Annotated in this window: 60 protein-coding genes and 2 riboswitches (2 of these 62 only partly in view); of the genes, 49 read left to right on the top strand and 11 right to left on the bottom strand. The window is 40.2% G+C overall.

Annotated features, from left to right (window positions below; all coding sequences use genetic code 11):
* The 8 genes in view from galU to N0O92_RS01130 are tightly spaced (at most 31 nt apart) and all read left to right on the top strand, a layout consistent with a single transcriptional unit that may run on beyond the window.
* On the top strand, positions 1-580 hold the 3' portion of the coding sequence (gene galU, locus N0O92_RS01165) for a UTP--glucose-1-phosphate uridylyltransferase GalU (protein ID WP_315612767.1). It extends 305 nt beyond the left edge of the window; the window shows 580 of its 885 coding nt (coding positions 306-885); the start codon falls outside the window, past its left edge; its stop codon occupies positions 578-580.
* Positions 581-590: 10 nt separating this feature from the next.
* The gene (locus N0O92_RS01160; RefSeq protein WP_315612766.1) at positions 591-1,727 is read left to right on the top strand and encodes a polysaccharide pyruvyl transferase family protein; all 1,137 of its coding nucleotides are present in this window, start codon (positions 591-593) and stop codon (positions 1,725-1,727) included.
* A gap of 14 nt (positions 1,728-1,741) precedes the next feature.
* On the top strand, positions 1,742-3,085 hold the full coding sequence (locus tag N0O92_RS01155; protein WP_315612765.1) for an O-antigen ligase family protein: 1,344 nt from the start codon (positions 1,742-1,744) through the stop codon (positions 3,083-3,085).
* A complete protein-coding gene (locus tag N0O92_RS01150; protein ID WP_315612764.1) occupies positions 3,078-4,196 on the top strand; it encodes a glycosyltransferase in 1,119 nt (372 codons plus the stop codon). The genes N0O92_RS01155 and N0O92_RS01150 overlap by 8 nt, the downstream gene beginning before the upstream one ends.
* Positions 4,183-4,662, top strand: a complete 480-nt coding sequence (gene pssD / locus N0O92_RS01145; RefSeq protein ID WP_315612763.1) for a PssD/Cps14F family polysaccharide biosynthesis glycosyltransferase — start codon at positions 4,183-4,185, stop codon at positions 4,660-4,662. The genes N0O92_RS01150 and pssD overlap by 14 nt, the downstream gene beginning before the upstream one ends.
* Positions 4,659-5,138 carry a PssE/Cps14G family polysaccharide biosynthesis glycosyltransferase gene (pssE, locus tag N0O92_RS01140; protein WP_315612762.1) on the top strand — a complete coding sequence of 160 codons (480 nt, stop codon included), beginning with the start codon at positions 4,659-4,661 and terminating at the stop codon, positions 5,136-5,138. Before pssD ends, pssE begins: the two co-directional genes overlap by 4 nt.
* A 31-nt stretch (positions 5,139-5,169) precedes the next feature.
* The gene (murJ, locus tag N0O92_RS01135; protein ID WP_315612761.1) at positions 5,170-6,702 is read left to right on the top strand and encodes a murein biosynthesis integral membrane protein MurJ; all 1,533 of its coding nucleotides are present in this window, start codon (positions 5,170-5,172) and stop codon (positions 6,700-6,702) included.
* Positions 6,699-8,000 carry a UDP-glucose dehydrogenase family protein gene (locus tag N0O92_RS01130; RefSeq protein WP_315612760.1) on the top strand — a complete coding sequence of 434 codons (1,302 nt, stop codon included), beginning with the start codon at positions 6,699-6,701 and terminating at the stop codon, positions 7,998-8,000. Before murJ ends, N0O92_RS01130 begins: the two co-directional genes overlap by 4 nt.
* An 80-nt stretch (positions 8,001-8,080) precedes the next feature.
* Here the strand turns inward: N0O92_RS01130 and N0O92_RS01125 are convergent, their stop codons facing one another.
* A complete protein-coding gene (locus N0O92_RS01125) occupies positions 8,081-9,967 on the bottom strand; it encodes a SpoIID/LytB domain-containing protein (RefSeq protein WP_315612759.1) in 1,887 nt (628 codons plus the stop codon).
* 358 nt (positions 9,968-10,325) lie between these two features.
* Here N0O92_RS01125 and N0O92_RS01120 point away from each other — a divergent pair, with 358 nt between their 5' ends.
* Entirely contained in the window at positions 10,326-11,390 is a 1,065-nt protein-coding gene (locus N0O92_RS01120; RefSeq protein ID WP_315612758.1) for a glycosyltransferase family 4 protein, read from the top strand.
* 143 nt (positions 11,391-11,533) lie between these two features.
* Here N0O92_RS01120 and N0O92_RS01115 read toward each other — a convergent pair whose 3' ends face one another.
* Positions 11,534-12,499, bottom strand: coding sequence for an LCP family glycopolymer transferase (locus N0O92_RS01115; protein ID WP_315612757.1), 966 nt, complete (start codon positions 12,497-12,499; stop codon positions 11,534-11,536).
* Between the two features lie 564 nt (positions 12,500-13,063).
* Here N0O92_RS01115 and N0O92_RS01110 point away from each other — a divergent pair.
* From N0O92_RS01110 to pcp, 7 genes are all read left to right on the top strand, one after another.
* Positions 13,064-13,519 carry an Lrp/AsnC family transcriptional regulator gene (locus N0O92_RS01110; RefSeq protein WP_315612756.1) on the top strand — a complete coding sequence of 152 codons (456 nt, stop codon included), beginning with the start codon at positions 13,064-13,066 and terminating at the stop codon, positions 13,517-13,519.
* A 131-nt stretch (positions 13,520-13,650) separates the two neighbouring features.
* Positions 13,651-14,643, top strand: coding sequence for an ABC transporter ATP-binding protein (locus N0O92_RS01105; RefSeq protein ID WP_315612755.1), 993 nt, complete (start codon positions 13,651-13,653; stop codon positions 14,641-14,643).
* The gene (locus N0O92_RS01100; RefSeq protein WP_315612754.1) at positions 14,640-15,674 is read left to right on the top strand and encodes an ABC transporter ATP-binding protein; all 1,035 of its coding nucleotides are present in this window, start codon (positions 14,640-14,642) and stop codon (positions 15,672-15,674) included. The genes N0O92_RS01105 and N0O92_RS01100 overlap by 4 nt, the downstream gene beginning before the upstream one ends.
* Positions 15,675-15,831: 157 nt before the next feature.
* The gene (locus N0O92_RS01095) at positions 15,832-17,481 is read left to right on the top strand and encodes a peptide-binding protein (RefSeq protein ID WP_315612753.1); all 1,650 of its coding nucleotides are present in this window, start codon (positions 15,832-15,834) and stop codon (positions 17,479-17,481) included.
* 84 nt (positions 17,482-17,565) lie between these two features.
* Positions 17,566-18,513, top strand: a complete 948-nt coding sequence (locus N0O92_RS01090; RefSeq protein WP_315612752.1) for an ABC transporter permease — start codon at positions 17,566-17,568, stop codon at positions 18,511-18,513.
* Between the two features lie 15 nt (positions 18,514-18,528).
* Positions 18,529-19,449: an oligopeptide ABC transporter permease gene (gene opp4C, locus N0O92_RS01085; RefSeq protein ID WP_315612751.1), complete on the top strand. Its 921-nt coding sequence runs from the start codon at positions 18,529-18,531 to the stop codon at positions 19,447-19,449.
* A 164-nt stretch (positions 19,450-19,613) separates the two neighbouring features.
* Positions 19,614-20,210: a pyroglutamyl-peptidase I gene (gene pcp, locus N0O92_RS01080; RefSeq protein WP_315612750.1), complete on the top strand. Its 597-nt coding sequence runs from the start codon at positions 19,614-19,616 to the stop codon at positions 20,208-20,210.
* Between the two features lie 114 nt (positions 20,211-20,324).
* On the opposite strand, the gene N0O92_RS01075 is transcribed toward pcp, so the two are convergent.
* Both N0O92_RS01075 and N0O92_RS01070 read right to left on the bottom strand, forming a co-directional pair.
* Positions 20,325-20,726 carry a secondary thiamine-phosphate synthase enzyme YjbQ gene (locus tag N0O92_RS01075; RefSeq protein ID WP_315612749.1) on the bottom strand — a complete coding sequence of 134 codons (402 nt, stop codon included), beginning with the start codon at positions 20,724-20,726 and terminating at the stop codon, positions 20,325-20,327.
* 55 nt (positions 20,727-20,781) lie between these two features.
* A complete protein-coding gene (locus N0O92_RS01070) occupies positions 20,782-21,420 on the bottom strand; it encodes a YigZ family protein (protein ID WP_315612748.1) in 639 nt (212 codons plus the stop codon).
* A 247-nt stretch (positions 21,421-21,667) separates the two neighbouring features.
* Between N0O92_RS01070 and N0O92_RS01065 the strand changes: the two genes are divergently transcribed.
* The 3 genes from N0O92_RS01065 to N0O92_RS01055 all read left to right on the top strand — a co-directional run bounded on the left by N0O92_RS01065 (position 21,668) and on the right by N0O92_RS01055 (position 24,811).
* Positions 21,668-22,801: a sensor histidine kinase gene (locus N0O92_RS01065; RefSeq protein ID WP_315612747.1), complete on the top strand. Its 1,134-nt coding sequence runs from the start codon at positions 21,668-21,670 to the stop codon at positions 22,799-22,801.
* A gap of 50 nt (positions 22,802-22,851) precedes the next feature.
* Positions 22,852-23,559 (top strand): response regulator, encoded by a 708-nt coding sequence (locus N0O92_RS01060; RefSeq protein ID WP_315612746.1) that lies wholly within the window; start codon positions 22,852-22,854, stop codon positions 23,557-23,559.
* A gap of 400 nt (positions 23,560-23,959) precedes the next feature.
* Positions 23,960-24,811 (top strand): DegV family protein, encoded by an 852-nt coding sequence (locus tag N0O92_RS01055; RefSeq protein ID WP_315612745.1) that lies wholly within the window; start codon positions 23,960-23,962, stop codon positions 24,809-24,811.
* A gap of 48 nt (positions 24,812-24,859) precedes the next feature.
* Here N0O92_RS01055 and N0O92_RS01050 read toward each other — a convergent pair whose 3' ends face one another.
* Entirely contained in the window at positions 24,860-25,042 is a 183-nt protein-coding gene (locus tag N0O92_RS01050) for a hypothetical protein (protein WP_315612744.1), read from the bottom strand.
* A gap of 95 nt (positions 25,043-25,137) precedes the next feature.
* On the opposite strand from N0O92_RS01050, the gene N0O92_RS01045 reads away from it, so the two are divergent.
* The 14 genes from N0O92_RS01045 (at position 25,138) to N0O92_RS00980 (ending at position 38,267) form a co-directional block, all read left to right on the top strand.
* Positions 25,138-26,502: an ATP-dependent helicase ComFA gene (locus tag N0O92_RS01045; protein WP_315612743.1), complete on the top strand. Its 1,365-nt coding sequence runs from the start codon at positions 25,138-25,140 to the stop codon at positions 26,500-26,502.
* Positions 26,499-27,200, top strand: coding sequence for a ComF family protein (locus tag N0O92_RS01040; protein ID WP_315612742.1), 702 nt, complete (start codon positions 26,499-26,501; stop codon positions 27,198-27,200). Before N0O92_RS01045 ends, N0O92_RS01040 begins: the two co-directional genes overlap by 4 nt.
* A 62-nt stretch (positions 27,201-27,262) precedes the next feature.
* On the top strand, positions 27,263-27,706 hold the full coding sequence (locus N0O92_RS01035) for a TIGR03826 family flagellar region protein (RefSeq protein WP_315612741.1): 444 nt from the start codon (positions 27,263-27,265) through the stop codon (positions 27,704-27,706).
* Between the two features lie 81 nt (positions 27,707-27,787).
* Positions 27,788-28,051, top strand: coding sequence for a flagellar biosynthesis anti-sigma factor FlgM (flgM, locus tag N0O92_RS01030; RefSeq protein ID WP_315612740.1), 264 nt, complete (start codon positions 27,788-27,790; stop codon positions 28,049-28,051).
* 18 nt (positions 28,052-28,069) lie between these two features.
* Positions 28,070-28,564 carry a flagellar protein FlgN gene (locus N0O92_RS01025; protein WP_315612739.1) on the top strand — a complete coding sequence of 165 codons (495 nt, stop codon included), beginning with the start codon at positions 28,070-28,072 and terminating at the stop codon, positions 28,562-28,564.
* 21 nt (positions 28,565-28,585) lie between these two features.
* The gene (gene flgK, locus N0O92_RS01020) at positions 28,586-30,154 is read left to right on the top strand and encodes a flagellar hook-associated protein FlgK (protein WP_315612738.1); all 1,569 of its coding nucleotides are present in this window, start codon (positions 28,586-28,588) and stop codon (positions 30,152-30,154) included.
* 15 nt (positions 30,155-30,169) lie between these two features.
* The gene (gene flgL / locus N0O92_RS01015; protein WP_315612737.1) at positions 30,170-31,042 is read left to right on the top strand and encodes a flagellar hook-associated protein FlgL; all 873 of its coding nucleotides are present in this window, start codon (positions 30,170-30,172) and stop codon (positions 31,040-31,042) included.
* A gap of 24 nt (positions 31,043-31,066) precedes the next feature.
* A complete protein-coding gene (locus N0O92_RS01010; RefSeq protein ID WP_315612736.1) occupies positions 31,067-31,648 on the top strand; it encodes a DUF6470 family protein in 582 nt (193 codons plus the stop codon).
* A gap of 196 nt (positions 31,649-31,844) precedes the next feature.
* Positions 31,845-32,210, top strand: coding sequence for a hypothetical protein (locus tag N0O92_RS01005; protein WP_315612735.1), 366 nt, complete (start codon positions 31,845-31,847; stop codon positions 32,208-32,210).
* A 137-nt stretch (positions 32,211-32,347) separates the two neighbouring features.
* The gene (gene fliW / locus N0O92_RS01000) at positions 32,348-32,797 is read left to right on the top strand and encodes a flagellar assembly protein FliW (protein ID WP_315612734.1); all 450 of its coding nucleotides are present in this window, start codon (positions 32,348-32,350) and stop codon (positions 32,795-32,797) included.
* Between the two features lies 1 nt (position 32,798).
* On the top strand, positions 32,799-33,026 hold the full coding sequence (csrA, locus tag N0O92_RS00995) for a carbon storage regulator CsrA (RefSeq protein WP_315612733.1): 228 nt from the start codon (positions 32,799-32,801) through the stop codon (positions 33,024-33,026).
* A 117-nt stretch (positions 33,027-33,143) separates the two neighbouring features.
* Complete coding sequence (locus N0O92_RS00990; protein WP_315612732.1) at positions 33,144-34,754, top strand: LysM peptidoglycan-binding domain-containing protein; 1,611 nt, start codon at positions 33,144-33,146, stop codon at positions 34,752-34,754.
* A 468-nt stretch (positions 34,755-35,222) separates the two neighbouring features.
* Positions 35,223-35,293, top strand: a riboswitch (cyclic di-GMP riboswitch).
* Between the two features lie 81 nt (positions 35,294-35,374).
* On the top strand, positions 35,375-36,367 hold the full coding sequence (locus N0O92_RS00985) for an HD-GYP domain-containing protein (RefSeq protein ID WP_315612731.1): 993 nt from the start codon (positions 35,375-35,377) through the stop codon (positions 36,365-36,367).
* Positions 36,368-36,569: 202 nt separating this feature from the next.
* Complete coding sequence (locus tag N0O92_RS00980; protein ID WP_315612730.1) at positions 36,570-38,267, top strand: methyl-accepting chemotaxis protein; 1,698 nt, start codon at positions 36,570-36,572, stop codon at positions 38,265-38,267.
* 97 nt (positions 38,268-38,364) lie between these two features.
* On the opposite strand, the gene N0O92_RS00975 is transcribed toward N0O92_RS00980, so the two are convergent.
* The 4 genes from N0O92_RS00975 to motA form a co-directional block, all read right to left on the bottom strand.
* A complete protein-coding gene (locus tag N0O92_RS00975) occupies positions 38,365-40,131 on the bottom strand; it encodes a methyl-accepting chemotaxis protein (RefSeq protein ID WP_315612729.1) in 1,767 nt (588 codons plus the stop codon).
* Positions 40,132-40,182: 51 nt separating this feature from the next.
* The gene (locus tag N0O92_RS00970) at positions 40,183-40,644 is read right to left on the bottom strand and encodes a chemotaxis protein CheX (protein ID WP_315612728.1); all 462 of its coding nucleotides are present in this window, start codon (positions 40,642-40,644) and stop codon (positions 40,183-40,185) included.
* 100 nt (positions 40,645-40,744) lie between these two features.
* A riboswitch (cyclic di-GMP riboswitch) is annotated at positions 40,745-40,832 on the bottom strand.
* A gap of 91 nt (positions 40,833-40,923) precedes the next feature.
* Positions 40,924-41,658, bottom strand: a complete 735-nt coding sequence (motB, locus tag N0O92_RS00965; RefSeq protein ID WP_315612727.1) for a flagellar motor protein MotB — start codon at positions 41,656-41,658, stop codon at positions 40,924-40,926.
* Complete coding sequence (motA, locus tag N0O92_RS00960) at positions 41,651-42,454, bottom strand: flagellar motor stator protein MotA (RefSeq protein ID WP_315612726.1); 804 nt, start codon at positions 42,452-42,454, stop codon at positions 41,651-41,653. The genes motB and motA overlap by 8 nt, the downstream gene beginning before the upstream one ends.
* Before the next feature lie 376 nt (positions 42,455-42,830).
* Here motA and N0O92_RS00955 point away from each other — a divergent pair, with 376 nt between their 5' ends.
* The 13 genes from N0O92_RS00955 (at position 42,831) to N0O92_RS00895 (ending at position 53,266) form a co-directional block, all read left to right on the top strand.
* Positions 42,831-43,664 (top strand): flagellin N-terminal helical domain-containing protein, encoded by an 834-nt coding sequence (locus N0O92_RS00955; protein WP_315612725.1) that lies wholly within the window; start codon positions 42,831-42,833, stop codon positions 43,662-43,664.
* 144 nt (positions 43,665-43,808) lie between these two features.
* The gene (gene flaG / locus N0O92_RS00950) at positions 43,809-44,153 is read left to right on the top strand and encodes a flagellar protein FlaG (protein WP_315612724.1); all 345 of its coding nucleotides are present in this window, start codon (positions 43,809-43,811) and stop codon (positions 44,151-44,153) included.
* A 15-nt stretch (positions 44,154-44,168) separates the two neighbouring features.
* Positions 44,169-45,767, top strand: coding sequence for a flagellar filament capping protein FliD (fliD, locus tag N0O92_RS00945; RefSeq protein WP_315612723.1), 1,599 nt, complete (start codon positions 44,169-44,171; stop codon positions 45,765-45,767).
* 20 nt (positions 45,768-45,787) lie between these two features.
* Positions 45,788-46,183, top strand: a complete 396-nt coding sequence (gene fliS, locus N0O92_RS00940; RefSeq protein ID WP_315612722.1) for a flagellar export chaperone FliS — start codon at positions 45,788-45,790, stop codon at positions 46,181-46,183.
* On the top strand, positions 46,183-46,548 hold the full coding sequence (gene fliT / locus N0O92_RS00935) for a flagellar protein FliT (RefSeq protein WP_315612721.1): 366 nt from the start codon (positions 46,183-46,185) through the stop codon (positions 46,546-46,548). The genes fliS and fliT overlap by 1 nt, the downstream gene beginning before the upstream one ends.
* 177 nt (positions 46,549-46,725) lie before the next feature.
* Positions 46,726-49,101: a flagellin gene (locus N0O92_RS00930; RefSeq protein ID WP_315612720.1), complete on the top strand. Its 2,376-nt coding sequence runs from the start codon at positions 46,726-46,728 to the stop codon at positions 49,099-49,101.
* On the top strand, positions 49,076-50,179 hold the full coding sequence (locus tag N0O92_RS00925; protein ID WP_315612719.1) for a flagellin: 1,104 nt from the start codon (positions 49,076-49,078) through the stop codon (positions 50,177-50,179). Before N0O92_RS00930 ends, N0O92_RS00925 begins: the two co-directional genes overlap by 26 nt.
* 127 nt (positions 50,180-50,306) lie before the next feature.
* Positions 50,307-50,849, top strand: coding sequence for an RNA polymerase sigma factor SigY (sigY, locus tag N0O92_RS00920; protein WP_315612718.1), 543 nt, complete (start codon positions 50,307-50,309; stop codon positions 50,847-50,849).
* Positions 50,836-51,162 carry a YxlC family protein gene (locus N0O92_RS00915; RefSeq protein ID WP_315612717.1) on the top strand — a complete coding sequence of 109 codons (327 nt, stop codon included), beginning with the start codon at positions 50,836-50,838 and terminating at the stop codon, positions 51,160-51,162. Before sigY ends, N0O92_RS00915 begins: the two co-directional genes overlap by 14 nt.
* Complete coding sequence (locus N0O92_RS00910) at positions 51,159-51,377, top strand: transcriptional regulator (protein WP_315612716.1); 219 nt, start codon at positions 51,159-51,161, stop codon at positions 51,375-51,377. The genes N0O92_RS00915 and N0O92_RS00910 overlap by 4 nt, the downstream gene beginning before the upstream one ends.
* 11 nt (positions 51,378-51,388) lie before the next feature.
* Positions 51,389-51,577, top strand: a complete 189-nt coding sequence (locus N0O92_RS00905; RefSeq protein ID WP_315612899.1) for a PLD nuclease N-terminal domain-containing protein — start codon at positions 51,389-51,391, stop codon at positions 51,575-51,577.
* A gap of 16 nt (positions 51,578-51,593) precedes the next feature.
* Entirely contained in the window at positions 51,594-52,487 is an 894-nt protein-coding gene (locus N0O92_RS00900) for an ABC transporter ATP-binding protein (RefSeq protein WP_315612715.1), read from the top strand.
* Complete coding sequence (locus N0O92_RS00895; protein ID WP_315612714.1) at positions 52,484-53,266, top strand: ABC transporter permease; 783 nt, start codon at positions 52,484-52,486, stop codon at positions 53,264-53,266. The genes N0O92_RS00900 and N0O92_RS00895 overlap by 4 nt, the downstream gene beginning before the upstream one ends.
* A gap of 260 nt (positions 53,267-53,526) precedes the next feature.
* On the opposite strand, the gene N0O92_RS00890 is transcribed toward N0O92_RS00895, so the two are convergent.
* Positions 53,527-54,462 carry a DUF6612 family protein gene (locus N0O92_RS00890; RefSeq protein WP_315612713.1) on the bottom strand — a complete coding sequence of 312 codons (936 nt, stop codon included), beginning with the start codon at positions 54,460-54,462 and terminating at the stop codon, positions 53,527-53,529.
* Positions 54,463-55,004: 542 nt separating this feature from the next.
* Here N0O92_RS00890 and cspD point away from each other — a divergent pair.
* Entirely contained in the window at positions 55,005-55,202 is a 198-nt protein-coding gene (cspD, locus tag N0O92_RS00885; RefSeq protein WP_034634086.1) for a cold-shock protein CspD, read from the top strand.
* Between the two features lie 825 nt (positions 55,203-56,027).
* The gene (hpf, locus tag N0O92_RS00880; RefSeq protein ID WP_315612712.1) at positions 56,028-56,579 is read left to right on the top strand and encodes a ribosome hibernation-promoting factor, HPF/YfiA family; all 552 of its coding nucleotides are present in this window, start codon (positions 56,028-56,030) and stop codon (positions 56,577-56,579) included.
* Between the two features lie 48 nt (positions 56,580-56,627).
* Here the strand turns inward: hpf and N0O92_RS00875 are convergent, their stop codons facing one another.
* Positions 56,628-57,281: a glycoside hydrolase domain-containing protein gene (locus N0O92_RS00875; RefSeq protein ID WP_315612711.1), complete on the bottom strand. Its 654-nt coding sequence runs from the start codon at positions 57,279-57,281 to the stop codon at positions 56,628-56,630.
* 215 nt (positions 57,282-57,496) lie between these two features.
* On the opposite strand from N0O92_RS00875, the gene secA reads away from it, so the two are divergent.
* Positions 57,497-57,671: the start of a preprotein translocase subunit SecA gene (gene secA / locus N0O92_RS00870; protein ID WP_315612710.1), read on the top strand. 2,336 nt of this gene lie beyond the right edge of the window; 175 of the gene's 2,511 nt are visible here — the first part of the coding sequence; its start codon is at positions 57,497-57,499; the stop codon falls past the right edge of the window.

Here is a 57,671-nt window from a genome sequence, read left to right as displayed (position 1 = left end):
TCAGAAAACACCTTCTGGGTTAGGTCATGCCGTTTATTGTGCTCGTAAATTCATTGGAAATGAACCGTTCGCTGTTTTATTAGGAGATGACATCGTAAAGAGTGAACAGACTCCTTGCTTGCAGCAAATGATGGAGCTTTATGAAGAGCATGAAAGCCCGATCATTGGCGTACAAGAGGTATCGGATGATGAAGTCGAACGTTACGGAATTGTGGACTGTGAGCCATTTGGAAAAGGCGTTCATAAAGTCAAAAAACTAGTAGAAAAACCAACAAAAGCAGAAGCGCCTTCCAATATCGCTATTATGGGCCGTTACATTTTAACTCCAGATATTTTTGACATTTTGGCAAATACGGCTCCTGGAAAAGGCAAAGAAATTCAGTTAACAGACGCCTTACAAGCATTGAGTCAGAAGCGTGATGTTCTAGCTTATGAATTTCATGGAACTCGTTATGATGTTGGTGAAAAACTAGGATTTATTCAGACGACGATTGAATTTGCTCTTGATCGAGCAGACTTAAAAGATGAGATGGAACATTATTTAAAAGAACTGGTTGAAAAACGATTTACAGGAAAGTAGGACGTACAATATGAAGGTTGGCATTATTGGAAATTACGGAAATAATAACAATGGTGATGAAGCGATACTTACAGGAATTCTGCATCAATTAACAGAACATCTCCATGTGAAAAAAGAAGATATTGTTGTCTTTAGTAACAATCCAGAAAACACAATAGAACGATACGGCATTACAGCAAAACCTCTTATTCATAAAAAAGGAAGTATTTTGAAGTCAGGAGCAACAACGATTCAAGCGAGTTATCGTGTGATGAAAAAGCTTGATTTGCTTATAATTGGCGGAGGCGGTTTGCTAATGGATATGTACAAACGCGATGCCCCGCTATATAGCACGCTTGGACTAACAGGTAAACGCGCAGGCTGCAAAGTGGTTGTCTATGGTGTAGGGGCTGGACCGTTAAACACAGCTCTTGGAAAGTTCTTTATTAAACGGCTAACGAATGCAGCTGCTTCCGTATCCGTACGAGATACAGATTCACAGAAGTTATTGCAATCGATCGGGGTGAAAACGCCAGTTGCTGTAATAGGAGATCCTGCTTTTTCTGTGCCGGCAGAGAAAACTCACAAGCCTTCTGCTAGTATTAAAAAAGTAGGGGTAACCGCTGTTCCTTATTTTAGTAATCAATATTGGCCAACACCAGATTTGGCTAAGTACGATGCATACGTGAATGGAATGGCCTCTCAGCTCGATCAATTGATAGAGAAACAAAACGTAGAAGTGACGTTTTTCTCAACAAAGTTTCCAGAAGACGTGCAAGTAACGAAAGATATTTTAGCGAAAATGAAGCATTCTGCTTCGTTAATGGAAGATAATTTGCATCCGGTAGACATTGTGAAGCTAAGTGCTGAGCAAGACCTTATTATCGGAACGAGGCTGCACTCTCTCATTCTCTCTGTAGTTGCAAAGACACCTGTTATTGGAATAGGGTATCACCATAAAGTTGAAGATTTTATGAAAGTGATAGGAATGCCTACTCTTGGGATTCCGATTCAACAAGTGACGCCAGATTCTTCGGCAATCGTAAACGTTTTTCATGGAGTTAGTGAAAATTGGGAGTCTGTTCAACAAGCCGTTGAGAAGGTGTCCGAGCATTTGAAGAAAGAAGCGTTAAAAGGACTCAAACAACTAGATTTAGATAAAAAGTGAATGGTGTGAATGGTATGATTGAGAAATATTTGCCAGTAGAAAGGACGAATCGCCTTCTACTGGTAGCAACTGTTGTGCTTGTGATTTGGACATCGGTACAGCTTCAGTTTACAAGAATATGGGGAGATCTTTTCCCAGGAATCGTTCGAATGGCTTTTTCTTACACGGGTGAAATGCTACTTGTAACCATGGCTTTCATTGTTGTTGTCCATCCGCAATTGGGGAGAAAGAATTTACTAGCAAAGTTAAAAAATCCAATTAACGGAAGCTTGTTGTTGTTCTTTAGCTTTGCGTTATTTAGTATGTTTGTGAACAATGTTCCGTTTGCACAAGGTGTGTTCGGCGTTCGGGCATTGTTTCAATATGTCATTTTGTTTTTTATTTTGCTAGCTTTAGATATCCCTGCTTCATGGGTGAAAAAAGTCTTTCATCTGATTATCGGGTTAGCCATTTTCCAATCGATTATTGGTTTTATTCAAATTGCATTGCTAATTCCATTGCCACTTCGGAATGTCTCGGAAAGACGAAGCATTGCAGTTGGGGAAGAAGTACGTGCTTTTGGCTTAATGGACTCCAGTAATACATTGGCTGGATTTTTAGTAGCAGTCTTATTGCTTGTTGCGTTATATGTGTTTGTTTATAGACAAGAACTCACACCGAAAAAGAAAACGATCTATTTGGTTATTGTAGCAGTCTTATTGACAGCCATTGCTCTTACGTTTTCACGTCAAGCCTTCTTAGCGTTAATTGGCTGTTTTGCGCTTATCGGTATTTTGAATCGAAAAAATAAAGCGTTCCGCGTGTTATTAAAAGTGGCTATTGCACTTATTATTTTATTTGTCGTCGGCTACGGCTTAGCGCTTGCTTTTCTTGAAGGTTTTGCTCAACGAAATTTATATACGCTAGACTTAACGAAAAACTATCGCTTCCTGATTATTTTAAGTGGATTAGAAGTGTTTATGTTTAATCCTATTGCTGGGGTTGGCCCTGGAATGTTTGGAAGCAATGCAGCGTTTGTTTTCAATTCACCTTTTCATCAATTTATGCATGAAGGGTTGCCAAGTACGATGCGAACAGTCGATAACAATGCTCTTTATGTTCTAGTGGAATACGGCGTTATTGGTGTATTATTGCTCGGTTATTTCTTATTCAAAGTATTAAAAGAGATGACGTTGTTTGCTGAGCGAGATGAATTGATTTTTAAATGGGTCGGACTATTTGTTGTTACATTCGGAATTGCCTTTGTCATTATGGGGTTATTGTCAACAGCTTGGGAAAATCACCAAATTGCCTTATGGTTTTGGCTTTTCTTAGGAATTGGGATGAACTGGCATAAGAAGGAGAAGGAACATGGATAAACAAAAGCGGGTACTTGTTTTAAGTAACATGTACCCTGGTGTGAAAAGTTCAACGTTTGGAATCTTCGTGAAAAATCAAGTTCAGGCGTTACGAGATCATGGTGCGAAAGTCGATGTGGTCGCCGTGTCTGATCCTGACATGAACAAGCCAAATGTTCTAAAGAAATATCTAAAATGGGCGACCGAAACGTTTTTTACGCTACTTTTCAAAGGGAGACGGTACGATGTTGTCCATGCCCATTATGTGTTTCCAACAGGAATGCTTGCGCTGTTATTCAAAAAATGGTTTAAAACGAGAATGGTTGTGACGGCACATGGTGGCGACATTAACCGAATGGCCAAAAAGAGTCCACGAATTAAGCAGTGGACAACGAAGATTTTACAAGAAGCCGATCATGTGATTACAGTTGGACAGGACCTGCATCGAGAAATTCATGATGAGTATCAAATCCCAAAGGAAAAATTGTCCGTCATTAATATGGGGGTTAACTTAACCGTCTTTCAAGAGCATGAAGTTTGTGAAGCGAGACAAGTACTAGGAATAAAGGATACAGAAATGCCGATTGTGTTTGTTGGCAATATTATTAGAGAAAAAGGGATCATGGAATTGCTAGAAGCTTATAAAATACTAAAAGCAGAAAATGATAACCTATCTCTATATTTAGTTGGAAATGCGAAGCTTGCTTCTTTTAAAATGGAAGTGGAGCAATACGTAAAGGATCATCAGCTACAAGATGTACATCTCCACCCAGCTGTTCCTCAGTCAGAAGTAGCGATTTGGATGTCTGCTGCGGATGTGTTCGTTCTTCCATCACATATGGAAGGGTTTGGGTTGGTTGCTGTGGAAGCGATGGCTTGCGGGACACCCGTTGTGGGGACGAAAGTAGGCGGACTGCAAACATTGCTAGCAGATGACCATGGAGTGCTAGTTGAGGATCAGAATGCTGCTTCATTAGCAGGGGGGATTTCTAGCGTACTAGAAAACCCTGATTATAAAGAACAGCTCATTGAAGCCGGTAAAAAGCGTGCAGCAGAAAACGATCAAGAGAGAATGATTGAAAGAGTTTTTGAGATATATGAGAATAAGGTGATGGAAGATGAAAAGAAATAAAAAGAAAAAAGTAATGTTCATCTCCTCGATTGGTGGTCATTTAACTCAGCTTTTGCAGTTGAAGCCGTTGTTTGAGAAATATGAGTATCATATTGTGACAGAAGAATCGAGTATTACGAAAGAACTGGCAAAAGAGTATCCAGTCTCGTTTCTTGTTTACGGTGCACGAAACTATTTGTTTAGCTATCTGTTTAAGTTTTCGTACAATTGTATCAAATCGTACTTTCTTTTTTTACGAGAAAGACCTGATGTTATTGTGACAACGGGGGCACATACGGCTGTTCCGATGTGTTACATAGCAAAGTTATTTGGTCGGAAAGTAATCTACATTGAAAGTTTTGCTAAGACAACGACTCCGACTTTGTCAGGGAGATTGGTGTATCCGATTGCTGATTTATTTATCGTACAGTGGGAGTCGATGAAAGACGTTTATCCTAAAGCAGTGTATGGGGGGTCTATCTATTGATTTTTGTTGTATTAGGTACACATGAACTTCCCTTTACAAGATTGTTACAAGAAGTCGAACGTCTGCAAAACGAAGGGGTCATTACAGAAGAGGTTGTTGTTCAGGTCGGACATACTCCGTATGAAAGTAACTCCATGAAATTGATTCCGTTTATGAGTTATGCAGAGATGGAATCTTATTTTGATGAAGCACGACTTGTCCTTACACATGCGGGAACAGGTTCGATTATTACTGGGGTAAAAAAAGGCAAGACTGTCATTGCTGCATCGCGATTAGAGAAATACGGTGAACATAATGACGATCATCAAATTGAAATCTCTGAAACGTTTAGTAAGAAAGGTCATATATTAAGTGTTGTTGAGATGAAAGACCTTGAAGCGAAGTTAGAAGAGGCTAAAGATTTTACTCCGGTACCGTTTGAAAGTGGACGAGATCAAATGATTAAATTAATCGAGGACTTTATTCAGAAGATATAATGTGTGTTAGAGAGAAAGAAGTGAACGGAACGTGAAAGGCAAAACATTGTTTAAAATTATTGGTGCGGTAGCCGTGATCAACTTAGGATCGCGGTTTATCGGTTTTTTACGAGAAGTCGTCATTGGGTACCAGTTTGGAACGTCTGATATTGCAGATAGTGTCATTGCGGCCTATACGTTGCCGAATTTCTTTTACGTCGTTCTCGGTGGAGCCATTACAACCGCTTTTATTTCGATTTTTAGTAAAATGGATGATCCTTTGAGGAAGGAAACGTTTGTCAGCTCGGTCTTTACGTGGCTTTCACTCTTGTTAATCGCCTTCACCGCTTTATTGATGCTCTTTTCAGAGGCGGTCATCGGCCTTTTGTTTCAAGGGTTTAGAGCCGAGAAAGTAAAGTTAACGGCCGATCTGTTTCAAATTATGGCCCCGGCAACATTATTTCTTGTGTTGTCTATGTGGTTTACGGGTATATTGAATGTAAATGGAAAATTTACGCTGGCGACAACGTCCACACTCGTGATGAATGCCGTCTTTGTGATGATTGCGGTGTTAGCTTACCCGTATATTGGTCCTTATGCTCATGCTTATGGGGCGATAATCAGTGCCATTATTATGGCTGTTATGTTAGTGGTCTTATTGAAAAAAGGCCAATTTGTTCGTTTTCGTTTGAACTTTAAAATAGATGATGACTTTAAAAAGATGTGGAGACTGGCTTTTCCGATTATATTAGGCGGGGCCACGTTGCAGTTTTACTTTTTGATTCATCGTATTTTTGCATCAGATTTAGCAGCTGGAGCGATTTCTGCACTCAATTACTCTTCGAAAATTGTTCAACTGCCACAAAGTGTATTAATGACGGCGGTGACAACGGTTATCTATCCGCTTCTTGCTAAAAAGGTTGCGGCAAAAGAGGATGACGATATTCAGACGCTATATCAAAAGGGATTACGAATGATGACGATCATCATTATCTCGGCAACAATCTTTGCTTTCTTTTATGCAGAAGAAATTTTTCGGTTGGTGTTTGAGTACGGCAACTTTACAAGAGAATCTACGATGCTTGCGGTACCGCTCTTTCAACTTTTAGTCATTGCGATGTTTGCTCATTCAGCAAACTTATATGTGACGCGGTTCTTCTATGCGAAGGAACGATCGGTTTTGCCAGTGACATTAGGTGTCATTTCGGTATTTGGAATTAATGTTGGGCTGAATTTCTTATTGATTGGTCAATATGGAGCATCGGGATTAGCAACGGCAACATCTATAAGTGCGATTTGTAATTTTGTGATGTTACTCGTTGCGGCCAAATTTGTCCTTAAGTTAACATTGTTTGGACCTCAAGTTGGCATAACGATGGTGAAGTTTTCTGGACTATTTGCAGGATTAATAGGTATTCAATTAGCTGTGAGAGGTTTGATTACAATAGATATGCCGTTATTATTAATAACGGTTGGTGGAATGGTGTCTATTCTCTTTATTGGAGTGTTTTTATATGTTTTCCGTTTCCCTGAGTTTGAGGCGGTTCGGAATAAGTTAAAGAAAAGGGTTGTGAAGCGAGGATGAAAGTAGCTGTTGTAGGAACAGGGTATGTGGGCCTAGTATCAGGAACTTGTTTTGCTGAGCTTGGAAACACAGTTATATGTGTCGATAAGATGCAAGAAAAAGTTGATATGTTACAGAAGGGCGAAATCCCTATTTATGAACCAGGATTACAACAATTAGTTGTGAGCAATCAAGAGAACGGGCGTTTAACGTTTACGACCGACTTGACGTCAGCTGTTGCAGCATCAGATATTATTCTCATTGCTGTTGGAACACCTGCTTCTGATGATGGATCAGCGAATATGTCGTACGTCTATGCAGTTGCAGAAGAAGTAGGCGAAGCGATCGGCTCAGAATATAAAATTGTTGTGAATAAATCAACGGTTCCTGTTGGAACGGCAGAAAAAGTGGAACAATTAATCAAAGATAAAAACGCTCAGGCACAAGTGGATGTTTGTTCCGTTCCTGAGTTTTTGCGTGAAGGCTCAGCGGTGAAAGATACATTTAACCCTGATCGAATCGTGATTGGTACATCTTCAAAACGAGCGGAAGAGACGTTAGTGGAGCTTCATAAGCCTCTAACAGAGGAGATAGTCGTAACCGATGTACGAAGCTCGGAAATGATTAAATATGCATCAAATGCCTTTTTAGCAACGAAGATTTCCTTTATTAATGAGATTGCAAACATTTGTGACGCGTATGGTGCCGATGTAAAAGCTGTTGCAAAAGGAATGGGCTTAGATAACCGAATTGGACCAAAGTTTTTAAACGCTGGTCTTGGTTATGGTGGCTCTTGTTTCCCGAAAGATACGAAAGCGATTATTCACTTAGCGCAAGCGGCAGGTTATACACCAGAACTTCTTAAAGCTGTAGAAGGTGTGAATGAGCGTCAAAGCTTTCGCATCATCGAACATGTAAAAGGAGTATTCGGGACGGAGTTAAAAGGGTTACGAGCAGCTGTACTTGGTCTTGCGTTCAAACCGAATACGGATGACATTCGAGATGCTCCGGCTCTTAAAATTATCGATGAGCTAGTCAAAATGGGCATGACTGTTACAGCGTATGACCCAATCGCTATTGCTAATACGAAAAAGGTTCTTCCTGAAAGTGACGCTATTACATATGGAACCAATGTCGAAGGAACTCTTGATGGGGCAGACGTGATGATTGTTGTGACAGAGTGGGATGAATTTGTTAAGTTGGATTCAGATTTTATGAAAAGCAAGTTGAAGAAAGCAATTGTGATTGACGGAAGAAATATTTATGATCCACTTGAGATGAGAGAAGCTGGTTTCATTTATCATGGGATTGGGAGATAAGAAAAGAAAAAGAAGAAGCTGCGTGGCAGCTTCTTCTTTTTTGTGCGTATAGGATGACTTCACCCGTACAAACACTACTCTTATCTAAACGATTCATCAATCGCACGAGTCATAAAGCGTGAGAATTGAACGCGGTTCGTTGATTCGTTCGGACGGAACGCACGGTTGCTATGCTCAGTTGTAATACCATGATAAGCAATTGTGTCAATTTCTTTTAATAAAGACTGGTTGTATGTGTTTCGATTAATATCTGCATATTTAAACGTTGCACTATTTGGCTTTGTTAAATTAAACGCACGCGTTAAAACAGCAGCCATCTGAGCTCGTGAAAGGTTACCGCCAGGATTTAACTTTCCATTATTCCCTGTCATAATTCCGTGGTATTCCATTTTGCGGAAAAGCTCATAGTAAGAACTATCTTTTGGTATGTCAGTAGCTTTTATGTTGTAACTACTCGGTGGTGCTGTCAAATTTAATTCTCGGTCAAGCATTCTTGCTGTTTGCACTCGCGTAATAGTTTGGTTTGGTTTAAAACTGTTATCTGGATATCCAGTAATAACACCGCGGTCATATAAGAACATGATTTCGTCGAAGCCAGAGAATGTATTCGTTACATCTGTAAAAATGTCATTACGTTCTACGTCAAACTTGATACTGCGTAAAGACACTCCAAGTGCTGAACGAAGTCCATCAGCATTTCCTGAAGGTAGGGTAACTGTAGAAGATTTTCCAGTTGTTTTATGTTTTCCTGTTACTTTTAGTTCTTGAACAGACTGTGCATTTGTGCGTTTTGTTACTTGAATGTCTTCAACCATAATGTCTCTTGTGCCAAATACAGCTTGAGCAATGGTTGCGTTTGGAACGATGACTTTCCAATTGTGAAAAGGACTTGTTGCTGCGTCAGCTGAATCATTGACGCCTTTTAAATACGAAACGCTGCTAGTCCAAACATTTTCACTGTTTTCAGTATGTCCACCTGAACTTGCATGGAATACCGCATTAATCAGTCTGTCACTACTATCTAGAGCGACTCTTCTAGCTGTTTGTTTGATCGCATCGTCAGAACGAGAATGTTCAGATGATTGCCAGCTTGCTGTTGAGTGAGCACGAGTGGCTTTTCCTTTGTACACTTGGTTTGCAACAGTATCCACTAACGTACCGCTATTTGAATTTACTTGTACATGCGCGTACGTACGTGCAGCAATTGCTTGTGCTTTAACGGCTTCTAAGTGCCAAGAAGCAGGCATTTCATTTGGAACAACTCCGCGTAGGTAGTCTTCCATTGATAATTCATTCACAAGAGTTGGACGGTTGTTACCTACACCAATGATGAATGATCCACGGTACTGTGCATCTACTGTTACATTGCTTTGTGTTACTTGAGAGACAGCTGCAAAAGTACTATCAGAGTTATTGGTAGCACGTAATTCAAAGCCTTTATTGGAAGTTACTTCAGCTCCATTTGACTTTGCAGTAACTTTGTTGCTATTTTGGCTAAATTCAATCGTTCCGTTAAATGAAACTTCTTCATTATTATCAGCGTTATATAATTTGTAATTGCTGTTGTTTGGCTCAATCGTGAATGTTTCAGAAGGAGTAAGCCTTACTTTTACATCACGGTCAGCTCTTGTTCCAATTGTAATTCCTTGGTAATAATGTTTTAAAATTTGTTCGTAGCTATTTCCGTCTTGAGCCATGCCGCGAGCGCCATATTGACTCATCCCAATACGGTGGCCCCAACCGTCACCTGTAAATGTAAAAGTTGCTCCGCTGTTGCCGCTATTGGAAGCTTGGACAGTTTCATCAGGCTCCACGTATTCGATTCGCTCAATTTCTTCCCCGTCAATAATGGGATATGTTTCAACGTTTTGTAAAATGTGATCATCGCTAGCTAGTGCATGTCCAGTTGATGTGAGAGCGACAATAGGTACTAACAAAAGAATCATGAAAAATTTCAATCTTTGCATTTGTAATCTCCTAACTTTTGGTGTTTTCCTATTTTACTAGATTGTGTTACGATTCGAGCTTACACTCGAACATTCGACCTCCTTTTACAAAATCTGTAGCTTCATTATATCAAAATCATACATGTTTCATAGAGTTAACGTTTGGAAAGTGTATAAAAAGGGAAATTTACACATTTTAATTGTGTGAAATTGTGTCAATCTGTTAAAAATCCAAAGTTTTTGATTTCGAATTCAACTCTTTGTGGTACAATCCAATATGGGGATTTTGCTTTTTGGTATAAAATAGATAAAATTGATCTGCTCTAATATGAAATAAAAGTGTGGATACTGGAGAAGGTAAGAAATAAGGAGGGTAATTATGCTTGCTCTTGCTTTAATAATTTGCTTTATCGTTACGGTGTTAATTACACCGCTTGTCAAACGATTGGCAATTAAAATTGGTGCAACAGACAAACCGAATCATCGTAAAGTTCATCAAAAGGTTATGGCTCGTTTAGGTGGTTTGGCCATATATATAGGATTTCTCATTGGTTTTGTTCTTTTACAACCAGCAAGTGAATTTACATTGCCGATCTTAATTGGAAGTTTCATCATTATTGTTACCGGTTTTCTTGATGATATGATTGAACTTTCCGCCAAATGGAAGTTACTCGGCCAACTGTTGGCAGCTGGAGTCGTCATCTACGGCGGTGTACAAGTACAGTTTATTAACTTGCCATTTGAAGGACAATGGCATCTAGGTTGGTTTAGCATCCCGCTGACATTGTTATGGATTATCGGAGTAACAAATGCCATTAACTTAATTGACGGGTTGGATGGACTGGCAGCTGGCGTATCATCCATCGTGCTAGTTACGATTTCGTCTTTGGCTATTATGCAAGGAGATCTTTTTGTTGCTTCCCTTGGTATCATTTTATTAGGTAGTACACTAGGATTTCTCATTCATAACTTTAATCCAGCAAAGATTTTTATGGGCGATACAGGAGCATTGTTTTTAGGATACATGATCTCTGTCATCTCTTTATTAGGATTTAAAAATGTAACGATGTTCTCATTATTAGTTCCTGTCATCATTTTAGCCATTCCAATTTCAGATACATTGTTTGCCATTGTACGTCGCTTAGTGAATAAACAACCATTATCAGCACCTGACAAGTCTCATTTGCATCATTGCTTGCTTAGATTAGGTTTAACTCATAAACAAACGGTATTAGCTATTTATGCGATGACGGCATTCTTCGGATTGGCTGCTGTTATGTTTACGATGTCAACGCTTTGGATTTCGATGATTATTATCTGTATTATCATTATCGCCATTCAACTGATCGTTGAGCGTGTTGGACTCGTCAGTCAAGATTACCGTCCGATGATCAAATTCTTCAGAAGAGTGAATGCCAAACGACGTTTAAAATACGAAAAATAATGAAAAAAGGTGCCTCTCAGAAAAATGAGTTGCACCTTTTTTGTATGTTTATGCAGGGGGTCTGACCCCCTAGTGGGCGTGAAGCATTAGCAATAGCTAAATCAAAAGCACGTACCATGAAAGGTACGTGCTTTTGATAACGTTTAATTTGTAATTTCTAGGTGAGTTTTAAATATGTCTGAAAGTTCATTAACCGACTCATCATGGAGTTGATAATAATAAACTCCGTTAATTCGTGCATCGCTTCCAGCTAGTGATAATGATTGAATATCGTTTAAACCACTTGCATAAGAATGAAGAGCAATCAGGTTTCCGAAGCTCAAGTTCGTTGTCATATGATCTTCAACACTTTGCATGACATCACCGTAACTAGTAATGGAAGAAAGGGAAGCCCCTTTTGAAATAATCCCTTTAATGACTTCTTGTTGACGCTCACCGCGCCCAAGGTCGCCACGTGGATCTTTCTTTCTCATACGAGTGAAGGCAAGTGCTTCTTCACCGTTAAGTGTTTGTGTTCCTTCATATAAAGTGATAGCTTCTTTGTTGTTTTGACTATCCATCTCTGTGAAAGTAAATGGAACTTCAACTTCGACGCCACCTAAAGCATCAATAATCTCTACAAAGGCGACAAAGTTTAATTTCACAAAATAATCGACTGGAATATCAAATAAATGTTCGACTGTCTCAATCGTTAAATCAAGTCCGCCAAAAGAATGCGCATGATTAATTTTGTCTGGATTAATCCGACCTGGTATTTCTACATAAGAATCACGTGGGATGTTTAACAAATTAATCGTTCCTAAGTCTTTATTGAACGTAGCAAGCAACATAGCGTCCGTTCGCCCTCTTAAATCCCCATCGCGATCATCTACTCCGAGTATTAAGACAGAGATGTTATCCTTAGCCGGATCCACCGCTACTTCTCGTCGTTCAGATTTCTCCCCACGTTCTAATTCTAATTGTGTATTTGCTGTAACATTAGATAACTGATACACAAAATAACTAACCGCACCGCCAAAGCCTAATAAAAACAAGAGGCTAACAAACATGACAATGCGTAATATATTTTTCTTCCTGCGTTTACGGCGCCTCGTTCTTACCTGCGTCATTCGCAATACCTCACTTTTAGTAATAATGTATTACTTCCTTCATCTATACATTCCAAACAGATACCTCTAAAAAAAGACAATATTCTACACTTATCTCATAGTACCGAAAAAAAGTAGATTAGTAAATAAGAAGAATGGTGGAAATAATCTGGGGTCAGACCCCTCTGTACTGCTTTGCAGTGCTAGAGAGGGGTCTGACCCCAAATATGCGTATAAGCGCATGAATTATTTTAGTAAAATGATGGGTCGTTTACCGCTAAAGCGGTAGGTTTTGTTGTGAGCCAATATTCGTAGGAAAGTTGGTGATATGCTATTAATTTCGAAACATTTTGTGATATTTTTCGTGGAAAGAGCATATAAAACCGTATCTTCATTTTTGGTTGTTAGATAATCTGTCAGATAAATCATTATTTTAGAAAGATTCAATATTGCAATGGGCGGAATATTCACTTATAATAACGGTAGTCCAATTTACGAAATTTGCAGAAAAATATGTGAAATTAACATAAAAACGTAATAAAAACCTATGTTTCTAGCAAAATTCGTTACTGAAAGAGTGGTCATATGGGAAGATTAGATGAAATGGATATGTCGATTTTAGGGTTGTTGCAAGAGAATGGAAAGCGTTCTTATACAGAGATAGCTAAGCTCCTATGTGTGAGCGAAGGTACGATTCGAACAAGGATCAATCGGATGCTAAAAGACGGGGTTTTCGAATTCATCATTCATATGGACCCAAATAAAATTGGATTGAACGTTCAGGCGATTATCGGAATATCAACAAAGCTTGGTCACCAAGAGGATATCGCAAAGCAACTGAATCAATACCAAGAGGTGCGATTTGTCGGGGCTTTCTCAGGTCGCCATGATTTAATTTTACAAGCTTACTTTAAAAATAATGATGATCTTGTTCATTTTGTTAACAAAGAACTAACAAAGATGGAAGGAATCATTTCAGCGGATGTAAGCATTGAGTTAAAACAATACAAAGATTCTTTTTCCTATATAGTTGAGCAGTAAAATTTTCGCAATCTTGTTGCAATTACGATAACTAGATGAGGCAAGGGCTTGTAAATGGTAATATCTTTACATTGTTGAAGCAGTTTCAACTAGATACGATATTGAAGTCTTCTAAGAAGAATGAGGTGAAGATGGTGACGAATCAGCCATTGTTAGATGTTAGAAATTTAAAGACCTATTTTTATAAAAAAGGAAAAGAGCTTCCTGTTGTAGATGATGTGTCCTTTCAAGTATATGAAGGAGAGACGGTAGCGATCGTGGGAGAGTCTGGTTCTGGGAAAAGTATGACGACGCTTTCGATCATGCAGCTTGTCCCGTCTCCTGGAGGAAAGACAGTTGGAGGAGAAATTCTCTTTAACGGAGACGACCTCTTAAAACACGGTCAAGATCGTATGTTTAAAGTTCGTGGGAATGATATCGGGATGATCTTCCAAGAACCAATGACGTCACTGAACCCGGTTTTGACGATAGGTGATCAGTTAATGGAAACGCTTATCTACCACAAGAAGCTCACAAAAAAACAAGCATATGCTCGTGCGAAAGAAATGCTAGAGTTAGTCGGTTTTTCACGAATTGATGAAATTTTATCCGACTATCCGCACCGTCTGTCTGGTGGAATGAGACAACGGGTTATGATCGCGATGGCGATGAGCAACGACCCGAAGTTGTTAATTGCTGATGAACCAACGACGGCTCTTGACGTGACCGTACAAGCACAAATTCTTGATTTAATGCGAGGACTAAGTGATAAGTTCAACTCTTCGATTATTTTGATTACTCACGATTTAGGCGTTGTAGCCGAGCTCGCCGATCGAGTCGTCGTGATGTATGCTGGTCAAGTCGTTGAAGAGGCTGATATTGTTCCGTTATTTGATAAGCCGCTTCATCCTTACACCGTTGGATTAATGGAATCGGTCCCCAAATTGGATGTTGAGCAGGAGCGCTTAACTTCCATAGCTGGAAACGTTCCAACACCGGATAATTTTCCGAAAGGTTGTCGGTTTGTCACGCGCTGTCCTCTTGCATTTGATCGTTGTTCGAAGGAGCAGCCTGAGTTGGTCGAAGTGGAGCCAGGGCGTAAAGTAAGATGTTTCTTGCATGAGGAAGGGAGAAACGAACAATGAGTGTACAGCTTACTGAAAAAGCAACCGACACGAACGTAGAAAATGATGTGTTGCTTGAAATAAAAGGATTAAAAAAATATTTTCCGATTAAAAAAGGCTTTTTCCAACGTACAGTCGGAAATGTTAAGGCTGTCGATGGAATCTCGTTTTCTATTAAAAAAGGCGAAACGTTTGGTTTAGTAGGAGAGTCAGGCTGTGGAAAGTCGTCAGCAGGTAGGACGATTATGAGACTTTATGAGCCAACTGACGGGGAAATCATTTTTGATGGAAAAGATATTTCGAAGCTCAAAGAACGCGAACTGTTGAAGTTTCGCCGTGACATTCAAATGGTATTTCAAGATCCATTTTCATCGCTAAACCCGCGAAAAACGGTGGGAGCGATTTTGAAAGAGCCATTAAGTGTTCATGGGTTGTACAAAGGAAAAGAGCGCCAAGAGTATATTGAAAAGTTAATGGAGCGAGTAGGCCTCAATCCGACGTATGCAAACCGTTACCCGCATGAATTTTCGGGTGGGCAGCGTCAGCGTATTGGGATTGCGCGAGCGTTAGCGTTAAATCCGAAGCTCATTATTGGAGATGAGCCAGTATCAGCCCTGGATGTTTCGGTTCAATCACAAGTACTAAACTTGATGAAAGACTTACAAGAAGAGTTTGGCTTAACGTATTTGTTCATTGCTCATGATTTAGGGGTTGTAAAACATATTTCCGATCGCATTGGGGTTATGTATCTTGGAAATATGATGGAGATTGCTAGCAAGCATGACTTGTATGATGAGCCGCTTCATCCGTATTCTCAAGCTCTTTTATCGGCGGTACCAAAATCGCATCCGTCTGAAAGAAAGCGCGAACGTATCATTTTACAAGGGGATATTCCAAACCCGTCGAATCCGCCAACCGGTTGTGTGTTCCACACGCGCTGTCCGAAGGCGATGGACCATTGTAAAATCGACATTCCTGAATTTAGAGAAGTGAAAAAAGATCGGTTTGTTGCATGTCATTTGTACAATGACATGGCAATGGAAACGAAATAGTAAGAAGGGGTCTGACCCCTTTTATACAATTGATTTTCAGAAGATTCTTTTTAATTCTTTAAAGGAGGTGTTGCTGAGCGGAGTGAAGGGGCTCATGCAAGGTAGGTAGGTCATTTTTTCAACCAATAAAAACGAAAAAGCTTAAGGGGGAAATACGATGTTAAACAAGAAGTTGGCAATGCTACTTGGCTTGGCACTTGCATTTATGCTTGTTCTAGCTGCTTGTGGTGGCAACGATGATGCTCCAGCTGAAGAACCAGCTGATGATGCAACGGAAGAAACAGAAGATGCAACAGAAGGTGAAGCAGCTGCTGGTGGCAGTGTGATTTTAGGTACGTCTGGAGAGCCTGTAACATTTAACCCATTATACTCTCAAGATTCTGCTTCTGCAGATGTCATTGATTTGATTCATGCAAGTCTTTTAGAATCTGATGAAAACTTAGAAGTTATTCCAATGCTTGCAACTGATCTTCCTGATATTAGCGAAGATGGGTTAGAGTATACGTTCACGCTTAATGAAGGCGTACTTTTCCATGATGGAGAAGAGTTAACTGCTGAAGATGTTAAGTTCACTTACGATATCTTCAAAAATGAAGAGTACACTGGACCACGTGCTGGTGACTTCACTGAGCTTGAAAGTGTTGAAGTAGTTGATGAATACACTGTTACATTTACATTAAGTGAAGTAGATGCAAGTTTTATCACTCGTCATACTTATGGAATCCTTCCAAAACACATTCTTGAAGATGTTCCTGTAGCTGATCTTGAAGAGCACATGGAATACAACCGTAACAACCCAATTGGTGCTGGTCCGTTCACATTTGTTGACTACCAAGATGGACAATACATTGAATTAGCTGCTTTTGATGACTACTTTGCTGGTCGTCCGAACTTAGACAAAGTAACATTCCGTATTTTTGCTGATACAAATGCTGAGCTTTTAGCATTTGAAACTGGTGAAATTGACTGGATGATTCTTCCGGCTACTGAAATTCCAACAGCAGAAACATATGACCATGGTCGTATCTCTTCTGTTTTAGCTTTACGTTATGACTATATTGGTTGGAACAACGACCGTGCTCCATTTGATGATGTACGTGTTCGTCAAGCATTAACAATGGCAATTGATCGTCAATTAATCGTTGATGAGATCATGGGTGGACACGGTGAAGTGGCTCATGCTCCTGCATCTCCACTTAGCTGGGCATACCCTGATAGTGTTCCTGAATTTGACTATGATCCAGAAGGTGCTATTGAGCTATTAGCTGAAGCTGGCTGGGAGCCAAATGCAAATGGAATCTTAGAAAAAGATGGCGAGACTTTCACGTTTGAAATTCTTTCTAATGATGGTAACGTGATTCGTCGTGACATTGGTGTTATCGTTCAACAAATGCTTGCTGAAATTGGTGTAGAAGCGAATCCTCGTCAAATGGAGTGGGGTGCGTTCTTAGATCAAATCAACCCACCTAACTATGACTTTGACGCTGTTGTACTTGCATGGGGTCTTGCGCTTGATCCAGATCCAACGGCAATCTGGCATTCTCGTGAAATCGAAAATGGCTTAAACAACATCTCATATCGTAATGACCGTGTAGATGAGTTAGCTGCTACTAACAAGCAAATCGTTGATCAAGATGAGCGTGCGGCTGTTATCGGTGAGATCTATGAGATTCTTGCTGAGGAGCAACCTTACACGTACCTTTACTACCCAGAGCAACACATTTTACTTAACAACCGTGTAGAAGGCTTCACTCATCACCCGCGTGTTAACATGTACAAAGTTAACGAGTGGTTTGTAACGGAATAAGCCTTCAAGTAGTGGGGGGAAGGGGTATATCCCTCCCCTTCCTACTCTACTAAATTATCTTGAGGGATTGTGAGGAATGTAATCATGATTAGTTACATCATTAAACGGGTCATTATGATGATCCCGATTTTATTTGGAATTTCCGTTCTATCATTTGCGATTATGTACGCAGCACCTGGGAAACCAGCCATTATGAACTTAGATCCAGAGATTTCGCCTGAAGTACGTGAGGCACAAATCGAGCGTTTAGGGTTAAATGATCCAATTCCGGTTCAATATGTTCGTTGGTTAGGCAATGTAGTCCAAGGTGACTTTGGTACATCTTATTCACGAAAAATACCGGTTACTGATATGATCTTAGATCGTTTACCGAACACTTTATTATTGATGGCTTCCTCCTTGTTTATAGCAGCAATTATAGCGATACCGTTCGGGGTTATCTCAGCAACAAGGCAATATTCCTTGACCGATTACGGGGTTACGATGGGTTCCTTCTTAGGGCTCGCCACACCTAACTTTTGGCTCGGTATTATGTTAATTATGTTATTTTCTGTGCAACTTGGTTGGACACCAGTCGGTGGGGTTGCCACGATTGGAGCAGATTTCAGTATTATTGATCGACTTCATCATTTAATTTTACCTGCTTTTGTTTTAGCAACAGCTGATATGGCTGGTCTAACGCGGTATACGCGTTCCAGTATGCTTGAGGTAATTAATCAAGATTACATTCGTACAGCTCGTGCAAAAGGGTTCCGTGAGCGTCGTGTTGTTTATAAACATGGATTGCGTAATGGATTGATCCCAGTTATTACGATGTTTGGTTTAATGCTACCTACGATGATTGGTGGCTCTGCTATTGTTGAGTCTGTTTTCAACTGGCCAGGAATTGGAAAAATGTTTATTGATGCGACCTTCCAGCGTGATTATCCTGTCATCATGGCCATCACCATGTTTGGTGCAGTACTAACGGTTATCGGGAACTTGATTGCAGATATTTTATATGCAATTTTAGATCCGCGAATTGAGTATTAAGGAGGGACGAAGAGCATGAGTGCACAACAACCACAACTAGAAAAGTTTGGACATGAGGTTGAAGACAACCAAGTTCTCGGCGAACGTCGATCCCTCTTATCCATCATTGTTGCAAAGTTTTTTCAAAATAAGTTAGCTGTGTTTGGGTTAATTGTGTTAGTGATGATTACGATTGCTTGTATCTTAGCGCCATATATTGCGCCACATGATCCCGCTTATCAAAACTTACGGAACCGTTTAGCGCCTCCAAGTGCAGATCACTGGCTTGGGACGGACCATTTAGGGCGTGATTTATTTAGTCGTATGTTACACGGTGGACAGGTTTCCTTGTATGTTGGTTTTGCTGCGATGGTCGGTGCCGTATCAATTGGTGCTGTTATTGGAGCAGTTGCAGGGTATTTCGGAGGTTTGGTTGATGCATTTTTAATGCGTCTAGTTGATATTATCCTTGCATTCCCGAACATCTTCTTGCTTATCACACTAGTAGCTATTCTAGAGCCGAGCATGAACATTTTGATTGTCGTGTTTGCTTTGCTCAGTTGGACGGGAACAGCCCGTGTTGTACGAGGCGAGTTCTTATCATTGAAAAAACGCGAATTTGTTCTCGCATCGCGAACAATAGGGATGTCAAATACACGCATTATTTTCTCGCAAATCTTACCAAATGCATTAGGTCCGGTTATCGTTGCTGCAACACTTGCAGTCGGGTCGTTTATCTTAGCTGAATCGGCTTTGAGTTTCTTCGGCTTAGGCGTACAGCCACCACGAGCATCGTGGGGCAATATGTTAACCGACTCGCAAAGCATCACGATTTTCCGTAACGCCTGGTGGTATCCGACCTTCCCAGGCATGCTTATCTTAATTACGGTTTTGTGCTTTAACTTTATCGGAGATGGACTACGTGACGCGTTAGATCCGCGAGTGGTGGAGAAATAGGATTAAAATTGAAAATGAAATTGAAATGCTAGATTGAGAGGGAGGGCAGCGGCTTGGAGTCGCTGCCTTTTCCTTTCATGACCCGCTGTGTTGCGGTGAAGAGATAGAGGGGGGTCTGACCCCCGGAAATAATTGGGCAATAAAACAGAGGAGGAAACAGATACATGCGTGTACTACTGACAGGGTTTGAACCGTTTCTCGGTCATTATATCAATCCAACAGAAGAGATCGTAAAGGAATTAGATGGTCAACAGATCAACAACAAACAAATTATAGGAAGAATTTTGCCGGTCGCGTTCTCTCAATCGGCTACTCAGCTTATCGCACATTTTGAGGAAGAGAAACCTGATGCTGTGATTATGCTTGGCTTGGCTGCTGGGCGGAATCGGATTACGCCAGAGCGTGTGGCGATTAATTGCAGCGATGGCGATAAGGATAATGAAGGGCGAGCCCTCCAAGATGCCGTTATTCAAGAGGACGGACCAGCGGCTTACTTTTCAACGCTCCCAATCCGAAAAATCGTAAACATATTAAATGAAGCAAGCATTCCTGCGCGAATCTCTAATACAGCTGGAACGTATCTCTGTAACAACATTATGTATGAGATGCTTCATTATCTGGAACAACACAACCTAAGCTGCCCGGCTGGGTTTATTCATATTCCTGCTAGCCATGAGCTCGCCACTACGAATGCGCAGTTGCCGAGTATGTCACATGCAGAGTTACAGAGAGCTGTGGAATTAATTGTGTCTGCGGTGTAATAAGGGGCTGGCACCACGTCAGTGACTTTTTTTAAAGAAATAACAGTAAAAAAAGAAAGGTGCTTCTTTAAAAGGAGCACCTTTCATACGTGGATATGTATATTGAAATAACTCTTACCCTTCAATCACCTTCAAAAACACCTTCCGATTCCGTGGTCCGTCAAATTCACAAAAATATACGCCCTGCCACGTTCCGAGAACGAGACTTCCGCTAGAGATCACAATCGTCTGCGCATGCCCAACTGTACTTGTTTTCATATGAGCAGCTGTATTGCCTTCCATATGAAGATCTTTCTCGTGATCCCAAGGATACACCTCGTCAAACCGTCTAAGCATATCCGTTTTCACATCAGGATCTGCATTCTCATTCACGGTAATGCCAGCCGTCGTATGAAGAGAAGAGACAATCACAATGCCGTCTCTTACCCCAATTGAACCAATCCACTTCTCAATGTCACGCGTAATATCAATCATCTGATCCCGGGAATTCGTCTTAAGCTGTAACGTAGTTTCCAAATGCAAAAGCTCCTTTCCGATGTAGTACCCCGCAGGGTAGGGGTCAGACCCCTCTTTACTGCACTAAAGTCTCTAAATACGTTTCTTCGCCTTGTTTGATGGTGGCTTGGCCGTTTGTAATATTGGTCATCCACTCTTTGAAGGCCTCAATCTTATCAACCTCAACATATGTCTGCACGTCTACTTGTTCTAAGTATTCAATTCCCTTCATTTGATAAGGAGATTCGCGCAGGGCATGCTCTACTTTTCCGAGCCAGTGGTAGTCCACTTCTGTATGAATCACTTGTACTAGCGAGCGCTGCACAATACCAACGGCATTAAGCCCTTCACTGACTGCACCGCCGTACGCTCGAATTAACCCGCCTGCACCAAGCTTTATCCCGCCAAAATAGCGCGTCACAACAACGACGGTATCTTTTAAGCCGCGTTTTTTTAGCACTTCTAGCATTGGTACCCCTGCTGTTCCGCTTGGCTCGCCGTCGTCATTAGCTTTTTGAATTTCGTCTCGTTCACCTATAACATAAGCAGAGCAATTATGGTTGGCATTATAGTGCTGCTTCTTGATTTTTTCGATAAAAGCTTGAGCTTTCTCCTCAGTTTCTACTCGTTCAAAATAAGCAATAAAGCGTGACTTTTGAACGATCATTTCATGCTCACCTGTTCCTTGAACGGTTTGATAGGTTGCTAGAGCCATAAAAATTTCCCCTTCTTTTTTCATAGTTTTACAAATAAGAGCAATGAATATGTAATAAAGCTATGTTACGATAAGAACGTTGAAGCAAGGGGACATGCCCCCAAATACCTATAATTGCTAATGAAAATCATTTAAAATAATGGAATTTATAAAGTTATTTTAATGAAGATGTTGTAAAATAAGAATATCGAATTCTTTTTTACTTAGCAAATGGATCGCTTTAACTTCAACTAAGGGTTGGTGTGGCATGGAAGACACGAAAGTATTAGATCAAATAATCGATCAAACATTGGATACGGTTGGGCAAAGTCGCGAACAAATTTATCAAATTGAAGAGCAATCCCGAAATGAATTAACGGCTCTTGAACGAGAATTAATTGAAGTTCGAACAAAAGTAGCCGAAGTCATTGACAAGACGGACCAAACACAAATGTATGCAAGACTTGCTCGCAGTCGTCTAGTTGAAGTTAGTAAAGCTTTTAATAAATTTACAAACGAAGAAGTTCGGCAAGCTTATGAACAAGCAAATAACTACCAAGTTCAATTAGCCGTTTTAAAGCAAGAAGAAATTCAATTGCGTGATAAGCGCGATCAAATTGAACGCAGGTTAATTGGGTTAAAAGACACCGTGATGCGTGCGGAACAATTAGCAGGGCAAATGTCAGTCGTTTATAAATTTCTCTCTAGTGACATTAAGCAAGTTACCGATGTGATTGAAGATGCGAAAGAAAAACAAGCATTTGGGCTGAAAATCATCGAAGCACAAGAAGAGGAACGAAAAAAACTCTCTCGTGAAATTCATGATGGACCTGCGCAAATGATGGCCAATATGATGCTTCGTTCTGAGCTAATTGAACGAATTTATCAAGAAAAAGGCATTGCAGAGGCGTTAACTGAGATAAGAGACTTGCGAAAAATGGTAAAAAATTCTCTTGCAGAAGTGAGAAGAATTATTTATGATTTGAGACCGATGGCGCTAGATGACCTAGGGTTAATCCCGACGTTAACAAAGTATTTAAAGACATTTGAAGAACATAATCAAGTAGCTGTAGCGTTTCACCATTTTGGTAAAGACACTCGCCTTCCTCAGGAGTTCGAGATTGCACTATTTCGACTTGTCCAAGAATCGGTACAAAATGCCTATAAGCATGCAGAACCGAAAGAAATTCAAGTCAAAATTGAAATAAAACCAAACAAGGTTATAATGATAATTAAAGATGATGGAAAAGGATTTGATCCATCGCAGAAAAAAGAAGGATCGTTTGGGTTAATTGGCATGAAAGAACGAGTGAACATGCTCAAAGGTGAAATGAAAATACAATCGAAGGTAAACGTAGGAACGGTAGTCATTATTGGCGTACCGTTAAATTCTAGCAAATAAACACTATGTAACTAGTGAAAACTATGTCAGCTAAAGAAGAGGTGAAAATGATGAATGAAGCAATGACAGATAAAATTAAAATTGTAATCATTGATGATCATCAGTTATTTCGAGAAGGAGTAAAACGAATTTTGGCCATGGAGCCAGAATTTGATATTGTAGCAGATGGACAAGACGGTTCTCAAGCGATTGAGTTAGTAAAACTTCATCGTCCTGATGTCATTCTTATGGATATTAATATGCCGCAAATGAACGGCGTAGAAGCAACAAAAGAATTAATTCAAACGTTTCCAAATGCAAAAGTGTTAATTTTATCGATTCATGATGATGAGACCTATGTGACACACGTTCTAAAAACAGGAGCTTCTGGCTATTTGTTAAAAGAAATGGATGCTTCAGCGTTAATTGAAGCGGTAAAAGTCGTTGCATCAGGAGGCGCGTACATTCATCCGAAAGTAACACATAACTTAATTAATGAATATCGCCGACTAGCAACCGAAGATGACATTCATGAAGAGTCAATTGGTTACCGTGAAGTAGAATATCGTAAACCATTACATATTCTAACTCGTCGTGAGTGTGAAGTACTTCAACTGATGACAGACGGCCAAAGCAACCGTGCGATCGGAGAATCATTATATATTAGTGAAAAGACGGTTAAGAACCACGTTAGTAACATTCTACAAAAAATGAATGTGAACGACCGGACTCAAGCCGTAGTAGAAGCCATCAAAAAAGGCTATGTGATTGTTAGATAGAAGGAGAGAGAGAGGGCATCCGCTCAATTCTCTCTTTTTTTATTTAGGTTGTATTCAAAAGGATTGTAGCAGTGAAGTAAAGTTTTTCTCGTAGTGAAATGGAGCGGAAGCCACTCGACTCCTGCGGGAATGAAGAGGTAGGGGCGAGACCCCACTGGCGTAGCCGTGGAGGCTCGACACCTCCCCGCGGAAAGCGAGTGGCTGGAGCGCAATGGAACGAACATGTGGAGAACACAGATCCCAAAAACAACAAAGTATGCGAAAATAGCCTTTGTTGATGAAAGAACTAATTGGGAAAGAAAAGCGCTCAAAGCTTGAAAGCATAGCCATTTCCATGTACAGTTATAGTAGAGATTTCCGTGTTGAAAAGCAGAGACTTGAAAAAAGAGAGGACCTAAGCATGAATAAAAGTGTAGCCGTAGTAACGGATAGTACAGCTTATTTATCAGAAAACATTCGCAAAGAATTATCCATTGAGATGGTCCCACTGAATGTCGTTTTTGGTGAAAAGTCCTATGAAGAAGAGGTTGACCTTACAACCGACCAGTTTTATAAAGAGATGAAAACAGCCGAACAACTGCCAACAACGTCTCAACCGGCGATTGGCGATTTTGTTACGTTATTTGAACAATTAGCAAGCAAAGGCTACAAACAAGTCGTAACGATTCATCTGTCTAGTAAAATTAGTGGAACGTTTCAATCCGCTGTAAGTGCTGGAGATATGGTAGAGGGAATTGACGTATTTGGTTTTGATACAGAAATAAGTTGTGCCCCGCAAAGCTATTACGTGTTAGAAGCAGCGAAAATGGCAAATGCAGGCGCAGGGGCTGAAGCCATTCTTGAAAAACTAACAGCCATGAAAGAAACGTCAAGAGCGTATTTTATGGTAGACGATTTAAACCACTTGCATCGTGGAGGACGGCTATCTGGAGCTCAGCTTTTTGTCGGAAACCTGTTAAAGATCAAACCGATCCTGCACTTTGAAGAAGGAAGCATTGTTCCTTTTGAAAAAGTAAGAACAGAGAAAAAGGCATTATCACGAATGTTATCGCTACTAGAAGAAGATGTGAACAAAGGCGGCGACTTTATCGCAACCGCCATTCATGCCGATAATCTTGAAGGGGCCAAGCAGTTGCAAGCAACCATTCAAGAGCGTTTCAAAACAGTGGACGTGAATATTAGCTATTTCGGACCGGTTATAGGAACGCATCTAGGAGCAGGCAGCCTCGGCCTATCTTGGCAAAAAAAATAGAGCTTCATCACTTAAGAGTATGTTGGTTATAACTAGCATGCTCTTTCATTAAACTTGCCCCTTCTTTTCCTCAGCTTTCATTTTTACCACATCAAATACCCATATCGAAACAAGGTAAAACGCAAATAAACCGAGTAACGCCCCACTAGGTAAATCGAAAAACGTATTCAACATTAAAACGACTAGTAAAAATACAGCTGCAAACCAAACTTTTGCATATTTTTTAATCATAAGGCACCTCTCTTTTCTTCTTGTTCTCTATCAATATCATACTACGAAATCTCTTCCTTCTCCTCTCTAAAAATGACCCTAACCGAGGTGTGCCTATGAAACTTTCCCCACAATTAAAATCACTTTCACTCGTTCTTGCCGGAAAACGACTTCTTCTCTCTGAAATTCCTTATCAAACTACACTCATTCAAGAAGCGGTTCAAAAAGGATATGTACAACAAATGAGCGGGTTACAAACAAGTGGCAGCCGCTACTCTTGTGTGCGCTGTGGAAATAAGGATAAAAGTTTGCTGGGTTCTCATCATTGCGCTCGTTGTCAAACGATTTGTCATTATTGTCGCCACTGCCTCATGTTAGGCAAAATCAGTAGCTGTCAACCTTTGCATGTGTGGGCAGGCCCGCCGATACCACAACCTATCATAAAAAATAGTCTGCGCTGGAAAGGAGAATTGTCTCTTGGACAGAAAGTAGCCTCCGAGGCAGTCGTTGAAGCGGTGGAGCAGAAGTCATTTCTTTTAGTTTGGGCTGTTTGTGGAGCTGGAAAAACGGAAGTGCTCTTCCATGGTTTAGAACGAGCATTTGCAACTGGAAAAAGAGCTCTCTTAGCGACACCGCGAACGGATGTTGTAAAAGAATTATACCCACGCCTACAAGCAAGTTTCCCGGATATCAGTATGACAGCTTTATATGGAGGTAGCAAAGACCGCCACGCGAACGCCCAACTTGTCCTTGCGACCACTCACCAAACAATGCGTTTTTACAAAGCATTTGATGTTGTCATTGTTGATGAAGTAGATGCGTTTCCGTTCTCATACGATAAAAGCCTTCAGTACGCTGTAGAACAAGCGAAAAAGCCAACATCTTCTACGATCTTATTAAGTGCTACTCCCTCATCTACACTTTTAAAAACTTCTCATCTTCAAGTTGTAAAAATTCCAAAGCGTTATCACGGCTTTCCACTACCGGTTCCGTGTTTCAAGTGGGTTGGAAATTGGCAAAAGCGCTTGAAAAAGAATAAGCTTCCGAGTGTTGTCCTCGATTGGATCCAAACATACGAAGCAAAAAAGAAACCACTTCTTTTATTTGTCCCATCCGTCTCTATCCTCACACAGGTTTCCGAAGCGTTACAGAACCAGTCAATTAAACATGCGTCTGTTCATGCGGCTGATCCAAAGCGTCATGAAGCTGTTCAAGCGTTTCGAAATCGTCACGTCTCCATTATGGTAACAACGACGATTCTTGAACGAGGGGTGACGTTTGCTGATGTGCAAGTGGCTGTACTAGGGGCAGAGAATGATGTGTTTACGGAAGCGGCGTTAGTGCAAATTGCCGGAAGAGTCGGTCGGAAAAAAGAAACTCCAACAGGAGAGGTCATCTTTTTTCATTATGGTGTCACAAAAGCAATGAAAGCTGCGCGGCGTCACATCGAACAGATGAACGAAGAGGGAGGACGGGCATGAACAGATGTTTAGCATGTCATCAAATGTATTTTGATCAACCAGGTTGGTTAAGGATTTTTATGTTAGGAAAATCGAGTAACATTTGCCAAATGTGTGAGTCGAAGCTGATTTCGATTTCTGGCAAAAGGTGTGTGACGTGTTCGCGTTCACTGGATGGATTACGCTCCTATTACGTAAAAGGAGAACAGTGTCTGGATTGCTGGCGTTGGGAGCAATCAGGTGTCAGAGGGTTCGAAAAAAATGTATCGATCTATGAGTACAATTCTTTTTTAAAAGAATGGCTCTCAACCTATAAATTTCGAGGAGATGCCATCGTCGCAACCTTTTTTGCAGAAAAACTAGAAATGCTTTACCATACCCATTTTTCAGGATATGTACCAGTTGCCTTGCCACTAAGTTCTAAACGACTTCAGGCAAGAGGGTTTAATCAATCAAAATTGCTTATGCAAAATTGGGCTGAAGGTGCCGATATACTACATAGGAGAGAAGGAGAAAAGCAAAGTAAGAAAAACCGCAAGCAAAGAGTAAGCCAAATTACGCACAGTCCTTTCTCTCTAAAAGTGGGGGCTACTGTACGTAATCAAAATTTTGTTCTCATTGATGACATTTATACAACGGGAACAACGGTAAGACAAGCAGCTAGTATCCTTACGCGGAACGGAGCAAGAAATGTCAGTTCGTTAACCGTTGCAAGATAAGAAACTGGCTATCAACTTTATGATCATTCGTTATCATGGTACCATGAGAAGGGGGAAACGCTATGAAAGATGTAGCAAACTGTCCGAAGTGTGGACAAATCTTTGTAAAAGCACTTCGACCAATGTGTCAACATTGTTATAAAGAGCAAGAAACGAACTTTGAGACGGTCTCGAAATTTATGAGACGAAAACAAAACCGAATGGCTTCCATTCGAGAAGTACATGAAAAAACGGACGTTCCTCTAGAGCAAATTCACCAATTTGTTCGTGAAGGCCGTTTGCTCGTTACACACTTTCCGAACTTAGGATATCCATGTGAGTCATGTGGTTCGATTATTCAAGAAGCGAGACTGTGTGCATCATGTACAGACAATATTAAATCAGGGCTGGAAAAGATTGATAAGGAAAAAGAATTTGAACAAAGAAAAGAAGAAGAAAAGCGAAAAGAACGTGCATCGTCTGTTTCGACTTATCAAGCGTTAAATAACCGTTTTGAGAAAAAGTAGTTAACAATAGTGAAAAACGTGCCGATATAAAAGCAAAGGATCATCGGTACGTTTTATTATACATACTCTAGTGAGGTGAGAATGATGAAAATCAATCCATATCAATCCATACAACAGAACCCATACCGTAAACAAATAGAGAAGAGCGAAAAAGCAGCAACCGTTTCTTCTAAACAAGATAAGCTTGAAATTTCTTCTGAAGCGTTGCAAATGCAAAAAGGTACGAAGATGGAGCAAGAACGAGCAGAAAAAGTGAACGCATTAAAGAAACAAATTGAAGCTGGTGAATACAAAGTTGACTCAAAAGCTGTGGCCAATAAGTTTTATGAGTTTTGGAATCAGTAAGAAGAAGGAGGGAATGGCATGTCTGCAAAAGCAATTGCTCAGTTAATGGAACGTTTGATTGAGATTCATGAAGGGTTAATCGATCTTGCTGTAAAAAAGGTTGAACCTATTAAAAAAGGCGATATGCCAGTCCTAGAAAAATTGATTCGAGAAGAGTCCAAGCTAGCTCGGCAGCTTCAAACAACAGAAATGCTTCGTGCGAAAGTCGTACGAACATTTTTGCTTGAAAAGGGAGAGGCAAAAGAAGGCGCAACGTTGTCGGATGTAAAAAAACATGTAGAAGAAGCGGAGCAAACAAAATTCGATGAATTGCAAAAAATCTTGATTACTCATGTGATCAAATTAAAGCAACAAAATGAATTGAATCAAGCATTAATTGAAGAATCGTTGCGGTTTGTAAACCTTTCCCTAGACTTAATGATTCCGCATAAAGAAGATATAAGCTATAACCCAAAAGATAGAGACGATCAGCCGATGGAAGGCGGGCACTCGCTCTTTGACTCAAAAGCGTAGGAGAAACCGGAGGAAGAATATATGCAATCAACATTTCACGGATTAGAAACAGCAAGACGAGCGATGATGACCCAGCAATCTGCATTGCATACGACAGGGCATAACATTGCGAATGCCAATACACCTGGCTATACAAGACAACGTGTGAACTTTACTCAAACAGAACCATATCCGTCGATTGGATTAAATGCGCCGCGTCTTCCAGGTCATCTCGGTACAGGGGTGGCAGCGGGATCGATTCAGCGTGTGCGAGAGTCATTCCTTGATGTTCAATATCGAAATGAAAACAACAAAGTAGGATATTGGGATGCGCGCTACAATGCATTAGAAAAAATGGAAGATATCTTAAATGAACCATCTGAGCAAGGGTTAAGTAGACAAATTGATATGCTTTGGACGGCTTTTCAAGATTTATCGGTTGATCCAGAGGACTCAGGTGCAAGATCAGTTGTTCGCCAACGTGCAGTCGCAGTAGCTGAAACGTTTACCTTTTTGCACTCTTCATTAACGACGATTCAAAGTGACTATCAAAATGAAATCGAAGTAACGAAAGACGAAGCGAATGCCATTTTGCGTCAATTAGAAAATATTAATGCTCAAATTAGAGAAACCGAGCCACATGGCTATGTGACGAATGATTTGTATGATGAACAAGATCGTCTTTTGGATCAATTATCTCGCATTATGAATATTAAGGTTGAACGAGAAAAAAGTGGAGGAAACCCTAACCCAGCAGCTGAGGGTGCGGTTACGGTTTTATTAGTAAATGATCAAGGACAACCTATTGAAAATATGAAACTAGTTGATGCGAAAGGGCTAGAAGAGAGAAAAGAGTTTTCAATTAGTTATGATGACAATCAAATGGTGAATGGCTTTACACTTCGATTAGCTGCTGAACCGAATACGCCTGTAGGTACCATTGAGTTGGACAGCATGCCTCGAGGAGAACTGAAAGCCTTAATTGAAGCATATGGATTTGTTTCAAATGACGGTATCGTAAAAGGTCTGTATCCGGATATGTTAAATAATTTAGATCAGTTGGCGTATGTGTTTATGTCAGAATTGAACGCTGTGCACAGTGAAGGATATACACTTGCTTCTGGCAACCAAGCAGCTAGACAAGGTGTGCTGTTATTTGATCTAGGAACTACAGGTCCTAACGGCGAAGGTGCAGCTAGCCAAGTGAAGGTTCATGCTGACATTCTTGCTAGTTTAAACAATATTGCAGCAGCAAGTGGAACAGATGGAGTTTTTGCAGGCGATGGATCAAATGCCAGAACGTTAGCAAATGTGAAAGATCGTATCTTAACGTTTAATGGAGATAACGGAACGGTAAGTAGTTTCTACCAAGGCATTATTGGTCAAATGGCGGTAGATACATCAGAAGCGATGAGAATGCACAGCAGCAACCTAGCGCTACGCGAAAGTGTAGATTATCGTAGAAGTTCCGTTAGTAACGTTTCACTGGATGAAGAAATGACAATGTTAATTCAATTTCAACATGCGTATAATGCAGCGGCAAGAAATATAACAATGGTCGATGAAATGCTAGACCGCATTATTAACGGGATGGGTGTAGTCGGCAGGTAAGGATAGGTGACAAACATGCGAGTGACACAAATGATGCTTTCTCAAAGCTCATTGCGACATATTAATCAGGGGTATGATCGCTTAGGAAAAATTCAAGACCAACTAGCAAGTGGAAAAAAAATTACCCGTGCTTCGCAAGATCCAGTTGTAGCGATGAAAGGGATGCGCTACCGCTCTCAAGTAACAGAGGTCGAGCAGTTCAAACGGAATTTAGCTGAAGCTTATAACTGGATGGATACGACTGACTCAGCCCTTGATCAAGGGACACAAGCGCTTGCTCGAATTCGAGAGCTTGCTACACAAGCAGCGAATGATTCATACACACCTGAAGAGCGTGCCAATATGGCTAAAGAGGTTGCCCAATTACGTGAGCACTTGGAATCGATAGCAAACTCAAAAAATAGCAATAAATATATCTTTAACGGAATGAATACAACAACAGCTCCTGTTGAAAATGGAGTCGTGACAACAAATGCGCAACCTGTGGAAATTGAGTTGATGAAAGGTGTTTCTGTTCAAGTAAATGTGAACCCGCAAAACGTCTTCTCAAATGAATTGTTCACGGACATTCAAGCTCTTGAAGCTGCATTGCAAAATGAAGCGATGACAGGGAATGAACTCACTGGTTTCATTGATACGATGTTTGGCCATATAAACAATTTCGTTGCTGAGAGAGCCGAGCTTGGTGCAAGAGTCAATCGTGTACAAATGATGGAAAGCCGTCTTATGGAACAAGAAGTGATTGCGAAGAGAATTATGTCTAATAATGAAGATGCAGAGATGGAACAAGTGATCATTGATTTGATGACTCAAGAAAGTGTACACCGAGCAGCTTTATCTGCTGGGGCGAGAATTATTCAGCCTACACTTATGGACTTTTTAAGATAGTAAGGTAGAAAGGGGCAGAGTCATATGCAGCTACCTTCCATACAAATTCACCAGACAGAAGCGCTAATTGGACTCCGCTCTCAACGCCCAGGCCTGCAAATAAGGCAAGAAAGTCCTGACATGAAGATTCATCAAAACCATCATGGCCTTATTGAAATTAGCCAAACTGCTTCAAAAATGCACATTGATCAAACAGAGGCTTTTGCAGATGCAAATCTAGTCCCAACTCTAAGACAGAATAAGGAATATCTGGAAAGTGGAAAGAGCAAAGTGGCTCAGTTTATTGCCCGAACCGCTCAACAAGGCGATCAAATGATGCGGATTGAAAATGGAACAGGTGCGTTAGCGCGAATCTCAAAGGTGAATAGTGAAAGACCTGAAAAACAAGCAACACTTGGCTATATGCCAAAGTCAATGGACCGGGTGAACATTACGTTTCAACCGAGCCAGGTGACAACAAGGGCCAACGTTCAGCCTGTTACAGTGACCGTTCAGCAAAAGGACCCCTACATCGACATTCCGAAATGGCAAACGGAAACTTATATCAGGCAGAAAAACCATATTTCCTTTCAAGCTGTTGGAGGGAATGTAAATCTGGGATTATAAAAAGTCGCTGATGCGACTTTTTTTCTTATTTTCCGAGAAATAATTTCCACCTTTCCCGGGAAATCGACAATGGTTTTCTGGGGAAATGACATAAAATAGGAAGAGGGAACAAAACCGCTTTACATTTGTTCTGCTTCGACATAAACTGATGGAGAGACGACTATTACTCGTTCTCAAAATAAGGAGGTGGCTTTTGATGGAGCAAGAAATATTAACGCTTTTGCAACAGATGAATGTGAAGATGGACAAGCAATTTGAAAGGGTGCATGAACGTTTAGACAAGGTGGAAATGCGCTTAGACAAGATAGAGGATCGTTTAGACAAGATAGAAGTACGCCTAGATAAAGTAGAAACTCGTCTTGATCAACATGAACGCTTACTAGACTCCATTATTAAGATGACAGCTCAAAATTCAGAAGACATCACAACACTCCGAGAAGAAACAATTGAACGCATTGACAAACTAGAACTCTCCTACTACAAAATGACGGCTGACATTAACCTCCTATTTCAAGAAACCCAACAGAACAAACGAGATATTGCCCATTTGAAAAGCTTATAATGTTTATTTCCCCACGAAGAGTTTCTGTTTGTGGGGATTGTTTTTGTTTGAAGAGAAAAAGGGGTCATTTTGGGTTTCGTGATATCGTTATGATACAATAAAAACAGTATAGTCTAGATGGATAAGGTGAGTGGAACATGAAACTAGAGACGAAATATCAAGGGCATATAGAAGTAGATGAAAAAACAGTGTTAATGTTTGAAAAAGGCATTCCAGCATTTGAAACGGAAACTTCTTTTGTTCTTCTGCCATTAGAAGAAGGGACGCCGTTTTTGGTGCTTCAATCAACAAAAACACCAGAGGTAGCTTTTATCGTTATTAATCCATTTGAATTTGTGCCTGGCTATGAAGTGAAATTACCTGATTCGACGATTGAGGCGCTAGAGATTGAAAAACCTGAAGATGTTGCTACTTTTGTCATGCTTACGGTAAAAGAGCCATTCAATGACACGACAGCCAACTTACAAGCACCTGTTATTATTAATGCCAATAAGCAAAAAGGAAAGCAATTATTAATGAGCAACAGCCCGTATGAAACAAAGCATGCGATTTTTAAAGAAACGGTGACCACAAAGGGGGAGAAGTAAGATGCTAGTTCTCTCTAGAAAGATACAAGAAGCCATACAAATCGGTGACGACATTGAACTAAAGATTATCTCAATTGAAGGAGACCAAGTCAAGATTGGGATTGACGCACCGAAACATGTTGAGATTCACCGTAAAGAAGTGTATTTGGCGATACAAGAAGAAAACAGTGCGGCAGCGAAAACCGTATCTGTTGATGTTTTAAAAGGATTTGTTCAGACTAAAAAATAAAATGTGTAATATAACTAGGTACTCCGTTTTTTCGGTGTAGCTAGTTTTTTTTATTTCATAAATTGAAACGAAAAGGAGACTCTACAAGTTGAACTAGCTAAAAAAGAGGTGTTTATATTGTCCTTGTTTGAACATCACCAATTAAAAGAGGAAAACGGAGAACTTGTTGCCTACCTCTATGTAGCCTCGTCTTCTACGGAGTTTGCCAAAGAGCTTGGCCAAAGAAACGAACAACACTATTCCGAATTACAGACGGAAGCAGAGCGCTATGTTTCAGCACATGCTTTGTTTAGAGTGAAGACGGTTAAAGTAGTCGTAGGGTCTTTTATTATTGTCACGTTTTTGCTTTCTGATCTAAATGATAATGTGAAAGCTTCAACGTCTCAAGCTACCATTGCTTCAAGCCAAATTGAAAGTTTTCCAACTTTATTTATAAATGGTCAGCAAATCACACGATTACAACAGCCTCCTATTTTAATGAATAAAACCATTTACGTTCCATTGCGGGAAATCACAGAAACACTTGGTGGGGGGATATGGAGAGATACAAGAACGAATACAACCGGTATTGAAATCAATGGAACAACGATATCTTTCGTCGTTGGTTCCAATACAGCTCAAGTAAATGGCAGATCCGTACCGATGACAAATTCCATTATATTAAATAGTCGAACGATGATTCCGGTTAGATTTTTAGGGGATAGCTTAGGAATGACAGTCGAACGAGATGCACGAGCAAATACTGTTGGACTGTCACAAAGAGCACAATCGGTTCAAACTACTTCGTACACAGTTGTAGCTGGAGACACATTATCAAGAATTGCTAGCCGGTTTAATACGACAGTAGCAGCCCTGCGCCAAGCCAACCATTTATCATCAGATCTAATTTTTGTTGGACAAGTGTTAACGATTAGTGGCTCTGCTACCACTCCAACGGCTAATACACCACCGTCAAGTAACCCAACTACTTATACGGTTGTAGCTGGAGATAGTCTTTTCGCAATCGCGAATCGATTTCAAACGACGGTACAGGCTTTGCGAGAAGCCAACCATTTACCTTCAGATATGATTCATATTGGACAAGTGTTAACAATCCCAAGCACATCAGGTACTTCTTCCCCTACCCAAAACCAAACGGTAACAAGAACCGAAACGACGCATACAGTACGTTCTGGGGATACAATGTGGGGACTTAGTCTGCAATATGGAGTTCCTTTTAATGAGTTGTTAACTTTTAATAATATGACAGATCGTAGTACGTTAAGGGTTGGTCAAACCATTAGGGTTCCGGTCTTTCATGTCCCAGTGAGACCTGTGGTTAGTGCTCGTCACGGAGAACTGCTTGATTGGTGGACAGAGGCTAGATATGTGTATTCAACAGGGAAAATTGCAACCATTACAGATTTTGACACAGGAAGAACGTTTCAAGTGAGACATACTATGGGTGGTAACCATGCTGATAGCGAGCCATTGACGGCAAGAGACACGCAAACCATTAGGGAAATTTGGGGAGGAAGTTTTAACTGGACACCTCGAGCAATTATCGTTGAAGTTGATGGAAGACGACTAGCGGCCGCGATGCACTCAATGCCACATGGAGACCAGGTGATTCGCGATAATAATTACAACGGCCATTTTTGTATTCATTTTTTAAATAGCCAACGTCATAGTGATGGACTAATACAGGATACGATGCAGGCGCAAGTGAGGAGAGCGGCTGGAAGGTAGAGATGGACGAAGGAGTTCTTTTAGCTTGCGTCATAAAGGATAAACTGCGGCAGAAACCTTAAACCCGGGGGACGGTTCTTCGTGAAGCGCTGATGAAGGACAAAGTAAGGGAGAAACGTAAGTAGAACGTCCTTCACCAAGCCGATGAAGGACGAATAGAGGCGAATCGTAAAGGAAAAGTCCTTCATAAGGTTGATGAAGGACAAATCAAGGAAGTAACCAAAAGGAAACGTCCTTCATAAGGCTGATGAGGGACAATTGAAGGCAGAAACCTAAAGAGAAAGTCCTTCATAATACTGTTGAAAAAACGTACCGCATTGGTTTAATCCAATGCGGCTTTTTTAATAAAGGCCCTCATTTATTCTCTCATGTCATAGAGACAGTTAAATATAATAATGTAAAATCTCTCTGTATAATCTATGATAAATATGTAGAATTGTGTAAAATAGACTAAGAGAGAAAACATTTAAACGATACTAGCAAACTTGGACGCAAAGCCACGGGCCTAAGGAAAAGACTATGGTAGCCGGGTTGCCGAAAAAACTGATAGGTGTATATCTGTTTTGAGGTATTCGCCTATCAGTTTTTTTAAAGGGTATAAAAGAGAAGGAGCTTGTCTTATGAGAATGATCCACATCGAAGAATACAATCAACATACTATGCAACTAGCTAAGCCGATTTTTGACTCAAAGCGAAGAGTGTTGCTAGGAGCAGGAACGATCATCCATCCGAAGTATCATGCGAAGTTAGTGGAGATTGGTGTCAAATACTTATTTATAGAAGACGCAAAATCACATGGGATCTCACTAGAAGAAATGATGGATATGCCAACTTGGTTGGATATCATAGCAGTTACAGAAACAGCGTATCAAGCTTCAAAAGCGAATCAGTCTTTGCCACTTATCCCCATTCAACAAGCAGTGAAAAAATTAATTGAAGAAGTCAAAAAGCGTAATGCGATTATGCTTATTCCGACTACGGCGGTGGATCAAGGACTAGCCTTATATGCGCATGTGGTGAACGTTACGTTAATTGCTTTGCAGATAGGGAAAAAGCTACGTTATACATATAGCCAGCTTAATGATTTAGGAGTAGGATGCTTGCTGCATGACATTGGCAAAACAAGGACTACAAACAAAGAGGATCATCCGCAAGTCGGGTTTGACATCATAAGAGCGAACCGTGAAATTAGTTTGGTGTCAGCTCATATTGCTTATCAGCATCATGAAACATTCGATGGAAAAGGATATCCGCGCAAGCTTTCGGACAATCAAATTTTGGAATTTGCACAAATATGCACGGTTGCAAATGATTATGATCATATGATCTCAAAAGAAGGATACCTGCCACACGAAGCGATTGAACAAATTATGGCGTTATCTGAAACGACGTATAGTTACCGAGTTGTTCTCGCTTTTAGTCAAGCCATTATTAGTTACCCGCCAGGCACTCAGGTTCAGTTGAATATAGGAAGCAAAGGAAAAGGCATTGTAACAAGAATTCAATCCAATCCACATCGGCCGATTGTTCGTCTGCTAGAAGTGAATAAAGAAATAAACTTGAGTGATCAGCCTACTATAATTGTGGAGAGTATAATAAGAGAAAAGAATTGATTAATGAGAAGAGAAAGGGAGCTTACACACAAGAAGTAGCAACCTTTCTCTTTTTCCTTATGACTAACTTTTTCCCTATATGTACAGTGTAAATACAACTAATGTATAATATTGTTGTATATTGTGTAAAAAAGTCGAAAATTGTAGAATTGATTATAAGACTATTAAGATAGTATTCATTAAATTAACTCGGGGGACAACCATGAAAACGTTTAATAACATGAAAATGGCAACAAAGATTAACGTGTTAGTTTTAACGATTCTATTCATTTTTGCTATAGTGATTGGAATCGTCGTACAGCATCTAGTCGCAGATGGGGTAAAAGATAGTGCGGTTGAAAAAGCTCGTTCAGATATGTATTTGTCTTTTAAGGCTATTGACCAACGCTATCCTGGAGAGTGGGAAATCAAAGATGGTTCCCTTTATAAAGGAGAGACACAAGTCAATGATAATTTTGAGATGGTCGATTATATCGCAGAAATGACGGGTGGGACGGTCACAATTTTTCAAGATGATACTCGTGTCACTACGAACGTATTAGTAGATGGACAGCGGGCGATTGGGACACAAGCGTCAGATATGATCATCGAGCATGTTTTGCAAAATGGACATAACTACTTTGGGGAAGCGAATGTAGCTGGTGTTATGAGTCAGACGGCTTATCAACCTATTAAAGATGCTAGTGGTACTACAATCGGAATGTGGTTTGTCGGAGTGTCTCAGCACTTTATTGATGAGACCATATCTAAAATTTTGACGGGACTTATCGTCGTACTTGTCATTGGTGTGGCAATTGCAGTTGTAGTTGTCCTTTTATTTGCAAATCAAATTAGAAAGCGGTTGGCAAACGTTGGACAAGCTCTAGCGATGGCTGGAAACGGAGACTTTACAACAAACGTAAACGATCGTTCTAAAGATGAAATTGGACAGCTAGCTCAAAACTATCAATCGATGAAAGAAAATTTATCATTGCTCATTAAGGAAGTAATCGAAACGTCTGAGCAAGTGGCAGCCTCTTCTGAACAATTATCAGCAGGAGCAGAAGAAACGAGTCGAGCTACCGATCAAATTTCAGAATCGATTCAATCTGTTGCGTCTGGTTCTGAAAATCAAGTGATGACAACCGGTCAAGCCAATTCAGCAGCTTCTGGAATATCAGGAAATATGAAGCAAATTACGAGTCATGTAAAAACCGTAACAGATTCAGCTCAACTGACAAAAGAAAAGGCCGAAGAAGGGGCTAAAGTGATTCACCAATCAATTGTCCAAATGGAGCTTATTCAACAAAAAACAGAAGAAATTTCAAAAGTGGTTGAACAACTAGGCAACAAATCTAATGAAATAGGAAACATCGTCACACTTATTACAGCTGTAGCCGAGCAAACGAACTTACTAGCCTTAAATGCTGCGATTGAAGCAGCGAGAGCGGGAGAACACGGAAAGGGCTTTGCTGTTGTTGCAGACGAAGTTCGAAAGCTAGCTGAACAATCTAGTCATTCTGCAGGACAAATTCGCGTTCTCATTCAAGATATTCAAACAGAAATTAAACAATCTGTTCTCTCCATGGACGAAGCCAAACATGCTGTCGGTGAGGGAGAGCAATCTGTTCAAAGAGCAGGTACTGAATTTGAAGGCATTTCTGAATCGGTTCAGCAAGTTACCTCACAAATTCAAGAAGTATCAACAGCCGTTAATCAAATTACAAAACAAATGGCCTCGATGGTATCATTCATCGATGAAGCTACCAACTTAGCCGAAGAATCTTCGTCTTATACTCAAGAAGTAGCGGCCGCTGCCGAAGAACAAAATGCAACGATGGAAGAAGTAGCATCCGCTGCGACAACCTTATCGGAAATGGCAGAAGGGTTACAAGAATCTGTGAAGAAGTTTAAGGTGTAAATAAATATAGCAAGAAACCCGAATCGCAATTAGATTCGGGTTTTCCTTGTACATAAAAATGCCCTTAGTATTAATACTTAAGGGCATTTCATATTTATTATACAGTAAACTTCTTAACCGTCGTTTGTAGTTCTTCGGCCATTTTAGAAAGCATTTCAGCTGATGCAGAGATTTCTTGCATCGTTGCTGTTTGCTCTTCGGCTGAGGCAGCGACATTTTGAGAGAAAGAAGACGCATTCTCAGCGATTTGCGCTGCTTCTCCGATCGATTCATTCATTGAGACAGCCGACATCGCAATTTGTTGAAGAGCAATCGATACTTCCTCAATTTGGCTGGAAATATCATTGATGGATTGAGAAATGTCTTTAAACTCGGTTCCTGCTTCCTCGGCGTACACAAGACCTTCTTTTACCGTTGCGCTGCCTTCGTTCATCGAAGTAACCGACAGTTTGATATCACTTTGAATATCTTTAATTAACGTGCTAATTTGATGAGCAGACGTATTGGACTGCTCTGCTAATTTACGAACCTCATCGGCTACAACGGCAAACCCTTTACCGTGTTCCCCAGCGCGTGCAGCTTCAATTGCTGCATTTAACGCTAATAAGTTCGTTTGATCTGATACAGCCGTAATAAGGGAGATAATGTTGCCAATTTCATTAGATTTTTCCTCTAAGCTAGAAATTACTTTTGACGTTTGACTTGATTTCTCGTTGATAACGTTCATTTGGCTAACAGTTTTCTCCACAACTGCTAAGCCGTTGTTAGACTTTTGTTGAGCTGTTGTTGTCGCATCTGAAACAGCAAAAATATTGTTCGCCATTTTTTCTACACCGTCTGAAATTTGACTCGACATTTCATTGGCCGTTGTTGTGCTTTCTACTTGTTTCTCAGAACCAGATGCGACAGATTGAATTGACTCGGTAATTTGATCTGTTGCTCTAGCAGATTCATTGGCACTTGCGTTTAGTTGCTCAGAAGAAGCGGCAACTTGTTCAGCATTGGATTGAATGCTTGAGATCATTTCACGCAGGTTATCTGTCATTTGATTAAACGCTTGATTTAACTCATAAACTTCATCTCGACTTTTCACCGTTGTACGTTCAGTCGTTAGGTTACCAGCAGCGACTTGCTTGGCAGAATCGCTAAGTTTACGGATTGGATTTGATATGATAGTGGATACGATCACGCCGCTTGCGATGGCAATGATGAATGCAACCCCACTCACGATAACAAGTAAAACAACGGTCGCCTGGGCTGCTTGACTAGTTGCCGCTTGCTGTTCTTCTAAGTATTCATGTAGCCAAGAACTTAATGACTCTGACGCTTCACGCATTTCCTGACTAATAGGTACTACGTTTTCATTAGCCATTCTAATGCCGTGATCGGGTGTAGAGCGGAAAACATTAATGGCTCTTTCAGTCTCACTAATGAAAATATTATTCAATGTCGCGAGTCGGTCAAATCGCTCATACGTTTCTTCGCGAACAGCCATTTCCTTTGCTTCGTTAATTAATGCAGTGACTTCATTATTCTGAGTTCGTAAACTATCTGCAAACGTTTCGTCTTCATATAAAAGATAACCTCTAAGGTCACTCGTCTGATTGCTAATTAATGTATCAATGCTCTGGCTAATCGAACGTAATTCAGCGACGTTGTCTACTAAAAATGTGTATGACTCATTGGTTGCTTTTAAGTTCACATAAGAAACAACGCTAGCAACACCAAACAAAATGGCTACTACTAGAAAACTACTAATCAATTTCTTTTTAATCGTAAGCTGCATAAAACGAGATGGATTTTTGCCTTTAGTTTGCTTCTTTTCTTTTTTCTCTTTCGATTTTTCAGATCTTCGAATGCCCATATCTTTCCTCCGTGATTTTTTTATGTAATGTTTATTTCCCCCAACAAAAACTCAATCTAGTAATAAAAATGCCGACATGTCTCCTGTTTCACCAATCGAAATCGGAACAGAAAACCCTTTCTCAAAACCTGAAAGTTCAGCATTTCCCTTCATTATCATAGGAGACGTAATGTCTGTTATTACTTCATATTCCGCAATAATCGTAGAAAAGCTACCTGCTATCATGTTTCCTAATTCACCGATAAAAGAGTCTAGCATCTCTCCTTCTAAAGGCATCCCAAACATCGATTGGCCAATGGAAGAAAAGATAGGCGTTTCCCCAGCTAAAATCAATTTTCCGTTTAAATCTCCCGTAATGCCAATCAATACACCTAGTTTAATATCGATCGACTGATCATTAATTTGGTGGTTGTGGCCTTGAATCGTAAGTGGTACAACATTTTTTATCGAGGTCACAATCCCGCATAATAAATTTGAAATCGTTTCGCTGCTTAATTCTGTTTTCGTTAGCATATGTGTCAGATCTCCTTTTTGAATACGTCAAACGAAACTAATAAAAATGACTATCCCTTTGCATAGAGATAGCCAAATAGAATCATTGTTTTACAACATCATTGGTAACCAGGCGAACATAGTACGAATCATACCTTAGTCCCTTAGCTTTGCGTCCTAGTCTTTCGAATAGTTTGCCTTTACTTAAATATGAAACTTTATGCTCATAATCATATACTGAAAATTACCTAATTTCAACAAGTTTCATCAAAAGTTGCTATAAATATATGGGCCGTAATCCTAGTCAAACTGGTAATTTGGCAAGATTAACACTTCCACTCGACGATTTTTGCTTCGCCCTTCATCTGTATCATTTGACGCAACAGGCTGATACTCTCCGTACCCAGTTGCACTCAAGTTTTGAGGATCCAAATTCTCACTATCTATTAAGATTTTCATGAAATTAAGCGCTCGTTGTGCACTTAAATCCCAATTTGAGCGGAAGTTGGCATTGTGAATCGGAACATCATCCGTATGTCCAGCTACGACAATTTTTCTTGGCGGATCAGATGCGAGAAGTTCAGAGACTTTTCCGGCTAATCGTACAGCATCTGCACGAACGTCTGCACTTCCAGAATGAAAGAGAGCATTATCCAAGATCGTTAATAACAGCCCGTCATCAGAGATCGATGTTTGAAGATCCCCCTCGAGATCTTGATCAGTAATATATTGATCAATTTCTTGCTTGAGTGACATCAAATCATATTTTTCCTGTGTGATCACATCAGTTGGTTCATCCTGTGTTTCTTTTGCATCAGGAAGAGGAGAAGGATTGGGATGCTCCAAAATTCCAGATCCTCCTTGAAAATTCTCATTAAACACCGTCATCAATTGCTGGTACTTCTCAGCATCAACCGAACTAACGGCAAACAACACAATAAAAAGAGCAAGCAGCAACGTTAGCATATCAGCATACGGAATTAACCAAGATTCATCGACATGTTCTTCATGATGGTGCTTCCTCTTCCTAGCCATTGACATTCTCTCCTTGAGCAGAAGCAGTAGTATCTAACTTATCGCGCTCGGAATGAGGGACATAAACCATAAGCTTTTCGCTAATTGCACGTGGAGGAACACCTGCTTGCACAGATAACACACCTTCAATCATAATGCTCTTAATCATAATCTCCTGCTTTGATTTTCTCTTCAATTTATTAGCAAAAGGGTGCCAAAGTACATATCCACAAAAAATTCCAAACAACGTCGCAACAAACGCCGCGGCGATTGCATAACCAAGTGCATCAATATCATTCAAATCCCCAAGTGCCGCAATTAAACCTAGTACTGCTCCTAGCACCCCAAGTGTCGGTGCGTATGTACCCGCTTGAGTAAAAATAAGAGCTCCTGAAGCGTGTCTATCCTCAATTGCTGACAGCTCTTCTTCCATTGTATCGCGAATAAAATCCGGCTCTTGTCCATCGACAAGCATTTTTAAGCCTTGTTTTAAAAAAGGATCTTCAATTGAATCTAATTCCTGCTCCAAAGCCAAGATGCCTTCTTGACGAGCAAGGGTACTGTACTTTGTAAATAATGGGATGATCTCAGTAAGACTACTTGTTTTCTGATCTTTAAATAGAACTCCGAACAGTTTTGGAATCCTTTTTACTTCGCTACCAGGAAAGCCAATTAAGATGGTGGCAGCGGTTCCGGCAAAAATAATAATAATAGCAGCAGGGTTTAATAGAACGCTAAAACTAGTTCCTTTGAAAAATAGACCGAATAATACGGCCGCAACGCCTAAGATGAGTCCGATGATTGATGTTTTGTCCATGGGTGTCTCCTGTTCTGTAAACTAGTAGGTAATGAAGTTCTCAAATCTAACTGGCCAATTACACTCCTTTCTAAGCTTGTATATGAATTATATCGACAAAGCGGGAAGAATAATCAATAGAATTACATAAAAACTATGCCAATAGACCTATGCAAATTAGTTTTATTGGAAGGATGAAATAGATTGGATAAAAATTCTAGGAGAAATTTATTAAAAAAATATAAAAAAACACTAAACCTTTCAAAAGAGACTCCGATAATAGTAGTGTAAGGCAGTTACACTGTGGGACGGCCGCCCGCAATGTAGCTAACTTAACAAAATTATCTTTATCCAACCACAAGGACGTGGGCGGAGTAAATTCAAGGAGGAAATTTTAATGATTATTAATAATAACTTAAATGCAATGAATGCACACCGTCAAATGGGTATTAATGTAAATCAAAACGGAAATGCAATGGAGAAATTATCTTCAGGTCTTCGTATCAACCGTGCTGGTGACGATGCTGCTGGTTTAGCAATTTCTGAAAAAATGCGTGGACAGATTCGTGGTCTTGACCAAGCTTCACGTAACTCTCAAGATGGGATTTCACTAATTCAAACAGCTGAAGGCGCATTGAATGAAACACATGATATTCTTCAACGTATGCGTGAATTAGCAGTTCAATCTGCAAATGATACCAACACAGATGAAGATCGTAGTGAACTACAAGAAGAGTTTAACCAACTTGCAAGAGAAATTACACGTATAGCTGACAATACTGAGTTTAACACTCAAAACTTATTAAATGGAGATGGAGAGTTTACTTTCCATATTGGTGCTAATGAAGGTCAAAGTATTACTCTAAATATTGATGCTATGGACGCTACTACTTTAGCAGTTGCTACAGGAGAAGGTGAAGAGACTGAAGGAATTGATATTTCAACTCAAGCAGGAGCAGATGCTGCTATTACTTTAGTTAATACAGCTATTGAGACGGTATCTACTGAACGCTCTAAACTTGGGGCTGTTCAAAATCGCCTAGAGCATACAATTAAAAACCTTGATAATGCTTCAGAAAACCTACAAGCTGCTGAATCTCGTATTCGTGACGTTGATATGGCTAAAGAAATGATGGAGTTCACTAGAACAAACATCCTTAACCAAGCTTCTCAAGCGATGCTTGCTCAAGCTAACCAACAGCCACAAGCAGTATTACAATTACTTCGTTAATTTGTAGTAATAGATAAAGGAGATCCTATAGAGGGTCTCTTTTTTCTATTATTAAAAGAACATTTATCGTTTTAACCGTTTATTTGCTAAACATTCTCTTGAATTTACCGATAATAATAAAAAGCGTATAAGGGAGAGACTTCGATGGAAATTAACCTTGGGTTGCCTAATTCAACGGTATATGGTTTTCAAAAAAAGGAGATATCAGATTCATTGGAAATTAGCAGTACTGTAAAAGAACTTCCAGTACTTAAACATTCACTTAATATAAAAGATGTAAAAAATGAAATTGATAACTTTAATAAATACTTTGAAATATCAAATACGCAATTACAGTTTAGCCTTCATGAAGGATTAAATGAGTACTATGTAGCAATAGTTGATGGTAACACGAACGAGGTTATTAAAGAAATTCCTCCTAAGAAATTATTAGATATGCGTGCAGCAGTGAAAGAAACGATAGGCTTATTTATAGATAGAAAGATTTGAAAGTGGGTATAAAACATGAGAATTGGTGGAATCGCTTCGGGAATGGACACAGAGTCCATCGTAAGACAACTGATGCAAGTAGAAAGACAGCCATTAGATCGATTGTTCCAACAAAAGCAAACGCTTGAGTGGCAACGTGACGCTTATCGTGAAATGAATTTAAAGCTACGTTCTCTTGAACAATCAGCTTCATCGATCCGTTTACGAGCTGATTTAAATACGAGGCAAGCAACGTCTACAGTTCCGCAGATGTTTACGGCAACAGCAAACGCTAGTGTGCAAGCTGGGGAATATAAATTCAAAGTAGAACAAGTGGCGACTAGGACAAGAAATGTTAGTCAACAGTCGATTATTTCTGAAGGTAAAACGTTAAGTACCACAACTCGCTTAGATCAACAGGAAGTGGCTATTCCAGGAATTAGTGATCAACATGGAGCTACGTTTTCTATTAAGACATTTGACAGCACTGGTAATGAAAAGACTGTAACTGTTGAAATTGATACAACCAAGTCTATAAATGATAATCTAAAACAAATAACAGATTCAGATATCGGTGTAAGAGCTTATTTTGATAGTGCCTTTAATAGGGTTGTGTTCGAGCGGAAAGAAACAGGTGAGTTCTTAGATAAGGAACAAACACCATCAATGCAAATGATATTTGATGATCCTGATAATTTTTTAAGAGATGTGTTTAAGATTGAGCAGGTTAACGAATCGAGTGGAAAAAATGCCAAAGTAGAGTTTCAGAACCCTTTATTTGGAGAAACAATCACGAGAGATTCACGCTCAAATCGAATTACAATAGGTGGGATAACATTTAATGTAACGCAACCAACAAATAATGAGTTTAAAACGGTCAATGTTACTTCTAACACAGACGACGCTTTTAATAAAATAAAAGCTTTTGTCGATGCTTATAATGAGACAATTGCTGAGATTCAAGCACAGCTAAACGAACCAAAGCACCGGGGCTTTCCACCACTTACTGATGAGCAACGTCGTGAGTTAACAGAACGTGAAGCGGAAATGTGGGATGAAAAAGCAAAAAGTGGGTTGCTTCGTCGTGATCCTACCCTTTCCAATGTGCTAACGCAAATGAGAAATGATTTGTATACTCCTGTTCAAACAGCTGGTAAGTTTACTCAAATCTCTCAAATTGGAATTACAACAACAAGTAATTTCCGTGATGGTGGGCGGTTAGAAATAGATGAGGCTAAATTAAGAGCAGCTTTAGAAGACGACCCAGATGCTGTACATTCTTTATTAAATAATGCTGCTAATCCAGACTTAACAAGAATAAGAGTAGCTGATCGAACTCCGGAAGAGCGTCGTACTATTCAAAGTGAAACTGGTTTAATTGGACGTTTGCGTTCGACAATTAACGCTTCAATTAACCAGATTACGAGTCGAGCTGGAAATGAAAATCGAACGAATCAACAGTTTACTATAGGAAGAGAATTAACAAATATTGATACAAGAATGAGCGCATTTGAAAGACGATTAATCGATATTGAAAACCGTCACTGGGCCCAATTTACTCGTATGGAGAGAGTTTTAAATGAATCGCAGGCGCAAGGAAATGCTCTTATGAGCCAACTATTTGGTGGAATGTAATTAGAAAGGAATGATTAATTATGGCTATCGGAACACCGCAACAAGCGTATCAGCAGAACAAAGCAATGACTTCTTCACCTGGAGAGTTAACACTTATGCTCTATAATGGGTGTTTAAAATTTGTTGGACTTGCTAAAAAAGCAATTGCAGAAAATGACACTCAAGTGCGTCATCAAAACCTTATAAAAGCACAAAACATCATTCGAGAATTAATGGTCACTTTAAAGACAGACACGCCAATGGGGAAAAATATGTTAGCTCTTTATGACTATATTCTCAACCGTTTAACCGAGGCAAACACAGAAAACAATCTTATCAAACTAAATGAAGCAGAAGAACTCATTAAAGATTTCCGCGATACATGGAAGGAAGCGTTACTACTTGATCGCCAAAAGCGTCATAAGGTGAACTCTTAATGAATCCGACGTTTATCCAACTGTATCAAATTTCTCGTGAACTATTAGATGTGCTGAATTCGATGACATCGTGTGATCTTGATCAGCGTGACGAGGAGATTGAGAAAGTTGAAAGGCTTCTTGCTGAAAGGGGAAAGATGATTAGATTACTTGATTCGCCGGCTAAAGGTGAAGAGGAATTGAAGTTTGCGAATAATTTAGTTCATCTTAATAACGAAATTGAGCAAAAACTAGAACTGATCAAAGGTCATATTAAATCAGAGATGGATAAGATGAAAGCGAAAAAGAAAGTGAATCGTAAGTATGACAACCCTTATGAAATGACGACGAATGAGGGAGCTTTTATAGATAAACGTAGCAAATAAGAATTACTAGATGTGCCCTCTAATATAAATAGTAAAAATAGCTTAAGCCTCTATAAGATGGGGCTTAAGCTATTTTTCTTATTGAAATAAGTAAAGGTTTCAAAAATAATACCGATATAATAAATACTAGATAAGTTATATAGACACAACGAGAAAAAACTGAAGCTAGGTGACCAAATGATTATAAGTGGTACTTATTTATCATCGATGTTAAATAACAAGACAAAGCAAACTCAAAATAATCTTCAACAAGCAATTGAACGAGTCAGTTCAGGCAAGCGAATTAACCGTGCTGCAGATGATGCGGCAGGCTTGGCGATTGTTAAAAAGATGCAAGCTCAAATTAGAGGGAGTCAGCAAGCTTCTCGAAATGTTCAGGATGCTCAGTCTCTTGTCCAAACGGCTGAAGGTGGAATGGAAGAGATTACATCCATCATTCAGAGGATTAGAGAGTTATCCGTACAAGCGTCGAATGACACACTGACCTACGGAGACCGTATGGCAGTTCAAGATGAGATAGATCAACTAATTAGAGAGAAGAATAATATTGTTGTAAATACGGAGTTTAATCAAAAGAAATTACTGACGAATACCAATCCGGGAGATTATCTTTATGAAAATCGTATCGCGTCTAAGACTTCACAAATGTCGGTAACTGGTCATAGTTTACCGGTTGCGACTGGAATGAACAATGTAGGGTATTCTACGCTTAATCAAACAATAGTACCGAGTAATCAAAACGTTGTTGTCTCTCCAGCGAGTCAAACAACATACGGATTTCCGGAGTCCTATATTGGGTCAACGGTAGTGGATCATTTACCAAGGTGGACATTGGACGGGCAGTCGATTGTTTTTCGGTCAAGTCGTGATGGTGGCGATTATATTGTACCGGCCAATGCAAGTAGTGATCCGGTTGTCAGTACATCACCTCCGACTGCGTCACAAAAGACAGTGACTGATAATTCATTAATGAGGCTTGAGCATAGTGGCTCGAGTTTGTATTTGCAGGCACGTTCCTCGACATCCCATGGGTGGTCAACGATTCAGACATATCATAACTACAATCGTAATGATGGCAATAATGGCTATAGCTTTTCTCCTATCGTCGATGCGAATGGGAACAGTTCCTTTGTTTATTCGGATAATGAAGGAAATTTACTCAGAGTAGATGTGAATATCCACTCGCAAACAGTGATGAATCCAAGTGGTGTTGATTTGATTTCGAGTACGGATGTGCTTAATATCCCTCCTATTAATAATACGGTCACTCTTCCTTCGACACCGGACCTATATCGGATGAATGAAAGTGATGCTTCATTACGCATTCAAAAAGTGAATGATAATGGTAGCCGGGAATTGACGTATTGGAATGGAGAGGGGGATCCACCTACAACTGGTTATTATACGATATCAGGAAACACGGTTACTTTTTACGGTGATGCGATAATCGGAAGTGAGAGCGTGGATGATGCTCAGGACTTCTATCGTTTTTCCTACGTATCCGATGGTGTGCAAGATGCGATTCATACGGTTGCGATTCCTTCGTTAGCTGAAGTGTACAATATGCACGGCGAAGAAGGACCAAGGTCACTGAATATATTTGTAGGTGGAACGAATGTAACAGCAGACCAATTGCTCGCAACGAGGCCTGCTGCGGATGAGGTTGAAACGACTCATGGTGTTTATGTTAACAGAGAGACTGGTCGAATCGAGTTTTATGGTGACCTAAGACCTTCTTATAGTCAGTTGGTGACTGTTCAATATCGCAATGACGTAGATGGTAGAAATGACGTTTTTACATTTCATTTGCAATCTGGAATTGATACGTATAACTTGGAGAATCCTGATATTGACTTAAATCGTGCTCTCCGTGTATTTATCCAAGCAAATGGCGAGGAACGTGAACTAGAATATAGTGAAATAAATGGTTATACGTATAACAGGGAAAACGGTCAAATTAGTCTACATGGAGATGCTAGACCAGATTTACCTTCTAATACAACCATTCGGGTTGAGTATGTCGTTGATGCCTCTTCTTCCAATACGACAAGAGAGGTGTATGGCATTCCTTTAGGAAGTTTGCGTCCAGAATTGTATAACGTAGAAAACGAGGAAGAGCCTAAATCGATCCGAGTGTACCGGAACAGCAATGAAGAAATTTCATTTTCGGAAACAGATGGTTTTGTGTACAATCAATCGACGAATACGATTGAGCTTTATGGTACGGCACGACCAGATACAGGTGATACGTATAGTGTTCAAATGATTCGAGCGGTTGGGGGAATTACGTTTCAAGATGAACTTGTTGAAGTTCAGTTATTCCATACACCGGAAACGTACGGTATGGCGGATCCTACTATACCATCGACTTTCCGAGTGATCGTCGATGGTGAAGAAATTTATTATGATCCATTTCAACTAGAAGGGTTTTACTATAATAGTGAGACAAATCGAATTGAAATTTATGGAGATTCGCGCCCGGATGCTGGGCATTCTTCTAACCCTGATATTCAAGTCTATTATGTTTATGAAAGCCCCTCTGACTGGGAATGATACGTATGATTTTCGTTTATCTTCATCTACTTTAGATTATGGAGTAGGAACAGACAATGAACCAAGAGCGATCCGGGTGTACCAGGAAGGACAAGAGGTACCTTATAGTGCTGAACATGGATTTACGTATAACCCTGAGACCAATATTTTGTCTCTTCATGGAGACTTTCGTCCAGATAAAGACAGTGACGCTGGAGATTTTCGAGTCTATTCTATTGAAGCTAACAGTCTACGTCATACGTTGCCACCGTATTCTTATGTTTACAAAGTTGAATTAAATGGGCAGGAAGTTGAGCGAGCGGATAGTATTGATGGGAATGGCTACTATTTCGATGGGCAAACAGTGGAACTTGTGGGGGATGCTCGTCCGAATGTGACGAATGCAACAGGGGCGGTCCAACTAAATGTTTTTTACTACGATTCTTTAGATATTTTGTTAAATACAAGTCCAGTTGGTGACGATTATTTAACGAGTTGTGGATGTAGCGATGATGCACAATTATTATTCTCTGAGATTGATCCAGAAGAACTCGTTGTTTCCTTTAATGGACAAGCATTAAATGAAGATCAATATTCTTTACAAGGCAACCGAATTGTATTAGATAGGGAGAAAGTTGATGCTCATGTAGGTGCCAATACGATCGAGGTTAACTATCGAATGAGGCATATTATAGGATATGAATCAAATGAATTTACATTTCAAGTTGGGGCCAATGCAGGACAGTCCTATCAGGTTGAAATTCAATCATTTAATAACATGCTAAAAGATACGAATCGTATTTGTGTTCTAACTCATGAGGAAGCCAATCGTAGCATTACTCTCGCTGATCGGGCACTGAGTTTTGTTTCTATCGAAAGAAGCAAGATTGGAGCAGTGCAAAATCGCTTGAGTAGCATGTCTTCAAATTTAGGTGTTTTTACAGAAAATATGACTGCATCCATGAGTCGTATTGAAGACGCGGATCTTGCGAAGGAAATAATGAATGTGACAAGAGAAAATATTCTCTCGCGAGTTCAAGTCGCCATGCAAACTCAAATGCAGCAATCGAGCCAAAAAGTGTTGGAGCTTTTACGGTAAAAAAAGTCAACTCATTGAGTTGGTTTTTTTTTTGTTAATATATTTTTAAAAAGAAAAACTAAAACTCATCTGAACGATTCAGCACCCTCAATCGTCATATAACTGAACACATAGAAAGGGGCGTCTTATGGAACAGGAGGAGGACGTTAGTTTAATTGAAAAGGCGTTGACTGGCAATGATGACGCGTTCGCTCATCTTTTTCAGCGGTATTATTCTTTTTTATATAAATATCTTTTGAAGTTGTCGTTAGACGAAGAAGTGAGCTGCGATCTGGCGCAAGAAACGATGTTGAAGTGTTATACGCATTTGTCTTCTTTTAAGGGAGAGGGGAAGTTTTCAACGTGGATGATCTCGATTGCTTCCAGGCTTTATATTGATTTGAAGCGGAAAGAGCAGCGCGAGCGGAAGTGGCATGAGCAGTTGAAGGCGACTCTTTCTCGTCAACTTTCGTGGCAGGCCAATACGAGGGGGATGGAGTGGAGCGATGTGTTCGCTGATTTTAATCAGTTGGATGCGGATGTGAGGGTGCCGATTTTGCTTCATCATTATTATGGGTATTCGTATGATGAGATTTCCAAGATTATTGGCATTCGTTCAGGTACGGTCAAGTCACGTGTTCATAATGGATTGAAGAAGATTCGAAAGGAGTGGGATGATGAAACGAAGTGAGGAGCAAGAACAAATTAGCAAGCTACAGCATGATTGGAAGCAGCTCGATGAACTAGGAGATCGTTCTCCCGCTTCCGTTTTACAAATCAAAGAGCTAATTGCGCTGCAGAAAGAGAAACAGAAAAGGGCGTTTTACAAAGAGGTGTCGATTTTCTTTGTGACAGCTATTTTGTTATTGAGTGTGTTTATGATGAGCATTGTTCAGGCGCCCGTTGTTTTTCTAACAGTCCAAGTTGGGGCAATTGTGTTCGCTCCGATCATTTTGTATGTGTTAGTGAAACGGAAAAAAGATGAAGGGAAGGTGTTACAGTGACGTCGTTTGAGCTGTATGTCATCCTTCCGCTTGTTGCTTTGTTGTTGCTTGTGCAAAGTACGTTGCTTTTTATCGATGCGAAGAAAAAAGGGAGTTTCCCGTGGTTTTGGGGGATTTGGGGACTGATTCAGTTTCCGTTGCCGACGGTGTTTTATTTACTTTTTGTTATTTGGCCGCGTAAGAGAAAACAAAAACAACTTGAGAAGGAGAGATAACAATGGATGTAATGAATGAGATTAACTGGGCGTTGATTGCACCGCTTTTGATTTTACAAGCGATTTTGACGTTTGCTGCGTTGTTTAGTTGTGTGAAGCAAGAAGAGACGAACGGACCAAAGTGGATGTGGATTTTGATTATTATTTTTGTGAACATGCTTGGTGCGATTCTTTACTTTTTACTTGGTCGTAAAAGGTAGATAAGGAGGCGAGTGGATGCTTGTTACGGTGAAGGATTTGACAAAGAAGTACAAAGAACACGTTGCTGTTAATGAGATCTCTTTTTCGATTGAAAAAGGGAAGTGCATCGCCTTGCTCGGGCCAAATGGGGCAGGGAAAACGACAACATTGCAAATGCTAGCAGGCTTACTTACGCCAACGTCAGGTAAGATTGAGTTTGCCGGTTATGAGAAAAGTGACTATCGTGCGTTAATTGGCTTTTTGCCGCAGCATCCTTCGTTTTTTAACTGGATGACGCCTAAAGAGTTTCTCCAGTTTGCAGGGGAGTTGTCGCATATTCCGAAAAAACGCTTAGCTTCTCGGATTGATGAGGTTTTGGCATTTGTAAGTTTAGACCAAGTGAAGCAGAAGAAAATTGGTGGTTTTTCCGGTGGAATGAAGCAGAGGTTAGGCTTGGCACAAGCACTTCTTCATGAACCGGAGCTACTGATTTTAGATGAGCCGGTATCAGCACTGGATCCAACCGGGAGAAGAGATGTTCTTCAGTTAATTGAACAATTAAAAAGGGAGATGACGATTCTTTTTTCGACTCATATTTTGCATGATGCAGAGCAAGTGTGTGAACAGATCATCATGTTAAAAGACGGAAACGTAAAGTGGGACGGGACGTTGGGTTTGTTAAAAAATGAATTTGATTCTCTTGCGATGAAAGTGAAGACGGTGGAACCTATAAAAGGCTGTTTAGACACGTTGGATTTTATTGAAGAAATTGAGTATGTAGATGTAACAACGGCTAAGGTGATGCTACGCGATCAAAGTGAAACTAATCTTCTACTTCAAGCGTTGATTCGGGAAAATAAAACGGTGATTCATTTTGAAGCGATGCAAGATTCATTGGAGGACGCATATATGAAGGTGATGAACTCATGAAAAATTTCTTCGTTTTATTTATGAAAGAAATGAGAGAAAGTATGCGAAATGGCAAGTGGATCTGGCTTCCAGTCGTTTTGATTATCATCGGCATCTCACAGCCGTTAACAAGCTATTATATGCCGCAAATTTTAGAGGCGGCGGGCAATCTCCCAGACGGAGCTGTCATTGACATCCCGACTCCAACTGGGGAGGAAGTGTTAATTGGCGTGATGTCTCAATACGGAACGATCGGCACGTTATTGTTTGTGTTGGCGACGATGGGAGTGATTTCTCAAGAGCGACAAAATGGATCGTTAATGCTTGTTATGGTACGGCCTGTTAGTGCTTTTCAATATATCGCTAGTAAGTTTGCTAGTCAGCTTGTCATTTTGTTAGCAGCGTTGATATCGAGTTATGTGTTGGCGTGGTATTATACGAATTTGCTTTTTACGTCCGTATCGTGGACGCTCATGTTAGGCAGCTTAGCTGTGTATAGTTTGTGGATTGTATTTATTGTGGCTGTCACGATTTTGGTAGGGACGTTGCTGCGAAACAATGGAGGCATAGCTGGGGTAAGTGTTCTGTTTTTAGCTACAGTCAGTTTGTTGACGACATTGTTTCCGAAATATATGGAGTATAGTCCAGGAAACATTCGAGCACAAGCATCGATCCTTTTACTAGAAGGAGAATGGGTGCGTTCAATCACGAATGTGGTTGGTACTACAGTGGGATTGTCGGTGTTGTGTTTTTTATTGGCGGTTGTGTGGTTTAAACGGTTTGAGAGATATGATGGGTAGAGGAGCGACTCGATTTTTTGGGTCGTTTTTTTGTTTTGAAAGTTGTTTTTGTCAAAATTATTGTTGTGAAGTAAAGGATCATTCTCATAGTGGAATGGAGCGAGTGACTGTAGCGCAATGGAACGAACACGTGGAGCCCACCTACCATAAAAATAAAAATTGAAAAAAGGTTTACTTTTTTAAGTTGTGAATATACAATAAGAACATAAGTTCGTATTCAAGGCCAATAAAAAGGCAGTACCCTTTTAGGTACTACCTATCTAAAAATTCATTTCATCTTCAGTATACTTCAAGTTAAATTCAAGCAAGTCCTCAAATTCAGACAAGTATAGGTTAAATTCTTCTGCGTTTTCAACTACATCCAACGGAACCACGATTTCGTTAATTTCATTGAACTGATCAAGTTTTTCGGTTGCATTGATTTTTCTCTTTATCGAATCTTCTTCTAATGGAAGCTCGAGTACAAGAGTCATGGACCATTCTGTTTGTCTGAATGTTTCCTTATCAATGTACAACGTATAGTCTAGTTGGTTAATTTCAGCCATGCTCATGAATTCTTCCACTTCTGAAGCAAGTTCATCGAGCATCATGTTATTAAGTTCGAGTGCAAAGGCATGTAGTACATCAGACGAACCAACAAAGGAAAGGACAAAATGATCTTCCTGTTCTTCATATGTAAGTTGGTCTGTGTATCGTGCTAGCAATTCTAGATGTTCTTCGTGCGGAGTCATATGAGTTTGTTCGTTCCCGATAATTTCTTGTGTCACTTCTTCTGGATAAGTGAACCACACATCTTCTAGTCCATCTTTAAAATAAACACCGTCTTCTACGAGGTAAATATCTGTAATCAAATCACCCATAACTGGGACTTCTGACACCCTTTTTTTATAAAGTGATAAAGGCGCTTGGATCACTTCTGAATACAAACTGGTCGTAGTGGAGTATGGTTCTTCGTCTGGTAGATGGATTTTCTGAACAAACTCTTTGTTGGACGAGAGGCTTTCGACTTTTTGCATCTCTCCAATGGACTTTGCTAAAATGTCTTCAACGGTAAGTGTAGGCTCAGTTTCTTTTTCCTCTTCTTCTTCTTGCGGTTCTTCTGTCTTCTCTTGTTGAACAACCGGTTGTGTCTCACTGCAAGCGGCAAGAATAAAAAGTGTACTTAAAAGCAGGAACCATTTCTTTCTATGTACCATGTAGTTCCTCCCTCCCCGTTAAGTAAGAACACTTTATTCTAACAGAGATTTCCTTTAATTTATAGTGACTAAAGTATAGAAAAAGAAAATGTACACCATCTCTATGAGTCAGTGTACATCGTAAGCTATATAGGGCACGTGTTGGAAGAGTATGTGGATTCTAGGGGCCGCTTTATAGCGGAGGGGTGTTATGGAAAAGAGCTATTGTTGTTCTTTGTTGGATTATGTAAAATACTGTCTTTATTTTACTTCTGAAACGAAATGAATACAATAAATGATGTTAGGAAATCATACATAGTAATCGGAATAAATTCGAATCATCTATTCGATTTATTTTGATGATTAACATAGTGGGTCAAATGAAGGGAAATGTAGACGGTAGGAAAACGCTTACAATTTTCGACATTGATAGCCTGGAAATGTTGATATTTGGCGAGTTGTCTGACGTTTAATGCGTTTGACAAAGGCGTGAGAGCGCTGTTATAGTAAAGATGTGGAAAAAATAATCCACAGTATTTTAGTTACGAAGGGAATGTGAAAGCATGCAAGGTAAAGTAAAATGGTTTAACGCAGAAAAAGGTTTTGGATTTATTGAGCGCGAAGATGGTGACGATGTATTCGTACATTTCTCAGCTATCAATTCAGACGGATTCAAGTCTTTAGATGAAGGTCAAGACGTAGAATTTGAAATCGTTGAAGGTGCTCGTGGTCCACAAGCTGCGAACGTAGTTAAGCTTTAATTCACATTCCTGTAGGAAAATGAATAATAGCTAAAACCATACAGCCTGTCTCAGTTTTATGCTGAGGCGGGCTTTTAGTGTTTAAAGAAAGAGGGAAGGTTGCCCTTTTTCTTTAAATACTAAGCGAAGAGCGGAGCTGCTGCCGATGTTGGAGCCATCGCCAACATCGGCAGCACGGATAAGGTGGGAGGAGGGCGGTTTTTAAAACTGAAGCAATATATTGTATTTAAGCAAAGCATAGCGGCGCCACTTCGGCTATGGCGTAGTAGAATTAGGAAAAAAGGAAATTACGACGTCGCTTCGGTTAAGTAAGATAGTCGAAGCGGCAAAAGCAAGAAATGAAAACGTTACTTAGGCTAAGTAAGGTAGTCGAAGTGGCAATAGGCGAGAAATGAAAACGTTACTTAGGCTAAGTAAGGTAGTCGAAGTGGCAATAGGCGAGAAATGAGAACGTTACTTAGGCTAAGTGAGGTAGTCGAAGTGGCAAAAGGGAGAAATGAGAACGTTACTTAGGCTAAGTGAGGTAGTCGAAGTGGCAAAAGGGAGAAATGAGAACGTTACTAAGACCATCTGAAGTACCCGGAGTGACAAAAGGTAAGCAATGGCAGCGTTACTCTGACCATCAAGAATTCAGATCAACAAAAGAGAGAAAAAACAACGCCATTCTCACACCTCAACTAAAAAAAACGGAATATTCCTTCAACTCCGCGCATAATATCAAACACCCTCGTAACAAATACGTCACAAATTTATGAAAATACGATGTTTAGGAAGGACTTTGGGTGGGGTAAATAGAAATAAGTACATAGAAAAGGAGGAGTTTTTATGAATTATAATATCCGTGGTGAAAACCTGGAAATAACCCCAGCTTTACGTGACTATGTACAAAAGAAAGTCAATAAACTGGAGCGTTATTTTGATACGACTCCCATTGCCGATGTCAATGTGCGCATGCAGGTATTAAACAACCAGCATATCATTGAGATCACGATTCCGATGCCGCAACTTTTGCTTCGTGGGGAAGAAGTGCATCAGGATATGTATGCCGCAATCGATAGTGTCGTTGAGAAATTAGAGCGTCAAATTCGTAAGCATAAAACAAAAGTAAATCGCAAGTTTCGCCAAGAGGGAAGCTTGAAATATATGTTTAAAAATGATCTAGAGCCACTTGAACAGGAAGCGCCTGTTTTGGATGAGTTAGAAGTAGTGAGAAAGAAGCGTTTTAATCTGAAGCCAATGGATGCCGAAGAAGCCATTCTGCAAATGGACATGCTCGGCCACAATTTCTTCGTCTTTTCCGATGCGGTAAACGGATCGACCAATGTCGTCTACAAGCGTCGTGATGGGAAGTATGGCTTGATTGAGCCAGAAGCGTAAATCGAACATAAAAAGGGGGAGTGCAGCGGTGCTGTGCTCCCTTCTTTTTTAGGCAAGTGTTTGATATAAGCGGTTTTCCATTAAAACGGTGTCAATGGGGCATTCCTCTGCATCGCGTCCGTACTGCCATGCCCATACATTCGCTTCGCAGTCAGGACGACTTGGGGTGAATTGACGTGGGGCCTTCCGTTTCGTTGTGGTGCCTGGCTCAGGCTCGGCGCTCCAAATGACGGATTGTTCTCGTACGAGTGGGCTCATCGTGATCGCTTGGCAATAGGCGGCGTTGAACGGTCCTTCGTCTGGGTCGGCATAGATGCCTGGGCGATACGGGCTGTTATACATCGCCTCGACCCAAGCGACTAACCAATCGGCATCCACTTCAAAAAATCGTTCGACATTTGCAAATATAAACGTCCCTTCTGGAATTCCAAGTTGTCGCGCTTTAAAAATTGCATTTCTCGCAGCAACGGCACCAGCGCGAGCACCAACGGCTTGTCGGAAGTTATTATAAATCGGCATGAGCTTCATTCCGCTATTTTGGATAAAGCGATATTCTTCGGGAGTCAGTCCATCGCTGATATTAGGTATCGTGGATAAGTAACGTCCCCAAAAATCAGGCTTACCGAAATTGTCTATGACACATTGGTATAAGTCTTCTGTGACAGCAGCAGCCGAGTCTACTCCCCAATTTAAAATTCGCATAAAATCCCTCCTCATGAGTACTGTATGCGGCAAGTGCGGAGAGAGCGACTTGTGACTTTTCAAAAAATGAACTTTTTCTACATTGTTTTTGACAGTCTGTCGTAAGGCTGTCCCTTGTAAGACCAACTTTTACCTGATAAAATTAAGCTTAGTGAAAATGCGTCATGCTCGTAACGTTCCATTTGGACGAGCTGAAAAAAGAGAGGGCGAATTGGATGTTAGGTTTATTAAAGAAAGTGATCGGTGACCCGAGTCAACGACAATTGAAGAAAAATGAGAAACTCGTTGATCAAATTGAAGCATTAGCATCAGATATGAAAAAACTTTCTGATGATGGGCTGCGCCAGAAAACAACGGAATTTAAAGAGCGTTACCAAAAGGGTGAATCGC

The sequence above is a fragment of the Alkalihalobacillus sp. MEB130 genome (genome assembly GCF_032335535.1).
Taxonomy (GTDB): Bacteria; Bacillota; Bacilli; order Bacillales; family Bacillaceae_D; genus Halalkalibacter.
This window is presented reverse-complemented; position numbering and strand designations above follow the sequence as displayed.

Bases quoted from the DNA above. Each gene is read 5' to 3' on its own strand.
- N0O92_RS01160 (WP_315612766.1), top strand. From the start codon at position 591: ATGAAGGTTGGCATTATTGGAAATTACGGAAATAATAACAATGGTGAT.
- N0O92_RS01155 (WP_315612765.1), top strand. From the start codon at position 1,742: ATGATTGAGAAATATTTGCCAGTAGAAAGGACGAATCGCCTTCTACTG.
- N0O92_RS01150 (WP_315612764.1), top strand. From the start codon at position 3,078: ATGGATAAACAAAAGCGGGTACTTGTTTTAAGTAACATGTACCCTGGT.
- pssD (WP_315612763.1), top strand. From the start codon at position 4,183: ATGAAAAGAAATAAAAAGAAAAAAGTAATGTTCATCTCCTCGATTGGT.
- N0O92_RS01130 (WP_315612760.1), top strand. From the start codon at position 6,699: ATGAAAGTAGCTGTTGTAGGAACAGGGTATGTGGGCCTAGTATCAGGA.
- N0O92_RS01125 (WP_315612759.1), bottom strand. From the start codon at position 9,967: ATGCAAAGATTGAAATTTTTCATGATTCTTTTGTTAGTACCTATTGTC.
- N0O92_RS01120 (WP_315612758.1), top strand. From the start codon at position 10,326: ATGCTTGCTCTTGCTTTAATAATTTGCTTTATCGTTACGGTGTTAATT.
- N0O92_RS01115 (WP_315612757.1), bottom strand. From the start codon at position 12,499: ATGACGCAGGTAAGAACGAGGCGCCGTAAACGCAGGAAGAAAAATATA.
- N0O92_RS01110 (WP_315612756.1), top strand. From the start codon at position 13,064: ATGGGAAGATTAGATGAAATGGATATGTCGATTTTAGGGTTGTTGCAA.
- N0O92_RS01105 (WP_315612755.1), top strand. From the start codon at position 13,651: ATGGTGACGAATCAGCCATTGTTAGATGTTAGAAATTTAAAGACCTAT.
- N0O92_RS01100 (WP_315612754.1), top strand. From the start codon at position 14,640: ATGAGTGTACAGCTTACTGAAAAAGCAACCGACACGAACGTAGAAAAT.
- N0O92_RS01095 (WP_315612753.1), top strand. From the start codon at position 15,832: ATGTTAAACAAGAAGTTGGCAATGCTACTTGGCTTGGCACTTGCATTT.
- N0O92_RS01090 (WP_315612752.1), top strand. From the start codon at position 17,566: ATGATTAGTTACATCATTAAACGGGTCATTATGATGATCCCGATTTTA.
- opp4C (WP_315612751.1), top strand. From the start codon at position 18,529: ATGAGTGCACAACAACCACAACTAGAAAAGTTTGGACATGAGGTTGAA.
- pcp (WP_315612750.1), top strand. From the start codon at position 19,614: ATGCGTGTACTACTGACAGGGTTTGAACCGTTTCTCGGTCATTATATC.
- N0O92_RS01070 (WP_315612748.1), bottom strand. From the start codon at position 21,420: ATGGCTCTAGCAACCTATCAAACCGTTCAAGGAACAGGTGAGCATGAA.
- N0O92_RS01065 (WP_315612747.1), top strand. From the start codon at position 21,668: ATGGAAGACACGAAAGTATTAGATCAAATAATCGATCAAACATTGGAT.
- N0O92_RS01060 (WP_315612746.1), top strand. From the start codon at position 22,852: ATGAATGAAGCAATGACAGATAAAATTAAAATTGTAATCATTGATGAT.
- N0O92_RS01055 (WP_315612745.1), top strand. From the start codon at position 23,960: ATGAATAAAAGTGTAGCCGTAGTAACGGATAGTACAGCTTATTTATCA.
- N0O92_RS01050 (WP_315612744.1), bottom strand. From the start codon at position 25,042: ATGATTAAAAAATATGCAAAAGTTTGGTTTGCAGCTGTATTTTTACTA.
- N0O92_RS01045 (WP_315612743.1), top strand. From the start codon at position 25,138: ATGAAACTTTCCCCACAATTAAAATCACTTTCACTCGTTCTTGCCGGA.
- N0O92_RS01040 (WP_315612742.1), top strand. From the start codon at position 26,499: ATGAACAGATGTTTAGCATGTCATCAAATGTATTTTGATCAACCAGGT.
- N0O92_RS01035 (WP_315612741.1), top strand. From the start codon at position 27,263: ATGAAAGATGTAGCAAACTGTCCGAAGTGTGGACAAATCTTTGTAAAA.
- flgM (WP_315612740.1), top strand. From the start codon at position 27,788: ATGATGAAAATCAATCCATATCAATCCATACAACAGAACCCATACCGT.
- N0O92_RS01025 (WP_315612739.1), top strand. From the start codon at position 28,070: ATGTCTGCAAAAGCAATTGCTCAGTTAATGGAACGTTTGATTGAGATT.
- flgK (WP_315612738.1), top strand. From the start codon at position 28,586: ATGCAATCAACATTTCACGGATTAGAAACAGCAAGACGAGCGATGATG.
- flgL (WP_315612737.1), top strand. From the start codon at position 30,170: ATGCGAGTGACACAAATGATGCTTTCTCAAAGCTCATTGCGACATATT.
- N0O92_RS01010 (WP_315612736.1), top strand. From the start codon at position 31,067: ATGCAGCTACCTTCCATACAAATTCACCAGACAGAAGCGCTAATTGGA.
- N0O92_RS01005 (WP_315612735.1), top strand. From the start codon at position 31,845: ATGGAGCAAGAAATATTAACGCTTTTGCAACAGATGAATGTGAAGATG.
- fliW (WP_315612734.1), top strand. From the start codon at position 32,348: ATGAAACTAGAGACGAAATATCAAGGGCATATAGAAGTAGATGAAAAA.
- csrA (WP_315612733.1), top strand. From the start codon at position 32,799: ATGCTAGTTCTCTCTAGAAAGATACAAGAAGCCATACAAATCGGTGAC.
- N0O92_RS00985 (WP_315612731.1), top strand. From the start codon at position 35,375: ATGAGAATGATCCACATCGAAGAATACAATCAACATACTATGCAACTA.
- N0O92_RS00980 (WP_315612730.1), top strand. From the start codon at position 36,570: ATGAAAACGTTTAATAACATGAAAATGGCAACAAAGATTAACGTGTTA.
- N0O92_RS00975 (WP_315612729.1), bottom strand. From the start codon at position 40,131: ATGGGCATTCGAAGATCTGAAAAATCGAAAGAGAAAAAAGAAAAGAAG.
- N0O92_RS00970 (WP_315612728.1), bottom strand. From the start codon at position 40,644: ATGCTAACGAAAACAGAATTAAGCAGCGAAACGATTTCAAATTTATTA.
- motB (WP_315612727.1), bottom strand. From the start codon at position 41,658: ATGGCTAGGAAGAGGAAGCACCATCATGAAGAACATGTCGATGAATCT.
- motA (WP_315612726.1), bottom strand. From the start codon at position 42,454: ATGGACAAAACATCAATCATCGGACTCATCTTAGGCGTTGCGGCCGTA.
- N0O92_RS00955 (WP_315612725.1), top strand. From the start codon at position 42,831: ATGATTATTAATAATAACTTAAATGCAATGAATGCACACCGTCAAATG.
- flaG (WP_315612724.1), top strand. From the start codon at position 43,809: ATGGAAATTAACCTTGGGTTGCCTAATTCAACGGTATATGGTTTTCAA.
- fliD (WP_315612723.1), top strand. From the start codon at position 44,169: ATGAGAATTGGTGGAATCGCTTCGGGAATGGACACAGAGTCCATCGTA.
- fliS (WP_315612722.1), top strand. From the start codon at position 45,788: ATGGCTATCGGAACACCGCAACAAGCGTATCAGCAGAACAAAGCAATG.
- fliT (WP_315612721.1), top strand. From the start codon at position 46,183: ATGAATCCGACGTTTATCCAACTGTATCAAATTTCTCGTGAACTATTA.
- N0O92_RS00930 (WP_315612720.1), top strand. From the start codon at position 46,726: ATGATTATAAGTGGTACTTATTTATCATCGATGTTAAATAACAAGACA.
- N0O92_RS00925 (WP_315612719.1), top strand. From the start codon at position 49,076: ATGAAAGCCCCTCTGACTGGGAATGATACGTATGATTTTCGTTTATCT.
- sigY (WP_315612718.1), top strand. From the start codon at position 50,307: ATGGAACAGGAGGAGGACGTTAGTTTAATTGAAAAGGCGTTGACTGGC.
- N0O92_RS00915 (WP_315612717.1), top strand. From the start codon at position 50,836: ATGAAACGAAGTGAGGAGCAAGAACAAATTAGCAAGCTACAGCATGAT.
- N0O92_RS00905 (WP_315612899.1), top strand. From the start codon at position 51,389: ATGAATGAGATTAACTGGGCGTTGATTGCACCGCTTTTGATTTTACAA.
- N0O92_RS00900 (WP_315612715.1), top strand. From the start codon at position 51,594: ATGCTTGTTACGGTGAAGGATTTGACAAAGAAGTACAAAGAACACGTT.
- N0O92_RS00895 (WP_315612714.1), top strand. From the start codon at position 52,484: ATGAAAAATTTCTTCGTTTTATTTATGAAAGAAATGAGAGAAAGTATG.
- N0O92_RS00890 (WP_315612713.1), bottom strand. From the start codon at position 54,462: ATGGTACATAGAAAGAAATGGTTCCTGCTTTTAAGTACACTTTTTATT.
- cspD (WP_034634086.1), top strand. From the start codon at position 55,005: ATGCAAGGTAAAGTAAAATGGTTTAACGCAGAAAAAGGTTTTGGATTT.
- hpf (WP_315612712.1), top strand. From the start codon at position 56,028: ATGAATTATAATATCCGTGGTGAAAACCTGGAAATAACCCCAGCTTTA.
- N0O92_RS00875 (WP_315612711.1), bottom strand. From the start codon at position 57,281: ATGCGAATTTTAAATTGGGGAGTAGACTCGGCTGCTGCTGTCACAGAA.